This is a genomic window from Extensimonas soli (genome assembly GCF_029211265.1).
Taxonomy (GTDB): Bacteria; Pseudomonadota; Gammaproteobacteria; order Burkholderiales; family Burkholderiaceae_C; genus Extensimonas; species Extensimonas soli.
This window is the reverse complement of sequence record NZ_JARGEL010000014.1, coordinates 1-56,521: the sequence shown is the minus strand read 5'-3', so window position 1 is coordinate 56,521 and position 56,521 is coordinate 1. Positions and strand designations below refer to the sequence as shown.

Below are 56,521 nucleotides of genomic sequence, written 5' to 3'. Positions count from 1 at the left end.
ATGATGCTCAAATCGACAGCCGGGCGCCGCTGCGCGACTACCTGGGCGCGTTTGCCGTCACCGCGGGCCTGGGCGTGGACGTGAAAGAGGCCGAATTTCTGGGCCAGCACGATGACTACAGCGCCATCATGCTCAAGGCGCTGGCCGACCGCCTGGCCGAAGCCTGCGCCGAATGGCTGCACGCGCGCGTGCGCCGCGAGCTCTGGGGCTACGCTGCCGACGAAGCGCTGAGCGTGGAGCAACTCATCGCCGAGCAATACCGCGGCATCCGCCCCGCACCCGGCTACCCGGCCTGCCCCGACCACAGCATCAAACGCGAGCTGTTCGAGCTGCTGCAGGCGCACGACATCGGCATGCACCTGACCGACAGCCTGGCCATGACGCCAGCGGCGAGCGTGAGCGGTTTTTACTTCAGCCACCCCGAGAGCCGCTATTTCAACGTCGGCAAGATCGGCCAGGACCAGCTGCAAGACCTCGCGCAACGCCGCGGCATGGACTTGGGCGAGTTGCAGCGCCTGCTGGCGCCGAATTTGTAGCCTTGTCGTCGCTTGCCAGTGCGCGCAGGGTAGGCTGGGTTTCAACCCAGCCTACTTTTTCCGTATTTGTCACTGCATTTACAAACAGGCCAAACCTGCGCCCCTTGTAATCGTTAAGCTTGACTCCAAACCCCAGTTGGTCTTGTTTCATGCGAGAGGAGAAAAGCCCATGAACACGTTTTCTTCCACGGCCGATGCGCAGCAGCCTGCTGCGCCGGCCCCATCATCGACCCTCAAATGGCTGTGGGGCGCGGTAGGTGCGCTCACGCTGGCCGTGCTTGCGCTGGGCGGCACGCTGATCGCACAGCAGCACAAGGCCGCCTCACAAGAACAAGCGCAGCAAGCCGAGGTCGCGGCGCGCACGCCGGAATCCGAAGTCATAGAAGAAAAAGCGCCCCAGACGCAGAATCAACCGGCGCAGCAAGCTCCTGAAACGCTAGCAGCACAAACTGCCGCAGGTGCCGCGCCGGCGGCGACCAACGCGCCGCTCCATGCGCCCGCGCCGGCACGGCCCGCGCGCCCGCATGCGGTCGCGCCGCGTGCAGGCACTACCGCCACCACCACTGCACCGGCTGCGGCGCCCCAGCCGGTGGCGCAGGCGCCACAGCCCGTGACCCCTGTCGCGCCCGTGTGCGCGGTCTGCGGCCGCGTCGAGTCGGTGCGGGCCATCCAGAAGTCCGCACCTACCAGCGGCGTCGGTGCCGTGGCGGGCGGCGTGCTCGGCGGGGTGCTGGGCAACCAGGTGGGCGGCGGCACGGGGCGCGCGCTCGCCACCGTGGCCGGCGCCGTAGGGGGCGGCTACCTGGGCAATACCATAGAAAAACGCAGCCGCACCGAGACGGTCTATGAAGTGCGCGTGCGCATGGACGACGGCTCGGTGCGCTACTTCCAGCGCGCCCAGTCCGTACCCGTAGGCGCGCCCGTGGTGCTCGAAGGCCGGGGCTTTCGCCTCGTCGGCAACGAGCCCGCGCCGGCGCCGCAGTACCCGCAGTAGGAGCCCTTCGGACTGGGGAACCGCGAGCGCGTAGGGGCTGCCATGCGCCGCGCGGCGTGTCACTTGTCCACGAAGGCGCGCTCGACCACGAAGTCGCCGGGCGTCGTGGTGCTGCCTTCCTTGAAGCCCCGCGCTTCGAGAATGGTTTTGAGCGAGGCCAGCATGGCCGGGCTGCCGCAGAGCATGGCGCGGTCCACCTGCGGGTCCAGCGGCGGCACGCCGAGGTCGGCAAACAGCTTGCCGCTGTCGATCAGGTCGTTGATACGGCCCTGGTTTACAAAGGGCTCGCGCGTCACTGTGGGGTAGTAGCGCAGCTGCGCACGCACCATCTCCCCGAGGATTTCATGCTGCGGCAGCTCCTGCGTGAGGTACTCGTGGTAGGCCAGCTCGGACACCAGACGCACGCCGTGCACGAGCACCACCTCGGCAAACTTTTCGTAGGTGGCCGGGTCGCGGATGATGCTCATGAACGGCGCCAGCCCTGTGCCCGTGGAGAGCAGGTACAGGCGCTTGGCCGGCAGCAGGTAGTCTATGAGCAGCGTGCCCGTGGGCTTTTTGCCCACGATGATGCTGTCGCCCACCTGGATGTGCTGCAGGCGCGAGGTCAGCGGGCCGTCGGGCACCTTGATGCTCAAAAACTCCAGGTGCTCTTCGTAATTCGGACTCACGATGCTGTAGGCGCGCAGCAGCGGCTTGCCCTCGACGAGCAAGCCGATCATCGTGAAGTGGCCGTTGGAAAACCGCAGCGCCGAATCGCGCGTGGTGGTGAAGCTGAACAATCGGTCGGTCCAGTGGTGGACGCTGAGCACGCGCTCTTCGTGGAATGCACTCATGGTGTGTTTGCGGTGAGAAAAAGTCGTTTTGCCGAGGAAAACACCGCCGGTGGCCGTCGGCGGAAAACCCTGCATTGTCCAACAAAGCCGGATGGCCCTGCGCCAGCACCGCCCGTGCCGGCTCAGCCTCTCAAGCACGCCCTGTACGCTGGAACAGCCCGCCGGGCAGGCGCGCCACGCTGCCCGCGAGTTCGAGCTCGAGCAATTGCACCTGCAGCGTGGCCGCGTCCAGGCCGGTGCGCGCGAGCAGCGCGTCGAGTCCGATGGGGTCGAAGCCCAGCGCCTGCAACAAGGGGCTTTCGGGCGCCTCGGCAGGTGCTGCGGCGCGGGCCGCACCTGGCGCGGTGCCCGGTGCAGGCGCGGGCGCATCCGGGGCCAGCTGCGCCTGGGCGGGCGCCGCCGCGCCGGGCAGGCGCAGCTCCTCGAGCACGTCCTGCGCGCTTTCGACAAGCTTGGCGCCCTGGCGTATCAACGCATGGCAGCCGCGCGACTGCGGCGCATGGATGGAGCCGGGAATGGCAAACACCTCGCGCCCCTGCTCGGCCGCGAGTCGCGCCGTGATCAGCGAGCCCGAAGCCGGCGCGGCCTCGACGACCAGCGTGCCCAGCGACAGCCCCGCGATGATGCGGTTGCGCTGCGGAAAGTGGGCGGTGAGCGGGGGCGTGCCCAGTGGGTATTCGCTCACGATCAGGCCCTGCGCCGCGATGCGCCGCGCCAGTTCGAGGTTGCGGCGCGGATAGACGCGGTCCAGCCCCGTGCCGACGACGGCGATGGTGGCGGGCCATGGTCTGGCTTGCGCTCCTGCCGCGGCGGCGCTGTCGAGGGCGCCCTCGTGCGCTGCCGCGTCAATGCCCAGCGCCAGGCCCGAGACGATGCACAGGCCCGCGGTGTGCAGCGCGCGGGCAAACTGGTGCGCGTTGTCTGCGCCTTGCGCTGTGGGGTTGCGGCTGCCCACCATGGCCAGGCAGCGACCCTGGGCGAACGGGTCGCCCTGCAGCACTTGGGCGGGCCCGAGTGCGTACAGCAGCAGCGGCGGGTCTTCGGTGTCGAGCAGCGTGCGCGGGTACGCGGCGTCGGCCATGCTCAGGAGCGCATGCGCAGGGCCTTGGGATCCTTGGGCTGGCCCAGCGTCCGCCGCATGCAGCCAGTCCCAAGTGCGCGCACACAAGTCCTCGAAGCCTTCGGGCAGCGTGTGCAGCGCGCGCGCCTGCGCCGGGCTCACGCAGCGCTCGAGCGTCTGCACCGACTGCGCGAACACCGCCTGCGGCAGGCCGAAGGCCGCAAGCAGCCTGCGCGCCGCAGTGCGCCCCACGCCCGGCGTCACGCTCAGGCGCAGCCAGGCGGCAAGCTCATCGCGCTCCATGCCGATGCAGGGTGATCGGTGATCGCTGGTGGTGCGCCGCGCTTTATTGCGGATTGGTCAGCTTGTCGCCTATGCGCACGGGCGTGTGGATTTCGACGATGAGCGCGTAGGAAACGCGCTCGAAGGTGCGAAACACCACGGCCAGGCCGTTGCGCTCGCTGGGCAGTTGCACCATGGGCCGGTCGGGGTCGGCTTTGTCCACGATGCGCGCGCCCTGGCTCAGGATGGCGAGCACCTGGCCGGGTTCCATGCCGTCGCGCGCGCCGCGGTTGAGCGAGATCACCTGGTTTTGCGCGGCATTGGCGAGCGCGGCGCTGCCATAGACCGACACCACGCGCGCAGCTACGGGCACCTGCGGTGCGCGCGGCGTGAAGTTGAGGAATTCGCGCGGTGGCGCGGGCAGCAGGCGGTCGCCGGCGCGCACCTCCTCTTTCGTCAGCCCGAGTTGCAGGGTGGCGGGGATGGGGTCTGATGCGGGCGTCTGCTCGGTGCCGGCCGTGGCCGGGGTTTCGCTGCGCAGCAACTCGGCCTTGCCCAGGTAGTGCGCCTCGTAGCCCAGAATTTCGCCGGTTTCGGGGTCTTTGAGCGCTTTGGCGTCGCGGTAGATGCGGAAGTAGCGCGGCTTGTCGGGCCCGAGCTGCATGGGCGCATCGGCCGGGCCGCGCGCATAAATGCGCTGGCCCTCGGCCATGAGCACACGATCCTCGGTGGTGGCGACGATGTGCGGGGCATTGGCCAGCGCCTCTTCATCGACGATCAAGGGCTCTTCGAGGAAGGGCTCTATCACTTTCGGGTCGAGCGTGGGCAGGGCCGAATCCGAGAGGCTGTCGGTGCGCACACGCGGCGTCACGCGCACGGTTTCCGGCTCGCCCGCGGGGCTGGTACTCAGGCGCGCATAGCCGCCGTCCTTGATCAGATAGAGCGTCTGGCCCGGATAAATCAGGTGCGGGTTGCGGATGGACTGCAGATTCATGCCCCAGAGTTCGGGCCAGCGCCAGGGCCGCTTGAGGTACATGCCCGAGATGTGCCACAAAGTGTCGCCGCGCTTGACCACGTATTTGTCGGGCGCGTTGGGCGCCAGCTCGGACAATGGCACGCCGCGCTGCGCAACCTGCTGCGCCGTGGCGCGCTGGCCGCTGGTGATCGGGTATTTCTGGGCCTGCGCCTTGGGCGCATGCAAGGCGGCCGTCAGCGCGATGCCCGTTGCAGCGGCAAACACCGCGGTCCTCCCCCAGTCAGCACATTGCATACGCATCGATGCCATCATCATGGAATTCCTTTAGTTCGATGAACCCAGATTGTCCATGAGGACGCGGGATGAAGCCGCGGCCAAAATGACCGTCAGGCGTCCGCCAGCGCCCGCGTAGGTGCGCAGCACCGCCTCATGGACAATCTGGGTTGATTGCGGATCTCCCGGGATTCTCTTTGCAAGCCCTGACCGGGGCAACGATTATTGCGCCTGGACGTCGCTGGGGCGCTTGAAAGTAGCGAAAATAGCGACATTTTTCGCACGCGCGGCCCGCCTGCCGCGCCGTTTTTGCTATTTGTTTTCCTGTCCTGAGCCATGGCCGTCCTTCCAATTCTTTGCTACCCCGACCCCCGCCTGCGCAAGGTCGCGCGCCCGGTGGCGAGCGTGGATGCGCGCATCCAGGCGCTGGTTGCCGACATGCTCGAGACCATGTACGACGCCAAGGGCATAGGCCTTGCGGCGACGCAGATCGACGTGCACGAGCGCGTGGTGGTGATCGACGTGTCGCAGGAGCGCAACCAGCCCATGGTGCTGATCAACCCTGAAATCGTCTGGGCCAGCGAGGAAAAGCAGGCGGGCGATGAAGGCTGCCTGTCGGTGCCCGGCATTTACGACGGCGTGGAGCGCGCGCGTGCCGTGCGCGTGCGTGCACTCGACGCGCAGGGGCAGGAGCAGACTATCGAGGCCGAGGGGCTGCTGGCCGTGTGCATACAGCACGAGCTCGACCACCTCATGGGCAAGGTGTTCGTCGAATACCTCTCGCCGCTCAAGCGCAACCGCATCAAGTCCAAGCTGCTCAAACAGCAGCGCGAAGAGGCCCGCGCATGAAACCTTCTGTGCTGGCAAAGGCGGGCGCGCTGCGCCGCGCCGCGGCCGCCTTGGCGCTGCTGCTGCTCGCCGCCTGCGCCTCGCCCGACTGGGAAAAGCCCGGCGCGCTGCACGCGGACGTGCTCGCGCGCCTGGGTGCGCCGCACAGCACGCAGAGCCTGCCCGACGGCGGTCAGCGCCTGCTGTATTCGACCTTGCCCGCGGGCTACCAGGTGTTCCACCTCGACTTCGACGCGAGCGGGCGCCTCGTGCGCACCACGCAGGTGCTCACGCAGCAGCGCTTTGAATCCATCCCCGTCAACCAATGGAGCGCGCGCGACGTCGAGGCCAGCTTCGGCCCGCCGATCCGGCTCGAGCAGGTCGCGCGCTTCGACGGCGACATCTGGACGTACCACTTCATCGACGACCTGGGCACGCGCCGTTTCGCCTACGTCCACATCGACCGCGCGGGCGTGGTGCGCCGGGTGATGTTTGCCGACGAATTCTCGGGCGGCAGGGACCCCAATTTCTGAGCCAACCCTGGCCGCCGCACGTACACCCGCATGTACACCCGCACACACAGCGCATGAACATCGTCTTTGCCGGCACCCCCGAATTCGCCCGTGTGGCGCTCGCACAGCTGCTGGCAGCAGGCCACCGCGTGCCGCTCGTGCTCACGCAGCCTGACCGGCCTGCGGGGCGCGGCATGCAGTTGCAGGCCTCGCCGGTCAAGCAGCTCGCGCAAGCCCACGACATCGCCGTGGCGCAGCCGCGCAGCCTGCGCCTGGACGGAAAGTTCCCGCAGGACGCCCAAGCGGCGCGCGCCGCGCTGCTGGCGGCACAAGCCGACGCGATGGTGGTCGCGGCCTATGGCCTGATCCTGCCGCAATGGGTGCTCGACCTGCCGCGGCTCGGCTGCCTGAACATCCACGCGAGCCTGCTGCCGCGCTGGCGTGGCGCCGCGCCCATCCACCGCGCCATCGAGGCGGGCGATGCCGAAACCGGCGTGACCATCATGCAAATGGACGCGGGCCTGGACACCGGCCCCATGCTGCTCGCCGAGGCCACGCCCATCCTGCCGCAGGACAGCACGGGCACGCTGCACGACCGGCTCGCCGCGCTCGGCGCGCGCCTGATCGTGCAGGCGTTGCAATTGGCCGAAGCCGGGCAACTGCAGCCCGTGCCGCAGCCCGAGCAAGGCGCGTGCTATGCGCCCAAGATCGAAAAGACCGAGAGCGTGATCGACTGGGCGCAGCCCGCAGCAGTCATCGAGCGCCGCATCCGCGCCTTCGACCCGTTCCCCGGCGCGAGCACCACGCTGGATGGGGCCGTGCTCAAACTTTGGCGCTCTGAAATCGTGAGCTATCAGCGCACGCCAAATGTGCCTTGCGGGCATATTTTGTCTATAAACGACGCGGGCATCACCGTGGCCTGCGGCACGGATGCGCTGCGCCTCACCGTGCTGCAGCGCACGGGCGGCAAGCGCCTGGCCGCGGCCGAGTTCTTGCGCGGCTTTGCGCTGCAGCCCGGGCAGGTGCTGGGCGTGGCCGCCGCTGCCCCGGCGCCATGAGCGCGTGCGCATGAACGGCGGACGCAGCCACGCGCACGGTGACGAGGTGCGCACCCCAGGCGATGGCGCCCCGCCGTCGCTGCGCACCCTTGCGCGCGAGCCCGAATTCCGCCTTGCAGCGCGCGACATGCTTGCCACCGCGCTGGGCATCAGCGCCTGGGGTCTGGTCACGGGCGTGGCCATGGTCAAGAGCGGCATGCCGGTGTCCATGGCCATCGTCATGTCGCTGTTCGTCTATGCGGGCAGCGCGCAGCTCGCGGTGCTGCCGCTGCTGACCACGGGCGCGCCGCTGTGGGTGGTCTGGCTCACGGCCACCTGCGTGAACCTGCGCTTCGTCATCTTCAGCAACCTCTGGCGCAGCTACTTCGGGCACCTGTCCCTGCGGCGGCGGCTGGTCATAGGCTACTTCAGCGGCGACGCGATCTTCGTCTTCTTCATGCAGCGCTACCCCGAGCCACGCCCCGCGACGGGGCAGTTCGCGTATTTTTGGGGCGCCTCGCTGCTCAACTGGCTGGCCTGGCAAGTGCCCTCGATCGCGGGCATCGTGCTTGCCAATGCCATCCCGTTGTCGTGGGGGCTGGGCTTTGCCGGGGTGCTGGCGCTGCTGGGCGTGCTGCTGTCCATGCTGGTCGATCGTCCAGCCTGGATCGCGACGGTGGTTTCTGCCGCGGCGGCGATTGCGGCGTTTGCGCTGCCGCTCAAGCTCAACATCCTGGTCGCCATTGCCGCGGCCGTCGCGGCCGGGCTGCTGGCCGAGGCGGCCGAGCGCCGGCTGCGCAAACCTGCCGTGGTGCTGCGCCCGGCGGGTTCGAGCGTGGCGATAGGTGCGGATACGCCGCAGGCCATTCCTACGCAGTCCGCTGCCGGCGCGCCCGCCGCGTCCACCAACGCCCGGCCCGCGGAGCGCACGCCATGAACATGGGCTGGGGCGAATACCTGCTGGCCGTGCTGGGGCTGAGCGCGATCACCGTGGTCACGCGCTCTTTTTTCATGCTCTCGCAGCGCGAGATGCCGCTGCCCGAATGGTTCAAGCGCGGCCTCAAGTACGCGCCGCTCGCGGCGCTCACGGCGGTGATAGCGCCCGAGCTTTTCATGAGCAACGGCCACCTCATCGCCACGCTGCGCGACGCGCGCCTGCCCGCGCTGCTGTGCGCGGGCGGCTACTACTTCTGGCGCCGCGGCATCCTGGGCACCATCGTCGTGGGCATGCTCGTGTATCTGCCGCTGCACATCGGCCTGGGGTGGTAAGGGCCGCAGGCTCCTAGGAGCCTGTCGGACTTTGGAATCGTCGGCTGCGAATGCGCCGCAGCGGCCCATTTTTTACCGTCTTCTTGCCCCATAGCACCACTATGGGGCTGCGAATCCGGCAAAAACTGGTCTCGCCGGGGCGCATTCTCGCTATCGACGCCCAAAGTCCGACAGGCTCCTAGAATCGACGCCTGTCTCCACCTTCCGCAAGCCTTTTCTCCTCATGAACATTCTTCGCTTTTCCGACCTGTGCGCGCAGGGCCTCGTGCGCGGCAAGCGCGTTTTCATCCGCAGCGACCTCAACGTGCCGCAGGACGACGCCGGCCGCATCACCGAAGACACGCGCATCCGCGCCTCCGTGCCCTGCATCCAGATGGCGCTCGATGCGGGCGCGGCCGTGATGGTCACGAGCCACCTGGGCCGCCCGACCGAGGGCCAGTTCAAGCCTGAAGACTCGCTCGCGCCCGTGGCCGAGCGCCTTTCCGAGCTGCTTGCGCGCACGGTGCCGCTGCAGCGCGACTGGGTCGATGGCGTGCAGCTCGCGCCCGGCGAGGTCGTGCTGCTCGAGAACTGCCGCCTCAACGTCGGCGAGAAGAAGAACGACCCTGCGCTCGCACGCAAGCTCGCCGCGCTGTGCGACATCTACGTGAACGACGCCTTCGGCACCGCGCACCGCGCCGAGGCCACCACCTACGGCATCGCGCAGTACGCGCCCATCGCCTGCGCGGGGCCGCTGCTGGCGGCCGAGATCGACGCCATCACGCGCGCGCTCGCCCAGCCCAAGCGCCCGCTCGTGGCCATCGTCGCGGGCTCCAAGGTCTCGACCAAGCTCACCATCCTGCAAAGCCTGGCGCAAAAGGTGGACCAGCTCATCGTGGGTGGCGGCATCGCCAACACCTTCCTGCTCGCCGCGGGTCTGCCCATAGGCAAGAGCCTGGCCGAGCCCGACCTGGTGGATGAGGCCAAGGCCGTGCTGGCGGCCATGCGTGCGCGCGGCGCCGAGGTGCCGATCCCGACCGACGTGGTCACGGCCAAGGTCTTTGCCGCCGACGCCCCGGCCACCGTGAAGCCGGCCACGGCCGTCGAGGCCGACGAGCTGATCCTCGACATCGGCCCCGAAACCGCGGCGCGCCTGGCCGCGCAGCTCAAGGCCGCAGGCACCATCGTGTGGAACGGCCCCGTGGGCGTGTTCGAGTTCCCGGCCTTCGAAAACGGCACGCGCACCCTCGCGCAGGCGATTGCGGCCTCGCCCGCGTTCAGCATCGCCGGCGGCGGCGACACGCTGGCCGCGATCGCCAAGTACGGCATCGACAAGCAGATCGGCTACATCTCCACGGGCGGCGGCGCGTTTCTCGAAGTGCTCGAGGGCAAGACGCTGCCCGCGTTCGAAATCCTCGAAAAACGCGCGGCCGAGGGGCTCCAGCCGGCGCCTGCGCTCTGAGCGCCTGTTCTCAACGCGAAAGGGCACACCATGGACTTTCTCGAGCTGCTGCGCACGGCCACGACGCGCAATGATTCCATGCTTTGCGTGGGGCTCGATCCCGACCCGGAGCGCTTTCCGGGCGCCTGGCGCGGCGACGCGCGCAAGATGTACGACTTCTGCGCCGCCATCGTGGACCACACGGCCGACCTGGTGTGCGCGTTCAAGCCGCAGATCGCCTACTTTGCCGCGCACGGCGCGGAGGAGCAGCTCGAGCGCCTGCTGCAGCACATCCGCTGCCACGCACCGCAGGTGCCGGTGATCCTGGACGCCAAGCGCGGCGACATCGGCGCCACGGCCGAGCAGTACGCGAAAGAGGCGTTCGAGCGCTACGGCGCCGACGCCGTCACGCTTTCGCCCTTCATGGGCTTCGACTCGGTCGCGCCCTACCTCGACTACCCCGGCAAGGGCGCGTTTTTGCTCTGCCGCACGTCCAACCCCGGCGGCGACGACCTGCAAAACCAGCGCCTCGCGGGCGTGCCCGGCGAACCGCTGTTGTATGAGCACATCGCGCGCCTGGCGCAAGGGCCGTGGAACCGCAATGGCCAGCTCGGCCTGGTGGTGGGCGCGACCTACCCGGCCGAGATCGAGCGCGTGCGCGCGCTCGCGCCCACGCTGCCGCTGCTGATCCCCGGCGTGGGCGCGCAGGGCGGCGACGCCGTGGCCACGGTGCGCGCCGGGCTGCGCGCCGAGGGGCCGATCATCGTCAACTCCTCGCGCGCCATCCTCTACGCCTCGGCCAAGGAGGACTTTGCCGCCGCCGCACGCGCCGAGGCACTGCGCACGCGCGACGCGCTCAACGCGGCGCGCGCAGGTGCTTCACAATAAATAGCTGCTTGTGCTTGATTTATCTGCCACTAAGCCGTTTTTGACAGATATTTTTGCAGATAGCGCCCGGTGTGGCTCGCCGGATTCGCCACGACGGCTTCGGGCGTGCCCACCGCCACCACGCGGCCGCCGCCCGCGCCGCCTTCGGGGCCCATGTCGATGAGCCAGTCGGCGGTCTTGATGACGTCGAGGTTGTGCTCGATCACGACGATGGTGTTGCCCGCGTCACGCAGCTGCTGCAGCACGTCGAGCAAGAGCGCGACGTCGGCAAAGTGCAGGCCCGTGGTTGGCTCGTCGAGGATGTAGAGCGTGCGCCCGGTGTCGCGGCGCGAGAGCTCCTGCGCGAGCTTGACGCGCTGCGCCTCGCCGCCAGAGAGCGTGGTCGCGGCCTGGCCCAGGCGCAGGTACGACAGGCCCACGTCGCGCAGCGTCTGCAGCTTGCGCGCGATCGCCGGCTGGTCTTTGAAAAAGCCCAGCGCGTCTTCCACCGTGAGGTCCAATATCTGCGCGATGTTGCGCCCTTTCCACTGCACTTCGAGCGTCTCGCGGTTGTAGCGCTGGCCGTGGCAGACCTCGCAGGGCACATAGACGTCGGGCAAAAAGTGCATCTCCACCTTCACCACGCCGTCGCCCTCGCAAGCCTCGCAGCGCCCGCCCGGCACGTTGAAGGAAAAGCGCCCCGGCCCATAGCCGCGCTCGCGCGCCGTGGGCACTTCGGCGAGCAGCTCGCGGATCGGCGTGAACAGGCCCGTGTACGTGGCCGGGTTGCTGCGCGGCGTGCGCCCTATGGGCGACTGATCGACGTTGATGACCTTGTCGAAGTATTCGAGGCCCTGCATGCCGCGGTGCGGCGCGGGCTCGTCGTGCGCGCGGTAGAGCTGGCGCGCCACGGCCTTGTAGAGCGTGTCGTTGACCAGCGTGCTCTTGCCCGAGCCCGACACACCCGTGACGCAGGTGAACAGACCCACGGGGAAGTCCACCGTCACGTCCTGCAGGTTGTGCCCCGTGGCGCCGACGATGCGCAGCGCTTGCAGGCCGCCCGATGCGCCCGCGCTGGCCGGGTCTGGAACATCGGCGGCTTGCATCGCTTGCACAGCTTGCACGCCCAGCGCCTGTTCCGGCGCCGCGGCGTCGGCGCGGGCACCATCGCCCGCGCTTTGGGGGCGCCGCCCGCGCCCTTTGCCCAGGTTTTTGCCCGCGTCCGGCGCCGCGGCGCGCACTGGCAACCAGGGCGTGCGCCGCGCGGGCACGGGGATGCATAGCGTGCCCGCGAGGTAGCGGCCCGTGGGCGAGTCGGGGTGCGCGCACAGCTCGGCCACGCTGCCTTGCGCCATCACGCGGCCGCCGTGCACGCCCGCGCCCGGCCCCATGTCGATCAGGTGGTCGGCGGCGCGCATCATGTCCTCGTCGTGCTCGACCACGATCACGCTGTTGCCCAGGTCGCGCAGGCGCTGCAAGGTCGCGATCAGGCGGTCGTTGTCGCGCTGGTGCAGGCCTATGCTGGGCTCGTCGAGCACGTACATCACGCCCGTGAGGCCCGAGCCGATCTGGCTCGCCAGGCGGATGCGCTGCGCCTCGCCGCCCGAGAGTGTCTCGGCGCTGCGCTCCAGGCTGAGGTAATCGAGCCCCACGCCGTTCAGAAACTGCAGCCGCGTGGCGATCTCGCGCACCACGGGCGCGGCGATGTCGGCCCTGGCGCCGCTGAGCTGCAGCTGCGCAAACCAGGCGTGCGCCTCGCCCAGCGTGGCGCGGCTGATCTCGTGGAGGGTGCGTGCCTGCGCGCTCTCGCCCACCTTCACGTGGCGCGCCTCGCGGCGCAGGCGCGCGCCCTGGCACTCGGGGCAGGGCTGGGTGCTGCGGTAGCGCGCAAGCTCCTCGCGCACCACGGCAGAGTCGGTCTCGCGGTAGCGCCGCGCCATGTTCGGCAAAATCCCTTCGAACGGGTGTTCCTTGAGCACCGTGCGCGCAGCGCCAGCCTTGCCTTGGCCGCTATCGAGTGGATAGCTGAAAGGGATGGCCTCGGTGCCCGATCCGTGCAAAATCACCTGCTGCACCCTGAGCGGCAGCGACTCGAACGGCGCTTCGAGGTCGAAGCCATAGTGCCGCGCCAGGCTCTCGAGCAGGCTGAAGTAGTAGGCGTTGCGCCGGTCCCAGCCCTTGAGCGCACCGCCCGCGAGGCTCAGCTCCGGGAAGGCGACCACGCGCGCGGGGTCGAACACCTCACAGTGGCCCAGCCCGTCGCACACCGGGCAGGCGCCCTGCGGCGAGTTGAACGAAAACAGCCGCGGCTCGAGCGGCGGCACGCTGTAGCTGCACACCGGGCAGGCGAACTGGCTGCTGAACCAGTGCTCCTTGCCGTCGTCCAGTTCGAGCACCAGCACACGCCCGCGCCCCTCGCTGCCGAGTTCGGCCAGCAGGCGCAGCGCGGCCTCGAGGCTTTCGGCCAGGCGCTGCTGCACCTCGGGGCGCACCTTGAGGCGGTCTATGACCACATCGACGTCGTGCTTCTCGGTCTTGCGCAGCGCGGGCAGCTCCTCGTGGGCATAGACCTTGCCATCGACGCGAAAGCGCACGTAGCCGCGCGCCTGCATCTGCGTGAACAGCTCGGTGAACTCGCCCTTCTTGCCGCGCGCCACGGGTGCAAGCACGAGGATGCGCGTATCGGCGGGCAGCGCGCACACGGCATCGACCATCTGGCTCACGGTCTGCGCCGCGAGCGGCAGGCCGTGCTCGGGGCAGTAGGGCGTGCCGGCGCGCGCGAACAGCAGGCGCAGGTAGTCGTGCACCTCGGTCACCGTGCCCACGGTGGAGCGCGGGTTGTGGCTGCTCGCTTTTTGCTCGATGCTGATCGCGGGCGACAGGCCTTCGATGCCATCGACGTCGGGCTTGTCCAGCCGCCCGAGGAACTGCCGCGCGTAGGTCGAAAGGCTCTCGACATAGCGGCGCTGGCCCTCGGCGTAGAGCGTGTCGAAGGCCAGGCTCGACTTGCCCGAGCCCGACAGCCCCGTGATCACCACGAGCTGGTGGCGCGGTATGTCCAGGCTGATGTTTTTGAGGTTGTGCGTGCGCGCGCCGCGGATGCGTATGGATGCCTGGACAGGCGCGCTTGGCGTGCCCGGTGCACCAGGCGCGGCAAGGCTGCGGTCGGCGGAGTCGGCGTTGGGGTGAGACACGAAAGAGTCGGCGGGGAAAACCTGCCATGATAGTCAGGCTTCTCACATTTGCTGCGTCTGCAGGCCGCACGCGGCGGAACTTTCGGCCGCGGACACACACTGACGCCGATAGGCGCACAATCCGGGCGCCCGCGCCGGGCGCACGTTTGCGGCCTGATTCAGCAGCTCCGCCGCGCCCGCCTTGCGCCCTCTTTTCTGCGCCTTTTTGCGCGGCCCGTTTTTTGCATGCCCGAACCCATCGTGTCCTCGCCCACCACTTCCCGCTCCCGCCCTGCGCCCGTTGCGGCGCGGCCGAAAAACCCCGCCACCACCATGACGGCGCTCGAGCGACGCTCTAGCGTGTCGCTCGCGCTGATCTTTGCGCTGCGCATGCTGGGCCTGTTCCTGGTGCTGCCGGTGTTCGCGCTCGAGGCGCGCAAGTACCCCGGCGGCGACGACCCGGCGCTGGTGGGCCTGGCCATGGGCATGTACGGGCTCACGCAGGCGGTGTTTCAGCTGCCGCTGGGCATGGCCTCGGACCGCTGGGGGCGCAAGCGCGTGATCGTCGCGGGGCTGCTGGTGTTCGCCGCGGGCAGCCTGATCGCCGCACTCGCGCACACGCTCACGGGCGTGCTCGCGGGCCGCGCGCTGCAGGGCGCAGGCGCGGTGTCGGCAGCCGTCACGGCGCTGCTGGCCGACCAGACGCGCGACGGCGTGCGCACCAAGGCCATGGCGCTCGTGGGCGGCAGCATAGGCCTGATGTTCGCCATCGCGCTTGTGGCGGCGCCTGCGCTGGCTGCGCACATCGGCCTTGCGGGCCTGTTCGGCCTGACCTGCGCGCTTGCGCTCGCGGGCGTGGCCGTGGTGCTGTGGTGGGTGCCGCCCGAGCCTGCGCAGCATGCAGAGGCCGCCACTGGCAAGGGGCAGGGCCGCCTGGCCGACGTGTGGACGCACCCCGACCTGCTGCGCCTGAATGTGGGCGTGTTCGCGCTGCACACGGTACAGCTGTGCATGTGGATGGCCGTGCCCGCGATGTTGGTGCAAGCCGGTCTACCCAAGGCGCAGCACTGGGAGGCCTATCTGCCCGCCGTGGTGCTGTCCTTCCTCGCGATGGGCGGGCTGTTCGCGCTCGAGCGGCGCGGGCGGCTGCGCGCGGCACTGCTCGGGGCGATTGGGTGCGTGCTGCTCGTGCAGGCGGCGCTGGGGCTGCTCGCGGCGAGCAGCTGGCACGCCACGCTGTGGCTGCTGGCGCCGCTGCTGTTCGTATTCTTTTGCGGCTTCAACGCGCTCGAGGCCACGCAGCCCAGCCTGGTCTCGCGCATGGCGCCGCCGCAGCTGCGCGGCGCGGCGCTGGGCAGCTACAACACCATGCAGTCGCTGGGCCTGTTTGCCGGCGGGGCGCTGGGCGGAGCCCTGGTGCGCTGGGCCGGCGCACCGGGCCTGTTCGCCGCAACCACCGCGCTCACAGCGCTGTGGCTCGCGCTGACCTGGCCGCTGCAGCCCGTGGGGCGCAGCGCGCCGGCGCCTCACTGAGCGGCTGAGAACGTACCTCCCTATTTCCCTGCAGCCGCATTGCCGGCAGCCCTGGGGTGTCGGCAAAAGCCCGCATTGCGGCACAATCAGGCGCCCGGCGCGCGCCGCGCATGGCGCGCCCACCCCCATCAAGGTAAAGCAACATGGCATCCGTGAACAAAGTCATCCTCGTCGGCAACCTGGGCCGCGACCCCGAAATGCGTTCCTTCCCGAACGGCGACCAGCTGGCCAACGTCACCATCGCCACGACGGACAAGTGGCGCGACAAGCAGAGCGGTGAAATGCGCGAGGCCACCGAGTGGCACCGCGTGGTCTTCTCCGGCCGCCTGGCCGAAGTCGTGGGCCAGTACCTGCGCAAGGGCTCGCAGGTCTATGTGGAAGGCTCCCTGCGCACGCGCAAGTGGACGGACCAGTCGGGCGTGGAGCGCTACAGCACCGAAATCCGCGCCGACCAGATGCAAATGCTCGGCAGCCGCCAGGGCATGGGTGGCCAGGGCGCAGCCCAGGGCGCTTACGACGACGGCGGCGGCTACGACAACGCCCCGCGCCGCGCCAGCCCGCCGCCCGCCCGCCCGGCGGCGCGCCCCGCGGCCCCTGCGCCCGCCGCGCCCATGGCCCCGGCGGCGCCGGCTTCGTCGGGCTTCGACGACATGGACGACGACATTCCGTTTTGAAATTCCGCGCGGGCGGGCTGAAACTTTCGTTCAGCCTTCTCGCACCAGCACCTCGCCGCGCAGCGTATAGACCTTGGCTTCGGTGATGTGCACGTCCACCATCTGCCCGACGAGGCGCGCCGGCCCCGGAAAGTTGACCACGCGGTTGCATTCGGTGCGGCCCATGAGCTCGCTCGCGTCGCGCTTGGAGCGGCCTTCGACGAGCACGCGCTGCACCGTGCCGACGCGGCTCGCGCTGATGCGCTGGATGTGCGCGTTGATGGTGGCCTGCAGCTCTTGCAGGCGGCGCAGTTTGACCTCTTGCGGCGTGTCGTCGTGCAGGCTGGCCGCGGGCGTGCCGGGGCGCGGGCTGAAGACGAAGCTGAAGCTGTTGTCGAACTCCAGCTCCTCCACGAGGCGCATGAGGCGCGCAAAATCTTCCTCGGTCTCGCCCGGAAAGCCAACGATGAAGTCGCTGGCGAGTGCCAGCCCGGGGCGGATTGCGCGCAGCTTGCGCACCGTGCTTTTGTATTCCATGGCGGTGTAGCCGCGCTTCATGGCCATGAGGATGCGGTCGCTGCCGTGCTGCACGGGCAGGTGCAGATGGCTCACGAGTTGGGGGATGCGCGCGTAGGCTTCGATCAGCCGCGGCGTGAACTCGTTGGGGTGGCTGGTGGTATAGCGGATGCGCTCTATGCCCGGAATCTCGGCCACGTATTCGAGCAGCAGGGCAAAGTCCGCGATCTCGGCCGATTCGCCCATCGCGCCGCGGTAGGCGTTCACGTTCTGGCCCAGCAGCGTGACCTCCTTCACGCCCTGGTCGGCCAGGCCCGCGACCTCGACGAGCACGTCGTCGAGCGGGCGCGAGACCTCCTCGCCGCGCGTGTACGGTACGACGCAGTAGCTGCAGTATTTGCTGCAGCCTTCCATGATCGAGACGAAGGCGCTCGCGCCCTCGACGCGCGCGGGCGGCAGGTGGTCGAACTTTTCGATCTCGGGAAAGCTGATGTCCACCTGCGGGCGGTTTTGGCGCTCTCGTTGCGAAAGCAGCTCAGGCAGACGGTGCAAGGTCTGCGGGCCGAAAACGATGTCCACATAGGGGGCGCGCGCGATGATCTCCTCGCCCTCCTGGCTGGCCACGCAGCCGCCCACGCCGATCTGCACGCCGCGCGCCTTGAGGTGCTTGAAGCGCCCCAGGTCGCTGAACACCTTTTCCTGCGCCTTTTCGCGCACCGAGCAGGTGTTGAACAAGATCAGGTCGGCCTCTTCGGGCTCCTGCGTGGGCTCGTAGCCCGCGGCGGCGTGCAGCACGTCGAGCATCTTGTCCGAGTCGTACTCGTTCATCTGGCAGCCGAAGGTTTTGATGAAAACTTTTTTGGGCATGGCGCAATCGGGAATGAGAAAAAGGGGAAGCGAAAGCGGAAGCGGTGGAAAACGGCAGACGGAAAACGGCAAACGGCGCCCGCACGGGGCGCAGTTGCGGGCATGGCGGCCGCATGGCGCGGCGCCATGTGCGGACGGGCTATTTGGCCGGGCGCGGCTGCGCGGCCTCGGCTTCGGTCAGTATCCAGGCCGTGAGCAGCATGCCCGTGGAGGGCTCGATCACGTAGTTGACCTTGAAGCTCTGCCCCATCACGGTGTGCAGCATGACCAGGCTGTTTTGCGGGCTGAACAGGCGCATGCCCGGCGCCATGCGGATGGCATTACCGTTGAGCTCGGCATCCACGGTGCTCACGACAGTGAGCTTGCCGCGCACTGCGGCCTCGGGGAAGTTGCGCACATTGCCAAGACCAAACGGAACTTGCTGCGCCAAAACCTGCGGTGCAGACAAGGCCGCAGCGAGAGCGAATGCCAGGCTCCACGCGCCAAGGCGCGGAGCAGAAAGACGGCGAGGGGAATCACAGCGTTGCATGGTGTTTATCCAGTGGCTGAAGGCGCGCATTGTAGTTGCCGCCGTCCTGCGACAATCGCGGGGTGCGCCGGGCGTTCGCCGCCGAATGTCCGGCGCCGTTTGTTTTGACATGGGTCGTCCTTATGTAGAAAGACAAGCGGCAGCCGCCGCGCCGGCCCATAAACCCAGAAAGGAACCCCACATGCAAGTGCAAGTCCACACCGACGACAAAATCCACGGCGGCGAATCGCTGGCCCAATGGGCGCAGAGCGAGTTGCAAGACCGCCTCGCACGCTTTCGCGAGCACCTGACGCGCGTGGAAGTCTTTTTCACCGACGAAAACAGCACCAAGGGCGGCCTCGACAAGCGCTGCCGCCTCGAAGCGCGCGTGGCCGGCCGCCCGCCCGTGGCCGTGACGGCCGAGGCCGAAAAAGTGGCCGAAGCGCTGACCAAGGCCGCCGACAAGCTGATCCACGCGCTCGACTCCGACCTGGGCCGCGCCAAGGACCACCACGGCCACGACACCATCCGCACGCAGGGCACGGGCGAGTGACGTAAAAAAACCCACCCGCGCATGCGCAGCGGGTGGGCTCGGCAGCCTGTCTGACACTGACGGGCTGCGCACGCGCCGGCGGCGAACATGCCGACGCTTTGGCAGATTTTTCGGCGGCTTACTTGCCCGCCACCACACGTGCCATTTCGAGGCACTTGTTCGAATAACCCCATTCGTTGTCGTACCAGCTCACGACCTTCATGAAGGTGCCGTCGAGCGCGATGCCGGCTGCGGCGTCGAACACGCTGGTGCAGACTTCGCCACGGAAGTCGGTGGCCACGACCGCTTCTTCGGTGTAGCCGAGCACGCCCTTGAGCGCGCCCTGGCTCTGCGCCTTCATCTCGGCGCAGATGTCGGCGTAAGAAGCCTCTTTGGCCAGTTCCACGGTCAAGTCGACCACCGACACGTCCGAGGTGGGCACGCGGAACGACATGCCCGTGAGCTTGCCCTTGAGTTCGGGCAGCACCACACCCACAGCCTTGGCCGCGCCGGTCGAGCTGGGGATGATGTTTTCGAGGATGCCGCGGCCGCCGCGCCAGTCTTTATGGCTCGGGCCATCGACGGTTTTCTGCGTGGCCGTGGCGGCGTGCACGGTGGTCATGAGGCCGCGCTTGATGCCCCACTTGTCGTGGAGCACCTTGGCCACGGGTGCGAGGCAGTTGGTGGTGCAGCTGGCGTTGCTGATGATGGCCTGGCCCGCGTACTTCTCGTGGTTCACGCCGAAGACGAACATGGGCGTGTCGTCCTTGCTCGGGGCCGACATGATGACCTTTTTGGCGCCTGCGGCCAGGTGCTTTTCGGCGTTGGCCTTGTCGAGGAACAGGCCCGTGGATTCGATCACCACGTCGGCACCGACCTCGCCCCACTTCAGGTTGGCCGGGTCACGCTCCTGCGTGAGACGGATTTTTTTGCCGTTGACCACCAGGGTGCCGCCTTCGACGCTCACCTCGCCCTTGAAGCGGCCGTGCACGCTGTCGTACTTCAGCATGTAGGCCAGATAGTCGGGATCGAGCAGGTCGTTGATGCCCACGACTTCGATGTCGGAAAAGTTTTGCACAGCGGCGCGGAACACCATGCGCCCGATGCGGCCGAAGCCGTTGATGCCGATCTTGATTGCCATAGCTCTGTCTCTCCAGGTTGCTTGTGAAAATGTGGATGCGCGCGCTTACTTGCGCTTGTTCTTGCTCTTGTTTTTGTCTTTGGCCTTGTGCTTGCCGTGGCCCTTGTCATGGCCTTTGTCATGGCCCTTGCCCTGTGCTTCGGCAGCGCCTGCGAGCACGGTCTGCACGATGGCGGCAAGGTTTTCCGCGGTGAAGCCGAAGTGCTGCAGCAGCGCCGGCGCAGGGGCCGATTCGCCGAAACGGTCGAGCCCGAGCACGGCGGCGCAGCCGTACTTCCACCAGCCCTCGGTCACACCCATTTCCACGGCGACGCGCGGAATGCCGGCCGGCAGCACGGACAGTTTGTAGTCCACCGATTCACGATCAAAAACGGTGGTACTCGGCATGGATACTACGCGCACAGCTATTTTTTTGGATGCAAGCAAGTGCTGCGCCGCAAGCGCGAGCTGCACTTCGGAGCCGGTCGCGATCAGCACGGCCTGCGCCGGCTGCTTGAGCCCCGCGTCCGCCGGCTCGCTGAGCACGTAGGCGCCGCGGCGGATGTCTTCCAGGTTGCGCTTGGGCGCATAGGCAAGGTTCTGGCGCGACAGCAGCAGCGCCGTGGGCCGGTCGTCCTGCGCCAGCGCCGCGCCCCAGGCGACAGCCGTCTCGGCCGTGTCGGCGGGGCGCCAGACTTCCAGGCGCGGGATCAGGCGCAGGCTGGCCGCGTGCTCCACGGGCTGGTGCGTGGGGCCGTCCTCGCCCAGCCCGATGGAGTCGTGCGTGAACACGTGGATCACGCGCTGGTGCATCAGCGCGGCCATGCGTACGGCGTTGCGGCTGTAGTCGCTGAAGGTCATGAAGGTGCCGCCGTAGGGAATGTAGCCGCCGTGCAGCGCGACGCCGTTCATGATCGCGGCCATGCCGAACTCGCGCACGCCGTAATTGATGTGCCGCCCGCCCACGCTGCGGCCGCCCGGCTGCGTGGTCTGCACCACCTGGCCTTGCGCGTCGAAGCGCAGGTTGGGCGTGTGGCTGGTGTTGGTGAGGTTCGAGCCCGTGAGGTCGGCGCTGCCGCCGAGCAACTCGGGCAGCGCGGCCGTGAAGGCTTCGAGCACGATCTGGCTGGCCTTGCGCGTGGCCACGGTCTCGGCCTTGGCATGCAGCGCGGCGACGGTGCCCTGCACCAGCTCGGCAAAGTGTGCCGGCAGCTCGCCGTGCATGCGGCGCGTGAACTCGGCCGCAAGCTCGGGGTACGCGGCACGGTACGCGGCAAAGTGCTGGGCCCATTCGGCCTCGGCGGCCTGGCCGCGCGGCTTCGCGTCCCAGTGGGCATAGACGTCCGCCGGGATCGTGAAGGGCGGATAGTCCCAGCCGAGCGCCGCGCGCGTTTGCGCGATCTCGTCGGCGCCCAGCGGCTCGCCATGTGCCTTGGCCGTGTTGGCGCGGTTGGGCGAGCCCTTGCCGATGTGCGTCTTGCAGATGATGAGCGTGGGCTGCAGCGACTGCGCGCGCGCCTGGGCAATCGCCGCGGCCACCTGCGGCGCGTCGTGCCCATCGACGGGGCCCAGCACATTCCAGCCGCAGGCGGCAAAGCGCTGCGCCGTGTTGTCGATGAACCAGGGCGTGACCTCGCCGTCGATGCTGATGCCGTTGTCGTCGTAGAGCGCGATCAGCTTGCCCAGCTTCCAGGCGCCGGCCAGCGCCACGGCCTCGTGGCTGATGCCTTCCATCATGCAGCCGTCGCCCAGAAAGGCGTAGGTGTGGTGATCGACCACGCTGTGACCCGGACGGTTGAACTCGGCCGCCAGCAGCTTTTCGGCCAGCGCCATGCCCACGGCATTGGCGATGCCCTGGCCCAGCGGGCCCGTGGTGGTCTCCACGCCCGGCGTCACGTCCACCTCGGGGTGGCCCGGCGTCTTGCTGTGCAACTGGCGGAATTTTTTGATCTCGTCCAGCGGCAGGTCGTAGCCCGTGAGGTGCAGCAGCGCGTACAGCAGCATGGAGGCATGGCCGTTGCTGAGCACGAAGCGGTCGCGGTCGAACCAGCGCGGGTTCGCGGGGTTGTGACGCAGGTGCCCGCCCCACAAGGCCACGGCCATCTCGGCCATGCCCATGGGCGCGCCCGGGTGGCCCGAGTTGGCTTGCTGTACGGCATCCATGGCCAAGGCGCGGATCGCGTTCGCCATGCGTTGTTGTTCTGGAGAGTTGGCCATGGGAAGAGGGGCTCCAAAGGAGGCAAAAGTCGAGGAAAGCGGCCGATTTTACCGACGCGCCTTTGTGGACCCTCTGCGGCCTCTTGCGACAGGCTCCTAGCTATTGCCACCAGCACCAGAAATTTTTGTTGCAAACTGGGCCTCGATGTCCATCGCGCCGTGCACGATGCGCACGATACGCACCAGGCCCGCCTCCTCGTAGAAAACCACGAGGTAGTTGCCGTGAGCGCAGGAGCGCATGCCCTTGCCGAGTTCCGGCCGCGGTTGATAGGCTTGGGGTGCCTGGGTCAGCTTGCGGCATTGCGCGCGCAGCTCGCGCACGAAGCTGGCCGCTCGGCGGGGGTTGTTTCGGGCGATGTAAAGACCAATTTCACTCAAGTCTTTCTTCGATTGAGGTGTATAGATCAGGCGCGTCATCCGGCTTTTTCCGCCATGGCTTGCAACCGCGCTTCCAGTTCGTCAAACACCTCCTCTTCCGACAGATCTGGCCCGCTGGCCAAACCCACCGCAACGGCCTCGCGCAAGGCCTGCAGTTTGGCGGCCTGTTCGGCTTCGCGCTCTTCGAGCAGGCGCAGCCCGGCACGCACCACCTCGCTGACGTTGTTGAAGCGGCCCGATTCGACCTGCTGGCGGACAAAGGCTTCGAAATGGGGGCTGAGCGCCACACTGGTCGGCATCGCGGTTTCTCCTGCAAGTTAATAACCAATATTAAAAATGGTCTGCCGACCACCTGTCAAGACGCCGCGCTTCGCTTCGTGCTCGCAACATCCGCGCTGCACCGCCATGCACCGCCATGCCCCACCGTGCCCTACAGTGCGCCCCATGCCCGACAAGTCCAAGCCTCTTTCCGCGCCCACGCCCCAAGTCCCCGCCATGCTGCTCGCCGCAGGCCGCGGCGAGCGCATGCGGCCGTTGACCGACCACACGCCCAAACCCCTGCTGCGCGTGCAGGGACGCCCGCTGCTCGAATGGCACCTGCGCGCATTGGCCGCGGCAGGCGTCACGCAGACCGTCATCAACACCGCCTGGCTGGGAGAGCAGGTCAGTGCCCATTTTTCAGATCATTTTGCCCTCCAAGGCACTACTGACGAGCGCAAGCAGCTATCGATTTCATACTCGCACGAAGGCCGCGACTTCGGCGCCGCGCTCGAGACCGCCGGCGGCATCGCACGCGCGCTGCCGCTGCTGGGCCCGGTGTTCTGGCTCGCGGCGGGCGACGTGTTTGCGCCCGACTTCGCCTTTGCCGCCGCCGAGGTGCAGCGCTTTGCCGCGAGCGCCCACCTGGCGCACCTGTGGCTGGTGCCCAACCCGGCGCACCATGCGCGCGGCGACTTCGGCCTCTCGCCCGCGGGCCTTGCACTCAACCTGCCGCCGCAAGACCCCGCGCCGCGCTACACCTACAGCACCATCGCGCTGCTGCGCGCCGAACTCTTCACACCGCCCTGGTGCGACATCCCGCCCGGCAACCCCGCCGGCGTGGCCGCGCCCCTCGCCCCCCTGCTGCGCCGCGCCATGGACCAGCGCCGCGTGAGCGCCGCGCTCTACACCGGCCGCTGGACCGACGTGGGCACGCCCGAGCGGCTGGCGGCGCTGAATGGGTAGGCTGGCACGGCCCCATACGCCCGCCCACAAGTTTTCACGCCTCGATGGCCCGCGTCCCTCCGCATTTCGTCTGCGCATAACGGCTGCAACCCCAAAACGGCTTGCCGGCATTGGCGCCCCGGTGGGCCAAGCGCCGCACCATTGGACTGCCACACAGCGGGCAAACCGGCGCTGCCGCTGGCGCAGCAGTCGCAGCTGCAGCCGCAGCCGGTGCGCTTGTGGCTTTTTCCTTGTCTGCGACCGCGGGCCGCGCGGCATCGATCATCTTCTTCAGCGCAGGGCCGTCGATCAGTTCGATGTTTCGTCCTTGCGCAAAATTGCGCGCCGGTTCTGTAAAGGTGCCGGAAGTGACCACAAAGCCGCCGGCTGCCCCTTGCGCCGCCATCACGCCATAGAGCTCGCGCACGACCTCCACGGACACCTGGAATGCCTTCCAGCGCTTGCATTGGACGAGGAAAGTTTCGCCGCCCTTGGTCAATGTCAGGTCCACACCGCCGTCGGCACCATTCCCGCCCAATTCGGTCACGGCATAGCCGCGCAGGCGGAAAGCCTCGCCAACGAGAAGTTCGAAATCGCGCCAGCCCATGGTGCGCAGCGCCGCGCCCGTGGCATCGTTGCCCACTTCGGCAATCAACCCCTGCCGCTTGCGCCGGCCAATGGCAGAGGCCGCCGCCGCCGCCAACAGGATGAAGGGAACCAGATATTGCCCGCCCACGGCCAGCCCTTTGATCACCATCGCGGACAGCATGTCGCCCCCTTTTTGCCCTGCCGAAAGCGTGGTGGGCACCTCCATCACGGCATACCGGTGCAGCACCGCGTAGGCAATGACGGCCAACACCACGCCCACCCACCACGGCAAGGCTGCCGTCAAGTCGAACAAAGCATCGGCCAAGCCGCTTTCCTTTCTTCTCGCCATGTACCTCTCCTTGCTGATCGTGTGATTTCTTCAACCTGCCGGCAGGACAGCCCGCCGGCACGCGAGCGCATTTTCGCTGCGCGTCAAAGCAGAAGAAGCTCCGGGGCCTCCTTGCGTCCCGATATGCTCTCGGGCCACCGATTACATTTTGCCGCCGCAAACCAAACACCCCCCATGAACTTCGCCACCCGCCTCCAGCAACTCCCCGCCATCGCCCACCTCGCTGCCCTGCAGCTGCTCGACGCACAAGGCCAGGTTGTGGCCACGATAGAAAACAAGCCCGGACAGGCCGGCTCGCTGGCCGTGTACCACGCCCTGGCGCAAAAACACGGTGGCGCCATCACGCCTGCCGCGGCGGCCGAGGGGCTGCAGTGGTACGGCGAGCACCTGGCCGACGCCCAGGCCCACCCCGGCAAACACCCCAACATCGACCGCCTGCTCGCCTGGGCCGCAGGCAGCGCGAGCTATGGGGTCAAGTTGGTGGCAGGCTGAGTGGGCCAACACGCCAAAGGTTTTTATCGCACTTAGTGCGACAATACGAATGCGGATATTCAAGACCAAAACCTTCGCGCGCTGGGCTGCCAAGGCAGATGTCAGCGACGGAGCGCTCTTGGGTGCCGTGGCACAGATGGAAAGTGGTCTGATCGATGCAGACCTCGGCGCCAACCTGTTCAAGCAGCGGGTCGCGCTGCCCGGGCGCGGCAAAAGCGGCAGCTCGCGCACCATTGTTGCCACGAAATTTGCCGGTACGCTGTTCTTCTTGTATGGCTTCGAAAAGAATGAGCGTGACAACATCAGCGACAAAGAACTGCAATTGTTCAAACTGGTTGCCGAGGCGCTGCTCGGGCTGGATGCAACAGCCTTGGACAGCGCGCTCGCACGCGGAGAATTGAAGGAGTTGGGCCATGCGCAAACGCATGATTGACGAGTTGCACACCACGATGCGCGGCCTGCATGCGGCGGGTGCCATCGACAAGCAAACCCTGCGTGATTTCGAACTGCGCGCACTGCCGCCGCCCTCGTACACGGCCGAGGCCATACGTGCGCTGCGCGAGCGCCTGCACGTGAGCCAGGGTGTTTTTGCCGCGTACCTCAATGCCAGCGTTTCCACCGTGCAGAAGTGGGAAAACGGCGAGAAGAAACCCAGCGGCGCGGCATTGCGCCTGCTGTCGCTGATCGACCGCAAGGGGCTGGAAGTGCTGGCCTGAGAACAGGTTCTGAACGCCCTCGCCAGCCCCCACGCACACACCGCCCCCCGCCAACCCGCCCCGCCCCATGAGCCAGCTCCTCATCCACGACTACCTTGCGCAGCTTGATCTCATCAAAAAGGTCAGCGGCAGCCAGCGCGAAACCATCGTGCGCGAGGCGTTCAAAGACCTGCTCAAGCACTGGGGCCGCCAGCTCGGGCTGGTGTTTCTGGCCGAATACCCGCTCAAGACGGCGACCAAGGCGCACATCAGCGTCGATGGCGCGCTGCTGCACGAGCTGCGCATGCCCCTGGGCTACTGGGAGGCCAAGGACGCGCAAGACGACCTCGACGCCGAAATCGCCAAGAAGTTCAAGAAGGGCTACCCGCAGGACAACATCGTCTTCAGCGACGACACCACCGTCGTGCTCTGGCAGCATCGGCAGGAGGTGCTGCGCTGCCCGGTCGAAGACACCGCCGCGCTGGAAAAACTGCTCAAGCTCTTTTTTGGCTACGAGCGGCCCGAAATCGCCGACTTTCGCGCCGCCGTCGAACAGTTCAAAGCCGACCTGCCCGCCGTGCTCGCCGCGCTGCGCAGCATGATCGAGACGCAGGAAGCCAGCAACCCCGCGTTTGCCGCCGCCGCCACGCGCTTTCTGGCCCATGCGCAAGAGGCCATCAACCCCGCGCTCGGCCCGGCCGACGTGCGCGAGATGCTCATCCAGCACATCCTGACCGAAGAAATCTTCGCCAAGGTGTTCGACGACAGCGACTTTCACCGCCACAACAACGTCGCACGCGAGCTGTACGCGCTCGAAGGCGTGTTCTTCACCGGCGCGCTCAAAAGGCAAACCCTCAAAGGGCTGGAGCCCTACTACGCCGCCATCCGCGCCGCCGCTGCGCAGATCGGCAGCCACGGCGAAAAGCAGGCCTTTCTCAAGGTCATCTACGAAAACTTCTACAAGGTTTACAACACCAAGGCCGCCGACCGCCTGGGCGTGGTCTATACGCCCAATGAAATCGTGCGCTTCATGATCGACGGCGCCGACTGGTTGTGCGAGCAGCACTTCGGCAAAAACCTGATCGACCCCGGGGTGGACATCCTCGACCCCGCCACCGGCACCGGCACCTACATCTGCGAGCTGCTCGAGCACTTTCGCGGCCAGCCCAAAAAGCTCGCGCACAAATACCGCGAAGAGCTGCACGCCAACGAGGTTGCCATCCTGCCCTACTACGTGGCCAACCTGAACATCGAGGCCACGTATGCCGCCATCACCGGCGAATACGCCGAATTTCCCAACCTGTGCTTCGTGGACACGCTGGACAACGTGGGCCTGCACACCGCCGCGCGCGGCGCCACGGCCGAGCTGTTCGGCAGCGTGAGCGAAGAAAACGTTGCCCGCATCCGGCGCCAGAACGCGCGGCGCATCAGCGTCGTCATCGGCAACCCGCCCTACAACGCGAACCAGCAAAACGAGAACGACAACAACAAAAACCGCAGCTACCCGCAGATCGACGCGCGCATCAAGCAGACCTACATCGCCGCCAGCACCGCGCAAAAGACCAAGCTCTACGACATGTACGCGCGCTTTTTCCGCTGGGCCAGCGACCGCCTGGCCGACAACGGCGTGCTCAGCTTCGTGAGCAACCGCAGCTTTCTGGACGCGCGCACCTTCGACGGCTTTCGCAAGACCGTGGTGCAGGAGTTTGCGGAGGTTTGGGTGGTGGACCTGGGCGGCGACGTGCGCGCCAACCCCAGGCTCAGCGGCACGCGGCACAACGTGTTCGGCATACAAACGGGCGTGGCCATCAGCTTCATGGTCAAGCGGGCCAGCAGCACCAAGGACAAGCGCCCCGCGCGCGTGTTCTACGTCCGCCGTCCCGAGATGGAGACCGCCGAAGAAAAGCTCAGCTTCCTGGCCACGCACCCCATGCGCCGCCTGCAGTTCGACGAAGTGCAGCCAGACCAGGCCGGCCACTGGCTGAACCTGACGCACAACGACTTCGACACCCTGATCCCGCTGGCCAGCAAGGAGACCAAGGCGGCCAAGACTGCGGCGAAGGAGCGGGCGATTTTCAAGCTGTTCAGCAACGGAATAAACACTGCCCGTGATGGTTGGGTCACCGATGAATCACCAACAGCGCTGGCGGCAAAGGCGCGCTTTTTTATCGAGTGCTATGAACGTCACCAACAAGGAAGCGAGACGTATGACTCCGCCATCAAGTGGTCGCGCAACCTGAAGAACAAACTGAAGCGCGGGGAGCGTGAACCATTTTCAAAATCCCGCATAGTTGCATACGCTTATCGACCCTATTTTGTGAACTATCTCTACCAGTCCGATCTCATGATTGACGAGTTGGGCTTGATACCGCCCTTCTTGCGCGACGAGAATCGGCTAATTGCAATGCCCGCCTCTGGGCAGTTCCGCTGCTTGGCGACGGACAAAGCATGTGACTTTCACTTCATCGGCGATTCGCGCGTTGTTTCCCTCTATCGGTACGACGCCCAAGGCAACCGCACCGACAACATCACCGACTGGGCGCTCCAGCAATTTCGCAAGCACTATGCGGCCGAAGCCGGCAAGGGCAAAGCGCAACCAGCTATCGATAAAGAAGCAATCTTCCACTACTGCTACGCCGTGCTGCACGACCCGGTGTACCGCGAAAAATACGCACAAAACCTCAAGCGCGAGTTTCCGCGCATCCCCTTTCATGCCGACTTCTGGCGCTGGGCCGACTGGGGGCGCGAACTCATGGCGCTGCATATCGGCTATGAGACGGTGGCGCCCTACGCCCTGACGCGCCACGACACGCCCGACACGGCAGCGCGCGCGGCCGGGCTGGCGCCCAAGGTGCTGCTCAAGTCCGACCCGGCGGCTGGCTGCATCGTGCTCGACAGCGAAACCACGCTGCGCGGCGTGCCGCCCGAGGCCTGGGCCTACCGGCTCGGCAACCGCTGCGCGATCGACTGGGTGCTGGACCAGCACAAGGAAAAAAAGCCCAAAGACCCGACCATCCGCGCGCGCTTCGACCATTACCGCTTTGCCGACCACAAAGAGCGCGTGATAGCCCTGCTGGCGCGCGTCACCACGGTGAGCGTGGAGACCGTGCGCATCACCACCGCCATGCAGGCGCTGGCGCGCAATTACTCATGAAAAGATAGCTGCTTGTGCATGTCAGATAAGCGCTAGAGGCACTTTTTGCCACTAATTTCGCCAGGACGGCAGGCCAGGAGGCTGTCGGACTTTGGGCGTCGATAGCGAGAATGCGCCCCAGCGGCCCATTCGCAGCCGACGATTCCAAAGTCCGACGTGCTGGCGCAATTTGCCGAGAACTGCCCTGATCTCGAGGGGGCGGTAGTCGCCACACGCGATGGCCTGGTGCTGGCCTCGACCGAGCGTTTCAGCGGCGACATCCCCGCCGCCTGCGCGGCCAGCCTGTCGATCCATATTGACTCGGACCTTTCCTTCATCCAGGCCTCTCACTGCCCCGATGCTCACGCCCCTGGTATAAGGGCCGGATGGCCCTTAAATCCACCATCTACAAGGCGAACCTCTCCATCGCCGACATCGACCACGGCTATTACGCCGATCACGCGCTGACCCTCGCGCGCCACCCCAGCGAGACCGACGAGCGGATGATGATCCGGTTGCTGGCTCTCGCGCTCAACGCCCATCAGCTGCAGACCGTCTGCCAGGGTGACGGCACCATGGCCTTTGGCGCCGGACTCTCAGACCCCGACGAGCCCGATGTCTGGCTGCGCGACTTCACCGGCCGCACCCGGCTGTGGATCGAGGTGGGCCAGCCCGAGGAGAAACCGCTCGCCAAGGCATGCCAGAAGTCCGATGCCGTCATCGTCTATGCCTTCCACCACGCCGCCGAGGTCTGGTGGCGCGGCATTGAAAACAAGCTGGCTCGCCTGGACAAGCTGCAGGTCTGGCGGGTGCCGACCGAGTCGTCGCAGGCGCTGGGTCGCCTGGCCGAGCGCAGCATGCAATTGCAGGCGACCTTCCAGGACGGTGCGCTCACCCTCGGCAACGCCTCGGACAGCGTGCACATCGATCCCCTACGCTGGAAGTAGGTGCCCGCAGCCGCCGGCCCCGGCACATCAGTGGCGCTCGGCGTAGCGATTGAAGTGCCAGGCCGACGCATCCTGATCGTTCAGTTTTTGAGGCTTGATGCGACAAATAAAACCGATGGATGTTTGGTCTGGGCAAGGCGCAAACCGCAGCGATACTGTGTGGTATTGCGCAGCAGGAAAAATGAACCCAGATTGTTCATTAGGACGCGGGATGATGGCGAGGCGGCTGGCGAGGCAGTTTGGTCGCGGCTGAGGAGTGCATGGCCGGTGCCATGAACGACGAAGCGGCGGCCAAAATGACCGGCAGACGTCCGCCAGCACCCGCGTAGGTGCGCAGCACCGCCTAATGGACAATCTGGGATGAAGGCGGAGCCTCTTGCCAAACTGCCCCGCACCGCCGCGCAAAAGCCTTGATACTCGCCGTTTCACGATTTTCAGCCCCCGGCGCGCGCCGACCCCATCCGCATATCCCACCATGGCCCCTTCTTCGCTTTACGCCGACCGCCGCGCCCGCCTGGCTGCCCAGCTGGGTGCGGGCGGCATTGCCATCATTCCCACGGCGCCCGAGCGCCCGCGCAACCGCGACAACCAGTACCTGTACCGCCACGACAGCTACTTTTATTACCTGACGGGTTTTGGCGAGCCCAATGCCTGCCTGGTGCTCACGGGCGACGGGCACAGCACGCTGTTTTGCCAGCCCAAGGACGCGGAGCGCGAAATCTGGGACGGCTACCGCCTGGGCCCGCAGGCCGCGCCCGCGGCGCTGGGCGTGGATGCGGCCTATTCGTTTGCCGAGCTGGACGCGCGCCTGCCGCGTCTGCTCGAAAACCGCGCCTGCGTCTGGTATCCGTTTGCCACGCACGCGGGCCTGGCGGCGCGTGTGGAGGGCTGGCTTGCCGTGGTGCGCGCGCGCGCACGCTACGGCGCACTGTGCCCGGCGGCGCAAAACGACCTGTGCACGCTGCTCGACGAGATGCGCCTCGTCAAAGACGCGCACGAGCAGGCCACCATGCGCCGCGCGGCGCAGATCAGCGCGCGCGGCCATGTGCGCGCCATGCAGCGCGCGGCGCGCATGCTGCGTGCGGGTGAGGACGCGCGCGAGTACCACCTGGAGGCCGAGCTGCTGCACGAATTCCGCCAGCAGGGCGCGCAGTACCCGGCCTACGACGCCATCGTCGCCGCCGGCGCGAATGCCTGCGTGCTGCACTACCGCGCGAGCGACGCGCCGCTGCGCGCGGGCGAGCTGGTGCTGATCGACGCGGCTTGCGAGCTGGACGGCTACGCGAGCGACATCACGCGCACCTTTCCGGCCGATGGCAAATTCACCGGCCCGCAGCGCGCGCTCTATGACCTGGTGCTGGCCAGCCAGCAAGCCGCCGTGGCCGCCACACGCGCCGGAGCGCGCTTCGACGCGCCGCACGAGGCCACCGTGGCGGTGCTGGCGCAAGGGCTGCTCGACCTCGGGCTGCTCGACAAGCACAAGGTGGGCACGGCGCAGGACGCGATCGCAAGCCGCGCCTACTTTGCGTTTTACATGCACCGCACCAGCCACTGGCTGGGCATGGACGTGCACGACTGCGGCAGCTACGTGGAGCCTGGCGAAGTCGGCCAGACCAGCGTGCGCCAGGACCCGCTGTCGGGCGAGACCATCACCGAGCGCCCGAGCCGCATCCTGCGCCCCGGCATGGTGCTGACCATCGAGCCGGGCCTGTACGTGCGCCCCGCGCCCGGCGTGCCCGAGGCCTTCCACCACATCGGCATCCGCATCGAGGACGACGCCCTCGTGACCGCGCAGGGCTGCGAGCTGCTCACGCGCGACGTGCCCGTGGCAGCAGACGAGATCGAGGCGCTGATGCAAGGCGCCTGACGCACGGCGTCTCGTGCGCGTTGCATGACGCACCTTGTCTGGTGCCTGCGCGCCGGCGCCGGCGCGTGTGGAACAATGCCCGCATCGCCACTTTGCCCCGCCCCATCATGCCCGCACTGCGCGCCACCAAGATCGTTGCCACCCTCGGCCCTGCGTCGAGCACGCCGGAATTGCTCGAAGCCATGATCCGCGCCGGCGTCAACGTGGTGCGGCTCAACTTCAGCCACGGGCAGGCGCAGGACCACATCGAGCGTGCGGCCATGGTGCGCGCCGCGGCCCAGCGCGCGGGCGTGGAGGTGGCCATCATGGCCGACCTGCAGGGCCCCAAGATCCGCGTGGGCAAGTTTGCCAACGGCCGCGTGCAGCTGCAGCCGGGCGCGCGCTTCGTGCTCGACGCCGCGCGCACCGAGCCCGGTGACGAACACGGCGTGGGCCTGGACTACAAGGAGCTGCCGCACGACGTGAAGCCCGGCGACATGCTGCTGCTCAACGACGGGCTGATCGTGCTGCAGGTCGAGGCCGTGCATGGCGATGCGGTCGAAACCACGGTGAAAGTGGGCGGCGAGCTCTCGAACAACAAGGGCATCAACAAGCAGGGCGGCGGCCTCACCGCGCCCGCGCTCACCGCCAAGGACATGGAAGACATACGCACCGCGATGGGCTTTCAGGCCGATTACGTGGCGGTGAGCTTTCCCAAGACTGCGACCGACATGGAAATGGCGCGCCAGCTGTGCAACGTGGCCGGGGCCGAGTTCCGCCACAAGCCGGGCCTGATCGCAAAAATAGAGCGCGCCGAGGCCATTCCGCACCTCGATGCCATTTTGCGCGCGAGCGACGGCATCATGGTGGCGCGCGGCGACCTGGCCGTGGAAGTCGGCAACGCCGCCGTGCCCGCGCTGCAGAAAAAGATGATCCGCATGGCGCGCGCCTGCGACAAGGTGGTGATCACCGCCACGCAGATGATGGAGAGCATGATCCACAACCCCGTGCCCACGCGCGCCGAGGTCAGCGACGTGGCCAATGCCGTGCTCGACGGCAGCGACGCCGTGATGCTCAGCGCCGAGACGGCCGCGGGCAAGTACCCGCTCGAAACGGTGCAGCAGATGGCCACCATCTGCGCCGCCGCCGAGGCCTCCGAAGACCCGCTGCAGGACGCCGACTTCAGCGGCCACAGCTTCACGCGCATAGACCAGTCGATCGCCATGGGCGCGCTCTTTACCGCGCACCACCTGGGCGCCAAGGCCATCGTGGCGCTGACCGACAGCGGCGCCACGGCGCTGTGGATGAGCCGCCACCGCATCCACATCCCGATCTACGCGCTGACCTCCAAGGTGGCCACGCAGCGGCGCCTGGCCATGTACCGCAACGTGCGCCCGCTGCTGCTCGCCGACACCAGCGCCGACCGCGACACCGCGCTCGCGCAGGCCGAGGCGCACCTGAAAGCGCGCGGCATCGTGCAAAGCGGCGACATCTACGCCATCACCTGCGGCGAACCCATGGGCGCGCCGGGCGGCACCAACATGCTGAAGATCTGCCGCGCGCGGTAGGCCGCGGTAGGCGCCTGTCGGCCTTTGGGCATCGAAAGCGAAGCTGCGCCGCAGCGCGCGGGCGCCCGTCGCCCGTCGGCTACGCGCCCTCGAAGTGGAACACCGCCGTGCCCGCGCGCGCGTTGGGCAGAAAGCGCACGATGCGCCCGTCCTGCAGGCCGAAGGAATCCAGGATGCGCAGACGGTTCTTGCGCGCGAGCACCTCGAAGTCGGCGTAGGTGCCCACGCGGATGTTGGGCGTGTCGTACCACTGGTAAGGCAGGTGGCGCGTCACGGGCATGCGCCCGCGCAGCACCGACAGGCGGTTCGGCCAGTGCGCAAAGTTGGGGAAGGCGACGATGCCCGTGCGCCCCACGCGCGCGGTTTCGCGCAGCATGACCTCGGCGTTGCGCAGGTGCTGCAAGGTGTCGATCTGCAGCACCACGTCGAACGAACGGTCGCCGAACATCGACAGCCCTTCGTCGAGGTTGAGCTGGATCACATCGACGCCGCGCTGCACGCAGGCGAGCACGTTGGCGTCGGCGATCTCTACGCCGTAGCCGCTGCAGCCGCGCTCGCGCTGCAGGTACGAGAGCAGGGCGCCGCCACCGCAGCCCAGATCAAGCACGCGCGCGCCCTGCGGCACCAGGCAGGCGATTGCTTCCATGGTGGCCTGCGCGCTCATGCAAGCTCCTTCGCAATACTATCGAAATAAGAGCGCATTACGCTCATGTAGCGGGCGTCATCGAGCAAAAAGGCATCATGCCCGTGGGGCGCGTCGATCTCGGCGTAGCTCAGGCTGCGCTTGTTGTCGAGCAAAGCCTTGACGATCTCGCGGCTGCGCGCGGGGGCAAAGCGCCAGTCGGTCTTGAAGCTCACGAGCAAAAACCTGGCCGTCGCGGGTGCGAGGGCCAGGCTCAGGTTGCCGCCGAGGCGGCGCGCCGGGTCGAAGTAGTCGAGCGCGCGCGTGATCAGCAAATAGGTGTTGGCGTCGAAGTATTCGCTGAACTTGTCGGCCTGGTGGCGCAGGTAGCTCTCGATTTGGAATTCGATGTCCTGCGTGCTGTATTTGGGTTCGAGCCGGTCGCGCAGCTGGCGCCCGAACTTGGCGTTCATCACGTCGTCCGAAAGATAGGTGATGTGGCCGATCATGCGTGCGATGCGCAGGCCGCGCTTGGGCACCACGCCGTACTGGTAAAAGTGGCCGCCGTGAAAGTCCGGATCGGTGACGATGGCGCGGCGCGCGACTTCGTTGAAGGCGATGTTTTCTGCGGTGAGGTTGGGCGCGCTCGCCACCACCACGGCGTGGCGCACGCGCTCGGGGTATTGCAGCGACCACGACAGCGCCTGCATGCCGCCCAGGCTGCCGCCGAGCACGGCCGCGAGCCGTTCAATGCCCAGGCGCTCGAGCAGCCGCGCCTGCGCGTTCACCCAGTCCTCCACGGTGACCACAGGAAAATCCGCGCCGTAGATGCGGCCCGTGTCGGGGTTGCGGTGCATGGGGCCGGTGGAGCCGAAGCACGAGCCGAGGTTGTTCACGCCGATCACGAAAAAGCGGTTCGTATCGACGGGCTTGCCCGGCCCGACCATGTTGTCCCACCAGCCTTCGCTGTTCGGCTGCCCTTCGTACACGCCCGCGACGTGGTGCGAGGCGTTGAGTGCGTGGCACACCAGCACGGCGTTGGAGCGCGCGGCATCGAGCGTGCCGTAGGTCTCGTAGGCGAGGTGGTAGTCGCGGATGGACGCGCCGCTTTGCAAGGGCAGCACGTCCGGAAAGTGCATGGTCTGGGGCGTGGCGATGAACGACATAAAAAACCCGGCTGCGCTAAAAACAGGGCCGGGTCGGGAAGGTCGGACGAGTCTTTAGCAGCATTTGTAGAGCGCTCGCAAGCGGGGGCAAATCAGCGCTGGCGGCAAATATATACCAAAAGCCCTGCGGTGCCGTGCCTTGCCTGCGTCAGTGCGCGGGCCCCGTTGCAAATCCTCGCGATACCACCCGGTATCGCTGCAGTTTGCGCCTTGCCCAGACCCAAAAAACAATCTTGGATCAACCCAGATTGTTCATTAGGACGCGGGATGATGGCGAGGCGGCTGGCGAGGCAGTTTGGTCGCGGCTGAGGAGTGCATGGCCGGTGCCATGAACGACGAAGCTGCGGTCAAAATGACCGTCAGACGTCCGCCAGCGCCCGCGTAGGCGCGAAGCGCCGCCTAATGGACAATCTGGGATCAACCCAAACTCAACGTCTGACCAGCGCCAGCAAGGCCGCCAGCGGCAGTTGGGCGCGCACGGATTTTTGCGCCACGGACGCGAGGATTTTCCATTCGGGCTGGGCGCTGTCGCGCGGGATCGGCTCGCCCGGGGGCAAGCCGTCGCGCTTGAGCACCACGGCCACGGGCGGGGTGTTGGCGCTGGCGCCGCGGCGCAGTGCCACGGCGATTTCTCCGCTCGCCAGGCGCACGAAAGTGCCGGGCGGATAAATGCCCAGCGCCTTGATGATGGCCGCGCCGATCGCATCGGGCTGGCGCGTGGTGTCGAAGTAGCTCGCGCGCATGGCGGCCGCCACGTCCATGGGCGCGCGGGTTGCCCGCGGGGCGATGCGCGCAGCAAACTGGTCTGCGCGCTGGACCAGGCGGGCGAGTTGCTGCGCCTCGGGCGCTGATTCCAGCGGCCCCTCGAAATGCTGGTGGTGGCAGCGCACGGCCTCGAGCCAGACCGGGTCGGCCACGCCCAGCTGGCGCAGCAGGGCTGCGGAGCGCTCCGGGTGGTCGGCGATGGCGGCGATCTGCGCGGCGCTGAGCGGCTCGGTCTGCTGCGCCAGTTGGTCTTGCAGCGTGGTCATCGCGATGTTCATGGTCAGCGCGGCGCGGCCCACTTGCAGCATGCGCACGTCGGGCCAGCGCAGCACCTCATGCGCGACGATCATGCAGGTGCAGGCCACCAGCATCGCATGCGTGGCGCTGTACGTCGCCGTTTCTTGCGCCGACAGGTAGATGAGCGCGAACAGCGTGGCGTCCGGCGCCTGGATGCAGCTGCGTACCAGTGTGTCGTGCAGGTGCTTGAAGCGGTCACCAAAATTCTCCGCCAGGGGTGCGGCCAGCAGCCGCGTGGCGCGCAGTTGCAGGTCGGGCCAATCAGCGGGGCGCTCATCGTCCGCGCGTGCTGGGCTGGCAAAGCCCTCGGGGCCGACCGGTGCCGCTGCGATGGTGCCGAGCGCATGGCCGGACAGCAGCATTTTGTTCAGGTGCCCGAGATAGGCCTGGCGGGCTTCCCGGGATTCGTCCACGTCCAGCCAGAGGTTCACACCGAGGGCAAGAATGCGCCGTAGCTCCTCCTGGTGGCCGATCACGTAGCCTTTTTGCGCGAGCAAAACGCCGTCCTGCCCGCGCAGCGCAAAAGGCAAGGGCCGGCCGAGGGGGATCGCTTCAGGAGCGAGGGCAACGAGTTTCATCGGCGTGGATTATTTCGCACTGCCGTCTGATGCAAAGGCGGCAAAGGGCCGTGAGGCGCGGGCTATTTCGCGGACTTCATCGACCGCACGGCGAGGGCCATGCCTGTATTCACGAAGCGCATGTAGTATGTTTTTCGTAGCGCCTTGTGCTTGCCAAATAAGCCTCAAAGGGCAATTTGACCCCAAATTGTTGGGTGCGTCTCAAGCCCTTTCCTCGCCAGCCTCGAACACCGCGTGCCACAGCGCGAGGATGGCGTCGCACTGCGCCTGCATCGCGGCGGGGGCGCACTGCGCCGGGGCTTCGTCGAGCCGCGCGCGGTGCTGCAGGCGGCGCAGTTCGCGGTAGGCGTCGGCGGCGGTATGCCCCACGCCAGCGGGCAGCAGACCGGCCTGTTCGGCGCGCTGCAGCAAGGCAATGTTGCCCACGTTGTCTATCAGCGCGGGATGGGCCGCGGCGTGCGCGAGCACGAGGTATTGCACGGCGAATTCGGCATCGAGCATGCCGCCGGGGCTGTGCTTGACGTCGAACTGGTCTGCCGGCACGCGCTGCGCGGCGCGTACGCGCGCACGCATGGCGACGATCTCCTGGCGCAGCGCCTGGGCGTCGCGCGGGGCGGTGAGCACGGCGCGGCGCACGGCGTCGAAGCGCGCGCGCAGGTCTTCGCTGCCGAGCACGAAGCGCGCGCGCGTCATGGCCTGGTGTTCCCAGGTCCAGGCGGTGTTGCTGCCGCGCTGCTGCTGGTAGTCGGCGTAGGCTTTGAAGCTTGTGACCAGCAGGCCCGAGTTGCCGTTGGGGCGCAGCGCGGTGTCGATCTCGAACAGATCGCCCTCGCCGGTTTTCACGGTGAGCCAGTTGATGAGCTTGCGCACGAAGGCGGTATAGACCTCGGGCGCGCGTTCGTCCTCGTCGTCGAACACGAACACGATGTCCAGGTCGCTGCCGTAGCCCAGCTCTTTGCCGCCGAGCTTGCCGTAGCCGATGATGCCGAACCGCGGCAGCTCGCGGTGGCGGTTTTTGAGGCGGCTCCAGCACCAGTCCGAGGTGACGCGCAGCACGCTGTCGGCGAGCGCGCTGAGGTCGTCGGCCACTTGCTCCACGGTGATGCGGCCTTCCACGTCGCGCGCGAGGATGCGAAAGGTTTCGGCGTGGTGCGCGCGGCGCAGCAGGTTGAGCAGGGATTCGTCGTCGTCCTCGCCCGTGGATTGCAGTGCGGCGCGGCGCAGCGCGAGCTCGCGCTCGAAGTCGGCGGGCACGAAGCGCTCGGCGAGCAGCGCTTCGGACGCGAGCTCGTCGATCACGCCCGGGTGCTGCTGCAGATAGCGCGCGAGCCAGCGCGCCGCGCCCAGCAGGTGCAGCAGCTGCTCGTGCACGGCGGGGCGCTCGAGCAGCAGCGCAAGGTAGCTCTCGCGGCGCAGCAGTGGTTCGAGCCAGTCGATCATGCGCACGGCGGCCTGGGCGCTGGTGCGGCCTTCGGTGAGCCATTGCGCGGTGCGCAGCACGAGCCGGAACAGGCGCGTGCGCGCTTCGTCGCGCAGGGCCGCGATGCGCGGCAGCGTGCGCCACTGCGCCACGCGCTCGCGCAGCGCGGCGGGCAGCTGTTCGAGCAGGCCCTCGAGGTCGGGCGGTGGCGGCGCCTTGCCGTTGCCTGCGCCGCAGCTGCCACCGTTGCACGCGCGCTTGCCCGCGGCCTCCTCGTCGCCGCCGAGCAGGTGGTCGAATTCCTGCGCGACGAGTTCCCGGTGCGCGTCGAGCGCGTGCAGAAAAGCACAGCAATCGCCGTAGCCCATGGTCTGCGCGATCCAGGCCAGGTCATCGTCGCGGGTGGGCAGCAGGTGCGTCTGCTGGTCGTCGAGGTACTGGATGCGATGCTCGACGCGGCGCAGGAACACGTAGGCCTGCGCAAGCGCCTCTGCCGTGGTCTGTGGCATCAGCCCGGCCTGGGCCAGGCGCGGCAGGGCTTCGAGCGTGGCGCGCCGGCGCAGTTCGGGAAACTGGCCGCCGCGCACCACCTGCAGCAATTGCACGATGAACTCGATCTCACGGATGCCGCCGCGCGAGAGCTTCACGTCGTTGGCGCGCTCGGGGCGGCCGGCGCTGCGCCGCGTGGCGTGGTCGCGGATCTGGCGGTGCAGCGTGCGCAGGGATTCGAACACGTTGTAGTCGAGATAGCGCCGGAACACGAAGGGCAGCACCACGCTGCGCAGCTCGCGCAGTTCGGGGCAGGCCAGGCTGGTGCGCGGCGCCACGACGCGGCTTTTGAGCCAGGCAAAGCGCTCCCATTCGCGCCCCTGCACCTGCAGGTATTCTTCGAGCGCGGCGAGCGAGACTGCGGGCGGGCCGGAGTTGCCGTTGGGGCGCAAGGCCAGATCGACGCGGAACACAAAGCCGTGCTCGGTGGGCTCGCCGACCAGCTGGTAGATCGCCTTGACCGCGCGCGCGAAATACTCGTGGTTCGAGGTGCGGTTGCGCCCTTCGGCGTTGCCCGCGGTTTCGCCGTCCTGCGCATAGACGTAGATCAGGTCGATGTCGCTCGAGACGTTTAGCTCGCGCGCGCCGAGCTTGCCCATGCCGACGATCCATAGCGGAACTGCGGCGGCTTCGGGTCCGTCATCGGTGCCCAGCGGCCGGCCATGGCGCTCGTCGAGTTCTGCGCAGGCATGCTGGCAGGCGCGGTCGAGGGCGAACTCGGCGAGTTCCGTGGTGGCACGCGTGACGACGGACAGCGGCGCCTGGGCCTCGCAGTCGAGGCGGATCAGCCGCTCCATGACCAGCTGGCGCAGCACGCGCAAGGCCGTGCCCACGTCGTAGCCGCGCGCTTGCAGCGCCGCGAAGGCGGGTGCCAGCGTTGCGTGGCACGGCGCGCCGGGGGGCAGCAGCGCCAAGTCCTGTGCATAGCGCCGCTGCAGACGCTGGAAAAAACGCGAGTGCTGCGCCAAGCCAGCAGTGGGCGCGGCGATGTCAGGGCTGAGCGAGGAGGACGTGGACATGGCGAACGCGGCGTTCGAGAGGGAGAGGGGAAAGAGCGGGCACAAAGACGGTTTGCCAGCGAAACAAAAACACACGAGGCGAAGGTTTCGCACCAAGGAGCACGCCGGTCCTGCGGGTCATAATTTCGGCCACTTTACGCCCGCCAATGACCGCCGCCGCCGCACGCCCCACGCGCCTTATTCGCATCGTCGCCGCCAGCGCGCGCTGGACGCTGGGCCTGTTGCTGGCGTTCTGGCTGTTGCTGGCCATCGTGTGGGCGGGTTTGCATGGCTGGATTGTGCCGCGCATCGGGGACTTTCGCGCGTCCCTGGAGGCGCAGGCCACGCGCATCGTGGGGGTGCCTGTGCGCATTGGTGCGATCACGGGGCGCTCGACGGGGCTGATTCCTTCCTTCGAGCTGAGCGAGGTGGCGCTGCTCGACGCGCAAGGCCGGCCTGCGCTGCAGCTGCCGCGTGTGGTGTTGGCATTGTCGCCGCGCGCCTTGCTCACGCGCGGCTTCGAGCAGCTCTACCTCGAGCGCCCGCAGCTCGACCTGCGCCGCACGGCGGACGGCCGCATCCTGATCGGTGGCATCGCGCTGGCGCAAGGCGGTGGCGACAGCCCCTTTGCCGACTGGTTTTTCGCCCAGGCCGAGGTGCTCATCCGCGGCGGCACCGTGCGCTGGTTCGACGAGCAGCACGCGGCGCCCGCGCCGCTGGAGCTGCGCCAGGTTGACGTACTGCTGCGCAACCACGGCTGGCAGCACAACCTGCGCGTGGACGCCACGCCGCCGTCGGCCTGGGGCTCGCGCTTCACGCTCATGGCGCGCATGCGCGCCCCGCTGCTGCACCCGCGCGACGGGCAGTGGCAGCACTGGAGCGGGCAGTTGTTCGCCGATTTTGCGCACGTCGATCTGGCGCAGCTGCGCGCGCAGGTGCTTTCGGATGCTCCTGTAGAAGTAGCTAAAGGGGCAGGCAGCATGCGGGTATGGGCCGACATCGATCGTGCCATCCTGGTGGGCGGCGTGGCCGACCTGGCCTTGACCGAGGTGCACACCACGCTCGCGCCCGAGCTGCAACCGCTGGCCTTTGTCTCGCTGGGCGGGCGCATAGGCGGGCAGCGCCTTGCGGGCGGTTACACCCTGTTCACCGAAGGGCTGCGCTTTCGTACGGGCGACGGCCTCGCCTGGCCCGGCGGCAACCTGCGCCTGCAGCGTACCGCGGCCACGGACCGTGTGCCCGAATACACGCAGCTGCAGGCCGAGCGGCTGGACCTTGCGGCGCTCGCGCAAATCGGCATGCGCCTGCCGCTCGACGCCGGCGCGCGCGCAGCGCTGCAAAGCTACCAGCCGCAAGGCCTGGTGGAAAGCCTGCAGGCGAGCTGGCGCGGGCCGCTGGCCGCGCCCACGCAGTACCAGCTGCGCGGCAAGGTGCAGGGGCTGGCGTTCGCTGCCGGCGGCGACCAAGGCAGCGCCGCACCGGGCGCGCAGGCTGGCGTGCCCGGCGTGCGCGGCGCAGCGGTGGAGCTGGACCTGAACCAGGACGGCGGCAAGGCCGCGCTGGCGATCCGCGGCGGGGCGCTGGTATTGCCCGGCGTTTTCGAAGAGCCGCAGGTGCCGCTCGACTACCTGGACGCCGAAGTGCAATGGCAAGTCCAGCCAGTGCCGGCAAAAGGGCAAAAGCCCGCAGCGGCGCAGGCACCGCGCATCGCCGTACAGGCGCGCAAGCTGCGCTTTGCCAATGCCGACCTGCAGGGCGAGGCGCAGGCCAGCTGGCATACGCGCGAAGCAGCGCCTGGGCTTGCGGCGCAGGCCGGGGAAGGGCGTTTTCCGGGCGTGCTCGACCTCACGGGCAGCCTGGCCCGCGCCGACGGCGCGCGCGTGTGGCGCTACCTGCCCCTGGGCCTGCCCGAAGAGACGCGCCACTACGTGCGCGACGCCGTGCGCGCGGGCCAGGTCAGCCGGGTGCAGTTCCGCGTGCGTGGCGACCTGCGCCAGCTGCCCTTCAGCGACCCGCGGCAGGGCGACTTTCGCGTCACTGCGCACGTGACGAACGCCACCTACGCCTACGTGCCCACCACGCCGCCCGCCAGCTTGCCCTGGCCGGCGCTGACCGATCTGAGCGGCGAGCTGGTGTTCGACCGCGCCAGCATGAGCGTGCGCAGCGCGAGCGCGAGCTTTGCGGGCCTGCCCGGCCTGCGCCTGTCCAAGGTCGAGGCGCGCATCCCCGACCTGGACCACACCGTGGTCAGCGTAAGTGCCGACGCGCAGGGGCCGCTGCCGCTGCCGCAGCTGCTGCAGCTCGTGCGCAGCTCGCCGCTGGCGCGCCTGACGGGCAACGCGCTCGACCAGGCCGGCGGCACGGGCAATGCCGGCCTGCAGCTGCATCTGCAATTGCCCATCAGCCGCATCGAACAGTCCAAGGTGCAGGGCAGCCTCGCGTTTGCGGGCAACGAGCTGCGCATCACGCCCGACACGCCCCTGCTTGCGCGCACCCAGGGCAAGGTGCAGTTCAGCGAAACCGGCTTTAGCCTGGCGGGCGTGCAGGCGCGCGCCCTGGGGGGCGATGTGCGCCTCGAAGGCGGCATGCGCCCTGCGCCGAATGCTGCAGGCGAATCCCCCATCCAATTGCGCGCACAGGGCACGGCCACGGCGCTGGGCCTGCAGCAGGCGCGCGAGCTCGGCTGGGTGGCGCAGCTCGCGCGCCACGCGAGCGGCAGCGCCGCCTATAGCCTGAACCTGAACGTGCGCCGCGGTGTGCCCGAACTGCTGCTGAGCAGCAACTTGCAAGGCCTGGCCCTGGCGCTGCCCGCGCCGCTGGCCAAAGCCGCGCAGACCAGCCTGCCGCTGCGCTACGAAAACCGCTTGCTGCGCGAAGCCGAGGCAACGCCCGCTGGCGGGGTGGCACCGGTGCTGCGCGACCAGCTCACGGTAGAACTGGGCAGCGTGGGCACGGCCACCTGGCAGCGCGAACTGCGCGCCGGGCGCACGCGCGTGCTGCGCGGCGCCATCGCGCTCGGGCTCGCGGCTGGCGAGAGCCTGCCCTTGCCGGCCGATGGAGTGCAGGCCCTGGTGCAAGCCGACAGGCTGGATATCGACGCCTGGGCCGCGGTGCTGGAGCCGCTGGGTGCGAGCGCTGCCGGCACGCCCCCCGACAGCCAAGCCAGCCCGGGCAGTCCGGGCACCGGTTTGCCGGCCGCAGACACCCCGGCCGACTATTTACCCACGCGGTTTGCGCTGCGCACGCGGGAACTCAGTGCGCAGGGGCGCACGCTGCACCAGGCGTTGCTCGCCGGCACGCGCGAAGGCGGCGTCTGGCGCGCCAACGCGAGCGCTGACGAGCTCGAGGGCTACGCCGAATACCGTCCTGCCAGTGCACGCGAGGGCGCACGCGATGGCGGCACCGGTCAGCTCTACGCCCGGCTTGCGCGCATGCGGCTGCCGCCTAGCCAGGCCGCGCAGATCGAAGAGCTGTTCGCCGAGCAGCCCAGCAGCCTGCCCGCGCTCGACGTGGTCGTCGAAGACTTCGAGCTGCGCGGGCGCAAGCTAGGCCGCGTGGAGGTCGAGGCCCACAACCGTGGCGGCGATGGCGCCGCGCGCGAGTGGCGCCTGGCCAAGTTCAACATCACCGCCCCCGAGGCCAGCCTCACGGCCAGCGGTAACTGGGCGCTGCTGGGGGGGGCCAATGCCGGCAATTCCAGCGTTGCCGCCAGTGCCAGCCGGCAGCGGCGCACGGCGCTGAACTTTCGCCTCGACATCCGCAACGCCGGCGAGCTGCTCGCGCGCTTTGGCATGGAGCACGTGGTGCGGCGCGGCAAGGGGGTGATGGAAGGCCAGGTTGCCTGGACGGGCGCGCCCATGAACCCCGACTACCGCAGCATGAGCGGCCAGCTGCATCTGGATGTGCAGTCCGGCCAGTTTCTGCAGGCCGACCCGGGGCTGGCCAAGCTGCTCGGCGTGCTGAGCCTGCAGGCGCTGCCGCGGCGCCTGACGCTGGATTTTCGCGATGTGTTCAGCGAGGGTTTTGCGTTCGACTTCGTGCGTGGCGACGTGCGCATAGAGCGCGGCGTGGCCAGCACCAACAACCTGCAGATGAAGGGTGTGAACGCCGCCGTGCTTATGGAGGGCAGCGCCGACATGAACCACGAGACGCAGGACTTGCACGTGGTCGTGGTGCCCGAGCTCAACGCCATGACGGCCTCGCTCGTGGCCACGGCCATCAACCCCGTGGTCGGCCTGGGCAGCTTTCTCGCGCAGATGGTGCTGCGCGGCCCCTTGACGGAAAGAACCACGCGCGAATTCCACATCGACGGCCCCTGGGCCGATCCGCATGTGGAGCGCGTTGCCACCACGGCGCGCGACAAGCCCTCGCGCGAACCCGCACCCACGGCACCACCCGCAGAGGCGACCGTGCCCGCGCAGCCCGCCGCTGCGGACACGCCCGCGGCGCCCACCCCCGCTTCTCAGCCCCATTCCGCGAAAGGAGAGCCCTCATGAAAATCGCCGCCATCCAGATGGTCTCTGGCATCGACTGCCCGGGCAACCTAGCCGCCGCGCGCAGCCTGCTCGAACAGGCCGCGGCGCAAGGCGCAGAGCTCGCCGTGCTGCCCGAATACTTCTGCGCCATGGGCCGGCGCGACAGCGACAAGCTGCTGCTGCGCGAAACGCCGGGCGACGGCCCGATACAGGAGTTTCTCGCGCGCTGCGCACGCGAGCTGCAGCTGTGGATCGTGGGCGGCACGCTGCCGCTTTTTGCGAGCGACGCCGAGCACGTGCGCAACAGCACGCTGGTCTACGACCCGGCGGGGCATTGCGTGGCGCGCTACGACAAGATCCACCTCTTTCGCTTCGCCAACTGCCGCGAGCACTACGACGAAAGCCGCACCATAGAAGCCGGCACCGAGCCGGTGCAGTTCGAGCTCAGGGCGCGTTCGGGCGCGCGCTGGCGCGTGGGCCTGAGCGTGTGCTACGACCTGCGCTTTCCCGAGCTGTACCGCGCCCATGCGCGCGCCGGCGCCGACCTGCTGCTCGTGCCCAGCGCCTTCACCTACACCACGGGTGAGGCGCACTGGGAGATTCTGCTGCGCGCCCGCGCGATCGAGAACCTGGCCTACGTGCTCGCGCCCGCACAAGGTGGACAGCACGAAAACGGCCGCCGCACCTGGGGCCACAGCATGCTCATAGATCCGTGGGGCAGCGTGCTCGGCGCGCTCGCGCAGGGGCCCGGCGTGGTGCTGGGCGAGCTCAGCGCGCAGCGCCTGCAGGAAGTACGCGCGCAGCTGCCGGCGCTGGAACACCGCGTGCTTTGAGCTCCACACCTTTGCATGCGAGGGTGCCGCGCAGCAGCGGCTCGCCCTGGGGCAAAACCCGGATCACAGCGCCTTGCGCAGGTTGGTCGGGGCGATTTTGAGGGCTTCGCGGTATTTGGCCACGGTGCGGCGCGCGCACTCTATGCCTTGCTCCTTGAGCATTTCGGCGAGTTGGCTGTCGGACAGGGGTTTGGCGGGGTCTTCGGCCGCGACGAACTGCTTGATCAGCGCCCGCACCGCGGTGCTCGAGGCGTTGCCGCCGGTTTCGGTGCCCAGGCCGGAGCCGAAGAAGTATTTGAGCTCGAACGTGCCCTGCGGGGTGGCCATGTATTTGGCCGTGGTCACGCGGCTGATGGTGGACTCGTGCAGCCCCAGTTCGTCGGCGATGTCGCGCAGCACGAGCGGGCGCATGGCGATTTCGCCGTGCACGAAAAACGCTTTCTGCCGCTCCACGATGGCACGTGAGACGCGCAAGATGGTGTCGAAGCGCTGCTGGATGTTCTTGATGAACCAGCGCGCCTCCTGCAGGCGCTGCTGCAGGCCCTGGTGGTTTTCGTCGCCTTTGTGCTCGCGCAGGGCGCCGGCGTAGAGCTCGTGCACGCGCAGGCGCGGCATCACGTCGGGATTGAGCTGCACGCTGAACTGCGCGCCGCCGTCGTGGCCGCGGCCTGCAATTTTGCGCACGATCACGTCCGGGATGACCAGGTTGCGCTCCACGTTGGCAAAGCGCCGGCCCGGTCGCGGCTCGAGCCGCGTGATCAGGGCCATGGCGGCGCGGGTGGATTCCTCGCTGCTGGCGCAGGCTTGCGCCAAGCGGCGCACGTCGCGCTTGGCCAGCAGTTCCAGGGGCTGCGCGCAGATGCCCAGCGCGGTGTGCACGGTGTCCGCATCCGCAGCGCCTTCCTGCTGCAAGGCCTTGAGTTGCAGCGTGAGCGCCTCGGCCAGGCTGCGCGCGCCCACGCCCACGGGCTCCAGGCTTTGCAGCAGCCGCAAGGCCACGTTGAAGCGCTGCAGCAGTTCTTCAATGTCTTCGACGGCATCCGCGCCGGCCAGGGCTGCCGCGAGTTCTTCCAGCGAGTCTTCCAGATACCCGTCGTCGTTGAGGGACTCGATGAGGAAATACAGCGCCGCCTGGTCGAGCTCGGACAGGCGCAGCGCGCGTGCCTGGCGGTGCAAAAAGTCGGTCAGGGATTCCTGCGCGCGGGCCAGGTCGATGGCGTCGGTTTCGTCGCCATCGCTGTTTTGCTTGCGCGCGGGCGCGTCGCCGCCCCAGTCTGAGTCGTTGGCGGTCGGCTCGGCGCCCTCGGAATCCTCGCCTTGCCAGTCCAGCGTCCCGGCTTCGCCCGAGATTTCCACATCATTTTGCCCATCAGTCGCCGTGAAATCATCGCTTTTAGCTTCTGAAAGCGTAGCATCTTCAAAGGGCGCATCGAACTCTGGGGCGGGCGCTTCGGGCGGCGGCTCACCGGCTTGCGGGGTGGGTGGTTCGTCTTCCACGAGGCGTTCGAGGAAGGGGTTTTCGTCGAGCATCTGCTCGACTTCCTGCGCGAGTTCGAGCGTGGACAGCTGCAGCAGGCGGATCGATTGTTGCAGTTGGGGGGTGAGGGCAAGGTGCTGCGAAAGGCGCAGGGAAAGGCCGGGCTTCATGGCGCAGTATCCGGCGCATTGCACGCGGTGGTGGCCGGCGGTGTGAAGGGCGGTGCGAAGGGCGGTGCGAAGGGCGCGAGCATGGCGGTCACATGCGGAAATGTTCGCCGAGGTACACGCGCCGCACCTCGGCGTTGTCGACGATTTCGGACGGCGTGCCCTGGGCCAGCACCTGCCCATCGCTGATGATGCAGGCGTGGTCGCAGATGCCCAGCGTTTCGCGCACGTTGTGGTCGGTGATGAGCACGCCGATGCCGCGTCCCTTGAGAAAGCCGATGATGCGCTGGATTTCGATCACCGCGATTGGGTCTATGCCGGCAAAGGGCTCGTCGAGCAGGATGAAGCGCGGTTGCGTGGCCAGTGCGCGGGCGATCTCCACGCGGCGGCGCTCGCCGCCCGAGAGCGAGGGCGCGGGCGCGTCGCGCAGATGGTCCACGCGCAACTCCTGCAGCAGCCGGTCGAGGCGCTCCTGGATGGTCGCGGCGGAGAGCGGGCGTCCGTCGGGGCCGCGCTGTAGCTCGAGCACGGCGCGCACGTTTTCTTCGACGCTGAGCTTGCGGAAGATCGAAGCCTCTTGCGGCAGGTACGACAGACCCAGGCGCGAGCGCTGGTGGATGGGCATGTGCGCGATCGAGTGGTCGTCGATGCGGATGTCGCCGCCGTCGCAGCGCACCAGCCCCACGATCATGTAAAACGACGTGGTCTTGCCCGCGCCGTTGGGGCCCAGCAGCCCGACGACCTCGCCCTTGTCCACGCGCAAGGAAACGTCCTTGACGACCTTGCGGCTGCCGTAGGTTTTTTCGAGGTGCCGCACTTCCAGAAAGCCGCCAGGCTGGGCTTGCTGCGGCTTGGCCAGGTCGGCATCGCGCACTGCCGCGGTCATGGGTTTTCCAGGGTCTGGCTGGGGCGCAGGGCCGGCGCGCTGGCGGGTTTTGCGGGCACAGCTGCAGGGGGCTCCTTCGCAGGGGGCTCCTTGGGCGAGAGCATGGCGCGCACGCGCCCGCCCGCGGCCGGCGCAGCGCCTGCGGGGCGGTTGGCCGTCCTGGGCTGCCCATCGACGGTGAACAGGTCGGTGAGGTTGTTGTAGACGATGACCGCGCCCGACACCTCGTCGCTCAGCGTGGCGTTGCGGTAGCGGCGCAGTTCGGCGCGGCGGATGAAGCGCACGGTGTCGTTGCGGCCATCGTATTCGATGACTTCGCCTTCGCCTTCGATGAATTCATCGGGTGCGCCCGGCGGCGTGTCGCGCTTTTGGCGGAAAAAGGCGCGCTTGCCAGACTCTGCCGTGGCCACGCCATACTGGTAGCCGTCGGCGTCCTGGCGCACATCAACCTGTGCGCCGCGCAGCACCATGGTGCCCTTGGTCACGACCACATGGCCGGTGAACACGCTGGTTTGCTTGAGCTCGTCGTGGCGCAGCGCGTCGGCCTCGATGTTCATGGGCTTGCTGCGGTCGGCTTTTTCGGCCAGGGCCACGCCCGAAAAAGCCGTGGCGGCACTCAGCAAAAGAAGGGAGGGGAGCCGGTATTTCATAAAGGCATGGATCTTGCTTTTTTGCATTGTAGCCCGGTCTTCCCGCTGAGCGGAATTTCAGCCCTGGCGTGCCTGCGCGGCAAGGTGTTCGACGATTTTGAGCACGGTCTGCATGCTGCCGGCCATGGTGCCGTCGGTGTAGTAGCGCCCCGCAATGCCCATGGAGGGCACGCCTTCGACGCCGTAGGCATCCTGCAGCTGCGTGGCGCGGCGCACCTGGTTGGAGACGCCGAAAGACTGGTACATCTCCTTGAACTTGGCCGCGTCCACGCCCTGCTGGGCGATCCAGGCGAAGATGTCCTCGTCCTTGTTGAGCGGCTTGCGCTCCACATGGACCGCCTGAAATACCTTGGCATGCAGGGCGTCTAGCTTGCCCATTCCTTCGAGCGCGTAGTACAGCTTTTGCTGCGGCACGAAGCTCGCATTGAAGGCCACGGGCACGCGCCGCACGCTGAGAAACTTGGGCGCGCTCTTGAGCCAGGCTTCGAAGGCCGGCTCGAAGGCGTGGCAGTGCGGGCAGCTGTACCAGAAGAATTCGAGCACCTCGACCTTGCCCGCGGGCGCATCCGTGGGCACGGGCTTGGCGAGCTTGAGGTAATCCTTGCCCTCCCTGAAGGTGTTTTGCGCCCGGGCCGAAGGGGCCAGCGGCCCCATGAGGGTGAATGCCAGGGTGGATGCTGTGGACAGCGAAAACGCGCGGCGTTGCATGGTGAAGTCGCTCCAGTCGGTGTCAATGGGGGAAAGTCTATGAGCGCGGAATCGGCACAAGGTTCTGGCGCTGCGCAGGTTCAGTGCTGCACGCGCACCAGCGCCGAGTCCACGCCGGCCGCGGCCAGTTTGCCCTTGAGGTCCTCGGCATCGTCGCGTTTGGCAAAAGGCCCCACGCGCACGCGGAACACCGTGCGGCCGCTTTGCTCGCGTTCGCTCACTCGCGCCTCCCAGCCCAGCATGGCGAGTTTGGCGCGCTGGGCGTCGGCTTCTGCCTGGGAGCGGAAAGCGCCGGCCTGCACGAAGTAGTCGAAGGCGCCGCTGTCCGCAGCCGCGGCGCGGGCCGCAGCAAGCTCGCCCAAGGGGTCGGCGGAGCCGGCTTTGGCCTCGGCTTTGTCGGTGCTCGGTTTGCTGGTGCCGGGCTTGCTGGCGGCGGGTTTGGCGCTGGAAACGGTGGTCTCTGCATCGCTCGGCGCAGGCGCGGCCGTGGCGGCTGGCGTAGAGGCGGCTTGCGCGGACGGCTGCGTGAGCGGCGCCGGGTTCTTGCCGTAGAGCGGCGCGTTCGGGTCCCAGTTTTTGTTTTTCTGGTCTTCCTGCGCGTCCTGTCCCGGCGAGCGGATGACGCCCTTGTTCATGAAGGGCACGGGTACCTTGGTCACATAAACGGCCACGACCAGGGCAATGCCCAGGCCCACGACCAGGCCGATGATGAAGCCGACGATGGTGCCGCCGCGTTGTGGTTTGTGCATGTTTTGCCTGCCTACATTCTTTGTGGCGCCGAGACGCCGAGCACCGCGAGGCCATTGTGCAATACCTGCGCCGTGGCGGCGACGAGTGCCAGGCGGGCGCGCTTGACGGCTTCGTCTTCGACGAGGATGCGCTCGGCGTCGTAGTAGCTGTGGTAGCTCGCGGCCAGGTCGCGCAGGTAAAAGCTCACGTCGTGCGGCGCCTCGCTGTGCGTGGCGGCGCTGAGCATGTCGGGGTATTTGGCCAATTGCAGCATCAGCGCCTGCGCCTCGCGGCCTTGCAGGGGCGACAGATCGGCCTGCGCGAGCGTGGTCACGTCACCACCCCAGGCGGCGAGCACCGAGCAGATGCGTGCATGGGCGTATTGCACGTAATACACCGGGTTGTCGTTGTTCTGCGCCACGGCCAGATCGACGTCGAAGGTGTATTCGGTGTCGGGTTTGCGGCTGAGCAGGAAAAAGCGCACCGCGTCCTTGCTCGTCCACTCGATCAGGTCACGCAGCGTGACGTAGCTGCCCGCGCGCTTGCTGATTTTTACCTCCTGCCCGCCCTTGACCACGCGCACCATGGTGTGCAGCACGTAGTCAGGGTAGCTGGTCGGGATGCCGACCTCGAGCGCCTGCAGTCCGGCGCGCACGCGCGCGATGGTGCCGTGGTGGTCTGTGCCCTGCACGTTCACGGCCTTGGTGAAGCCGCGCTCCCACTTGGTCACGTGGTAGGCCACGTCGGGCACGAAGTAGGTGTAACTGCCGTCTTGCTTGCGCATGACGCGGTCTTTGTCGTCGCCGTACTCGGTGGTCTTGAGCCACAGCGCGCCGTCTTGCTCATAGGTCTTGCCCTTGGCGATCAGGCGCTGCACGGTTTGCTCGACGCGGCCGCTGGTATAGAGGCTGGACTCGAGGTAATACTGGTCGAACTTCAGGTCGAAAGCGCGCAGGTCTTTGTCCTGCTCGTGGCGCAGGTAGGCCACGGCGAAGTGGCGGATCGATTCGATGTCTTCGACGTTGCCGCTCGCGCTGAAGGCGCAGTCGTCGGCCTGCACGGTTTGCCGGGTGAGAAAGGCGTCGGCGATGTCCTGGATGTAGTCGCCGTTGTAAAAATTTTTGCTCTCGGGGTTGTCCGGGCCGGTGGGCCAGCACGGGTCGCCGGGCTTGAAGCCTTTGGCGCGCAACTGCACGCTGCGCGCGAGCGTCTGAATTTGCACCCCCGCGTCGTTGTAATAAAACTCGCGGTGCACGCTCCAGCCCTGCGAGGCGAACAGGTGGCACAGCGCATCGCCTAGGGCCGCCTGGCGCCCGTGGCCCACGTGCAACGGTCCCGTGGGGTTGGCCGAAACAAATTCGACGATCACGCGGCCGCCGTGCGCGGGCTGAAAGCCGTAGCGCGCACCGGTGGTCAGCACTTCGCGCACCACCTGCTGGTGTGCGGCGGGCAACAGGCGCAGGTTGATGAAGCCGGGCCCGGCGATCTCCAGGCTGCCCACCCAGCGCTGGAAGGCGGGCGCGGCGAGCAGCGCCGCGCGCAGTTTTTCCGCGACCTGGCGCGGATTGAGCTGCAGCGGCTTGGCCAGTTGCAGCGCGGCGGTGCAGGCGAGGTCGCCGTGCGCGGCCACCTTGGGCGATTCGAAGGCCGCCTTGGCGCCGGCACCGGGGGAAAGTTGTTCGAGCACAGCCGCCAGGTCGGCGAGCAATTCTTGTTTGACGGAAAGCATCGCGCGATTCTACGGGGCGCTCTGGCGCGACGGCAGGCGCGGTTGCCCGTGCCGCCGCGGATTCTGGCCAGCGCGCCGCTGTGGCGTTTGCAGCACGCGCGGGCAGGGCGGAGCGCTGCGGGACGTTGTGGGCGCGCCGGGGCTGTGGTGCAATGCGGGCCGGGGTGTCGTGCCCTGTTGACTCCTTTATCTACTCTTTCAGGAGAACCACATGAAACAGCTTCTTTCCATGACCGCGCTGGCCCTGGCCCTGGCGATGGGCACTGCCCACGCTGCCGACAGTGCCAGCGCCGCGGCCGGTGCGGCGAGCAAGCCCGCCGCTGCCCCTACTGCGCAGCAGGAAAAAATGAAGACTTGCAACGCCCAGGCCAAAGGCAAGAAGGGTGATGAGCGCAAAGCCTTCATGAAAGGGTGTCTGAGCAACAAGCCTGCCGCCGCACCCGCCGCTGCAGCCAGTCAAGCCGCCGCACCCCAATCCCAGCAGGAAAAGATGAAGGTTTGCAGCGCCGAAGCCAAGGGCAAGAAAGGCGACGAGCGCAAGGCCTTCATGAGCGAATGCCTCAAGAAATGAGCCTGCGCTTGTGAATGAAAAGGCCGGCCTGCGTCGGCCTTTGGTTTTTTGGAGGCCGTCCGTTTTACCAACCGCGCGCCCAGAACACGGCGATCACGGCAAGCGCGGGCAGCAGGTGCGACTCCAGCATGATGAGCCGGCGCACCGTGCGCACTGCGTCGGCATTGGGCAGCGCGCCGGTCGATTGCAGCGTGCGCTGCCAGCGGCGCAAGGCCAGCGTGGGCGCTACATGCAATGCCGCCATGAGCACGAACAGCGTCACCTTGAGGTGCAAGAGCGGCTGCGGCGCGTACCAGGCCGCCCCCTTGATGCCCCAGAACACACGCGCGAGCCCCGAGACCAGCACCACGAGCAGGCACACGATGTAGATCAGGTTCAGTCGGTTCAGGCGCTGCACCACGGCGGCGTTGAGCCATTCGATGCGGCACAGCGCCGCCTGGCCCGAGAGGAACACCGTCAAGGTCAGCACGGCCACCAGGTGCACGGCGGCCAGCAATGCTTCGAGGGTCATGGCGGATGCCCTTTCAGAGAAAAAAGCCCAAGGGATGGAGTCTTCAGACAGCCTGCCCGAAGAACCCCGGCTGGGCGTAATTGTGCTTGAGGAAGTCTATCCACAAGCGCAGACGCAGTGGCAGGTGCTTGCGTTGCAAAAACACCGCGTAAATACCGTTGGGTGGTGCGGCGTACGCAGCCAGCACCTCGACGAGCCGGCCCGCGACGATGTCGGCGGCCACTTCCCAGGTGCTGCGCCAGGCGATGCCGTGGCCCGCGAGGCACCAGTCGTGCAGCACCTGGCCGTCGGAACAGTCGAGCGGTCCGGTGGGTTTGACGTGCACGATTTCACCACCACCACCACCACCATTGGACGCCGGCATGCGAAACGCCCAGCCGCGCGTCTGCGCCGCCGCACTCGAAAGCGCCAGGCAATCGTGCGCCGCCAGTTCGCTTGGGTGCTGCGGCGTGCCGCGACGCTGCAGGTACTCGGGCGTGGCCACGCACAGGCGCCGGTTTTCGGCCAGGCGGATGCTCACGAGCGACGAGTCCGGCAAGTCGCCCACGCGCACCGCGCAGTCGAAGCCCTCGGCAGCCAGATCGAGCACGCGGTCGCTGAGCGACAGCGACATCGTCACCTCGGGGTGCGCGGCGCGAAATGGCGGCAGCAGCGGCGCGACGTGGCGGCGCCCGAAGCCCGCGGGCGCCGTGATGCGCACATGCCCTGCCGCGCGCAAGCCGCCCGCCGACACGCTGGCCTCGGCATGGGCCACGTCGGCGAGCAGGCGCTGGCAGTCTTCGAGAAAGGCGCTGCCCTCGTGCGTGAGGCTGATGCGCCGCGTGGTGCGCACGAGCAGTTTGACGCCCAGGTGCGCCTCGAGCGCGTCGATGCGCCGCCCGATCAGCGCGGGCGCCACGCCCTCAGCGCGCGCTGCGGCGCTCAGGCTGCCGCGCGTGGCCACGGCGACGAAGGAGGCAAACGCCTTGAGCTTGTCCATCCACTTTTCACTTTTGCAAAAAAGTTGCAGGTTTCGATATTTTCCGGGGATTTATGCGCGCAGACAAATCGAATACAGTGCCCCACTTTCGCACGCCGCGCAGCGCGCGCCCGTGTTTTGCTCCCTTTGGCAGAGAGGAACCCCCGATGACCGCACGCACTACCGTCCACCGCTTGCAGGTGGCCACCATCTTGTACGACTTCATCGAGCAGCAGGTGCTGCCCGGTACCGGCGTCGAGAGTGCCGCGTTCTGGCGCGGCCTCGATGCCATCGTGGCCGACCTGGCGCCCAAAAACATCGCTTTGCTGGCCGAGCGCGACCGCCTGCAGGCCGAACTCGATGCCTGGCACAAGGCCCACCCCGGCCCCATCCAGGACATGGCCGCGTACCGCGCCTTTCTCGAACGCATCGGCTACCTCGTGCCGCAGCCCGCGCAGGTGCAGGCGACCACGGCAAACGTCGATGCCGAGCTCGCCGCGCAGGCCGGCCCGCAGCTCGTCGTGCCGATTTTGAACGCACGCTACGCACTCAACGCCGCCAATGCGCGCTGGGGGAGCCTGTACGACGCGCTCTACGGCACCGACGTGCTGCCCGAAACCGACGGCGCGACCAAGCGCACGCCCGATGGCAAGGCCTACAACCCCGTGCGCGGCGCCAAGGTGATCGCCTACGTGCGCCGCCTGCTCGACGAATTTGCGCCGCTGGCGAAGGGCGCGCACAGCGAGGCCACGGCCTACCGCGTGGAAGGCGCGCGCCTGGCCGTGGCGCTGCAAGGCGGCGCCAGCACGGGGCTCCAAGACGCCGCACAGTTCGTCGGCTACCGCGGTGACGCGGCCCAGCCCAGCGCCGTGCTGCTGCGCCACCACGGCCTGCACATCGAGATCCAGATCAACCGCAACACGCCCATAGGCCAGAGCGACGCCGCGGGCGTGAGCGACGTGGTGCTCGAAGCCGCGCTCTCCACCATTCTCGACCTCGAAGACTCGGTGGCCGCCGTCGATGCCGAAGACAAGCTGCTGGGCTACAGCAACTGGCTGGGCATCCTGCGCGGCACGCTCACTGAAGCGTTCGAGAAAAACGGCAAGACCCTCACGCGCGGCCTCAATCCCGACCGCAGCTACACCGCACCTGATGGTCAAGGGACGCTGCGCCTGCACGGGCGCTCGCTGCTGTTCGTGCGCAACGTGGGTCATTTGATGACCAACCCGGCTATCCTCTACACCGCGGCCGACGGCACGGTCAAGGAGATTCCCGAAGGCATCATGGACGCCGTCGTCACCACCACGATCGCGTTGCACGACCTGCAAGGCCACGGCAAGCTGTCTTCGGGCGAGGCGCTGCGCAACTCGCGCGCGGGCTCGGTGTATATCGTCAAGCCCAAGATGCACGGTCCGGCCGAAGTGGCCTTCGCTGCGGAATTGTTCGGCCGCGTCGAGCAAGTGCTGGGGCTGCCCGACAGCACCGTGAAGCTCGGCATCATGGACGAGGAGCGCCGCACGAGCGTGAACCTCAAGGCCTGCATTGCCGCCGCCGCGAGCCGCGTGGCCTTTATCAACACGGGCTTCCTCGACCGCACGGGCGACGAGATGCACACCGCCATGCACGCCGGCCCCATGATCCGCAAGGGCGACATGAAAAACACCGCCTGGATCCAGGCGTATGAGAAGAGCAACGTGCTCGTGGGCCTGGGCTGTGGGCTGCGCGGCAAGGCGCAGATCGGCAAGGGCATGTGGGCTGCGCCCGACCTCATGGCGGCGATGCTCGAGCAAAAAATCGCCCACCCCAAGGCTGGCGCCAACACCGCCTGGGTGCCCAATCCCACTGCGGCCACGCTGCACGCGTTGCACTACCACCAGGTCAACGTCGCGCAGGTGCAGCAGGAGCTCGAGCGCATCGACGCCGATGCGCAGCGCGAAAGCCTGCTGCAGGGCCTGCTCACGGTGCCCGTCGCAAGCCAACCGAACTGGAGCGCGCAGGAGCGCCAGGAAGAGCTCGACAACAATCTGCAGGGCATTCTGGGTTACGTGGTGCGCTGGGTTGATCAGGGCGTGGGCTGCTCCAAGGTGCCCGACATCCACAATATCGGGCTCATGGAAGACCGTGCCACGCTGCGCATCAGCAGCCAGCACGTGGCCAACTGGCTGCTGCATGGTGTGGTGGGCAGCGAGCAGGTGCGCGCCACCTTCGAGCGCATGGCCGCAGTGGTCGACGGGCAAAACGCCGGCGATCCGCTGTATCGCCCCATGGCCGGCCATTTCGACACCAGCATGGCGTACCAGGCCGCGTGCGACCTGGTTTTCCAGGGCCTCACGCAGCCCAGCGGCTACACCGAGCCACTGCTGCACGCCTGGCGCCTCAAGGTGAAGGCGGCTTGAGCGGTCGCGTGTTTCCATCGCACCCGCCCTGCGCGCCCAGCAAAAATCGGGCGGCGTGGCAGCGGCGGGTCTGCGAAATCATGCTAGAATCTAAAACTCTTTGGAGGGGTGCCCGAGTGGCTAAAGGGGGCAGACTGTAAATCTGTTGGCTTACGCCTACACTGGTTCGAATCCAGTCCCCTCCACCACCAGCTATGGCGTGGTGGCGCTGGCGCCGCAAGGCAAAGGCGCTGCCGCGATGTGTGCAGGGTGTGCGGGAGTAGTTCAATGGTAGAACCCTAGCCTTCCAAGCTAATGACGCGGGTTCGATTCCCGTCTCCCGCTCCATTGGAAGTTTTGCGAGTGTTGAGTGTCGCCTTTGGGCGTCGCTCTTGCCCATGTGGCTCAGTGGTAGAGCACTCCCTTGGTAAGGGAGAGGTCGCGGGTCCGATTCCCGCCATGGGCACCATTTTTGGTGTGTCCAAGTTTGGTTGCGCCGAGTTTCGGTTGTTGTATTGATTCAAATATTTTTCGGAGTCCGNCACAGTGCTGTCGGCCAAGTTTGGCGGTGAAGCCAAGAAATACGACGAAATCGACGCAGCGCCCGAAGAAAAGGCACGCGGCATCACCATCAACACCGCGCACGTCGAATACGAAACCGCCAACCGCCACTACGCCCACGTGGACTGCCCCGGCCACGCCGACTATGTGAAAAACATGATCACCGGCGCGGCGCAGATGGACGGCGCGATCCTGGTGTGCTCGGCCGCAGACGGCCCCATGCCCCAGACCCGTGAGCACATCCTGCTGGCCCGCCAGGTTGGCGTGCCCTACATCATCGTCTTCCTCAAC

The 56,521-nt window shown here is 67.5% G+C and carries 48 protein-coding genes and 3 tRNA genes (1 of these 51 cut by a window edge); 28 read left to right on the top strand and 23 right to left on the bottom strand.

What is annotated here, in order from left to right; all coding sequences use genetic code 11:
- Positions 1–536: the 3' end of a methionine synthase gene (gene metH / locus PYV55_RS06820; RefSeq protein ID WP_275849940.1), read on the top strand. The gene continues 2,278 nt to the left of window position 1, outside the view; the window shows 536 of its 2,814 coding nt (coding positions 2,279–2,814); the start codon falls outside the window, past its left edge; the stop codon is at positions 534–536.
- A 169-nt stretch (positions 537–705) separates the two neighbouring features.
- A complete protein-coding gene (locus tag PYV55_RS06815; protein WP_275849939.1) occupies positions 706–1,530 on the top strand; it encodes an outer membrane lipoprotein in 825 nt (274 codons plus the stop codon).
- Between the two features lie 59 nt (positions 1,531–1,589).
- Here the strand turns inward: PYV55_RS06815 and PYV55_RS06810 are convergent, their stop codons facing one another.
- The 3 genes from PYV55_RS06810 to PYV55_RS06800 form a co-directional block, all read right to left on the bottom strand.
- Positions 1,590–2,363, bottom strand: coding sequence for a ferredoxin--NADP reductase (locus PYV55_RS06810; protein ID WP_275849938.1), 774 nt, complete (start codon positions 2,361–2,363; stop codon positions 1,590–1,592).
- A gap of 130 nt (positions 2,364–2,493) precedes the next feature.
- Complete coding sequence (dprA, locus tag PYV55_RS06805; RefSeq protein ID WP_275849937.1) at positions 2,494–3,726, bottom strand: DNA-processing protein DprA; 1,233 nt, start codon at positions 3,724–3,726, stop codon at positions 2,494–2,496.
- A gap of 43 nt (positions 3,727–3,769) precedes the next feature.
- The gene (locus PYV55_RS06800) at positions 3,770–4,993 is read right to left on the bottom strand and encodes a LysM peptidoglycan-binding domain-containing protein (RefSeq protein WP_407066779.1); all 1,224 of its coding nucleotides are present in this window, start codon (positions 4,991–4,993) and stop codon (positions 3,770–3,772) included.
- A 297-nt stretch (positions 4,994–5,290) separates the two neighbouring features.
- Here PYV55_RS06800 and def point away from each other — a divergent pair, with 297 nt between their 5' ends.
- From def to pyrF, 7 genes are all read left to right on the top strand, one after another.
- Positions 5,291–5,803 (top strand): peptide deformylase, encoded by a 513-nt coding sequence (def, locus tag PYV55_RS06795; protein WP_275849935.1) that lies wholly within the window; start codon positions 5,291–5,293, stop codon positions 5,801–5,803.
- A complete protein-coding gene (locus PYV55_RS06790) occupies positions 5,800–6,315 on the top strand; it encodes a hypothetical protein (RefSeq protein WP_275849934.1) in 516 nt (171 codons plus the stop codon). The genes def and PYV55_RS06790 overlap by 4 nt, the downstream gene beginning before the upstream one ends.
- A gap of 53 nt (positions 6,316–6,368) precedes the next feature.
- The gene (fmt, locus tag PYV55_RS06785; RefSeq protein ID WP_275849933.1) at positions 6,369–7,352 is read left to right on the top strand and encodes a methionyl-tRNA formyltransferase; all 984 of its coding nucleotides are present in this window, start codon (positions 6,369–6,371) and stop codon (positions 7,350–7,352) included.
- A gap of 127 nt (positions 7,353–7,479) precedes the next feature.
- The gene (locus PYV55_RS06780; RefSeq protein WP_275849968.1) at positions 7,480–8,268 is read left to right on the top strand and encodes an AzlC family ABC transporter permease; all 789 of its coding nucleotides are present in this window, start codon (positions 7,480–7,482) and stop codon (positions 8,266–8,268) included.
- Complete coding sequence (locus tag PYV55_RS06775; protein ID WP_275849932.1) at positions 8,265–8,600, top strand: AzlD domain-containing protein; 336 nt, start codon at positions 8,265–8,267, stop codon at positions 8,598–8,600. Before PYV55_RS06780 ends, PYV55_RS06775 begins: the two co-directional genes overlap by 4 nt.
- Positions 8,601–8,823: 223 nt before the next feature.
- On the top strand, positions 8,824–10,041 hold the full coding sequence (locus PYV55_RS06770; protein WP_275849931.1) for a phosphoglycerate kinase: 1,218 nt from the start codon (positions 8,824–8,826) through the stop codon (positions 10,039–10,041).
- Between the two features lie 30 nt (positions 10,042–10,071).
- Positions 10,072–10,908: an orotidine-5'-phosphate decarboxylase gene (pyrF, locus tag PYV55_RS06765; protein ID WP_275849930.1), complete on the top strand. Its 837-nt coding sequence runs from the start codon at positions 10,072–10,074 to the stop codon at positions 10,906–10,908.
- Between the two features lie 29 nt (positions 10,909–10,937).
- Here the strand turns inward: pyrF and uvrA are convergent, their stop codons facing one another.
- Entirely contained in the window at positions 10,938–13,994 is a 3,057-nt protein-coding gene (gene uvrA / locus PYV55_RS06760; protein WP_275849967.1) for an excinuclease ABC subunit UvrA, read from the bottom strand.
- A 399-nt stretch (positions 13,995–14,393) separates the two neighbouring features.
- Between uvrA and PYV55_RS06755 the strand changes: the two genes are divergently transcribed.
- The gene (locus tag PYV55_RS06755) at positions 14,394–15,593 is read left to right on the top strand and encodes an MFS transporter (protein WP_275849966.1); all 1,200 of its coding nucleotides are present in this window, start codon (positions 14,394–14,396) and stop codon (positions 15,591–15,593) included.
- A gap of 143 nt (positions 15,594–15,736) precedes the next feature.
- Positions 15,737–16,267 (top strand): single-stranded DNA-binding protein, encoded by a 531-nt coding sequence (gene ssb / locus PYV55_RS06750; protein WP_275849929.1) that lies wholly within the window; start codon positions 15,737–15,739, stop codon positions 16,265–16,267.
- A 30-nt stretch (positions 16,268–16,297) separates the two neighbouring features.
- Here ssb and miaB read toward each other — a convergent pair whose 3' ends face one another.
- Positions 16,298–17,629 (bottom strand): tRNA (N6-isopentenyl adenosine(37)-C2)-methylthiotransferase MiaB, encoded by a 1,332-nt coding sequence (gene miaB, locus PYV55_RS06745; RefSeq protein ID WP_275849928.1) that lies wholly within the window; start codon positions 17,627–17,629, stop codon positions 16,298–16,300.
- A gap of 139 nt (positions 17,630–17,768) precedes the next feature.
- Entirely contained in the window at positions 17,769–18,158 is a 390-nt protein-coding gene (locus PYV55_RS06740; protein ID WP_275849927.1) for a hypothetical protein, read from the bottom strand.
- A 181-nt stretch (positions 18,159–18,339) separates the two neighbouring features.
- Between PYV55_RS06740 and PYV55_RS06735 the strand changes: the two genes are divergently transcribed.
- Positions 18,340–18,690, top strand: a complete 351-nt coding sequence (locus PYV55_RS06735) for an HPF/RaiA family ribosome-associated protein (RefSeq protein WP_275849926.1) — start codon at positions 18,340–18,342, stop codon at positions 18,688–18,690.
- Positions 18,691–18,808: 118 nt separating this feature from the next.
- On the opposite strand, the gene gap is transcribed toward PYV55_RS06735, so the two are convergent.
- From gap to PYV55_RS06715, 4 genes are all read right to left on the bottom strand, one after another.
- A complete protein-coding gene (gene gap, locus PYV55_RS06730; RefSeq protein WP_275849925.1) occupies positions 18,809–19,810 on the bottom strand; it encodes a type I glyceraldehyde-3-phosphate dehydrogenase in 1,002 nt (333 codons plus the stop codon).
- Positions 19,811–19,855: 45 nt separating this feature from the next.
- Positions 19,856–22,006, bottom strand: coding sequence for a transketolase (gene tkt / locus PYV55_RS06725; RefSeq protein WP_275849924.1), 2,151 nt, complete (start codon positions 22,004–22,006; stop codon positions 19,856–19,858).
- A gap of 96 nt (positions 22,007–22,102) precedes the next feature.
- On the bottom strand, positions 22,103–22,423 hold the full coding sequence (locus PYV55_RS06720) for a type II toxin-antitoxin system RelE/ParE family toxin (protein WP_275849923.1): 321 nt from the start codon (positions 22,421–22,423) through the stop codon (positions 22,103–22,105).
- Positions 22,420–22,683, bottom strand: coding sequence for a type II toxin-antitoxin system ParD family antitoxin (locus PYV55_RS06715; protein WP_275849922.1), 264 nt, complete (start codon positions 22,681–22,683; stop codon positions 22,420–22,422). The genes PYV55_RS06720 and PYV55_RS06715 overlap by 4 nt, the downstream gene beginning before the upstream one ends.
- A gap of 145 nt (positions 22,684–22,828) precedes the next feature.
- Here PYV55_RS06715 and PYV55_RS06710 point away from each other — a divergent pair, with 145 nt between their 5' ends.
- The gene (locus PYV55_RS06710) at positions 22,829–23,608 is read left to right on the top strand and encodes a nucleotidyltransferase family protein (protein ID WP_275849921.1); all 780 of its coding nucleotides are present in this window, start codon (positions 22,829–22,831) and stop codon (positions 23,606–23,608) included.
- Between the two features lie 34 nt (positions 23,609–23,642).
- Here PYV55_RS06710 and PYV55_RS06705 read toward each other — a convergent pair whose 3' ends face one another.
- A complete protein-coding gene (locus tag PYV55_RS06705; RefSeq protein ID WP_407066778.1) occupies positions 23,643–24,467 on the bottom strand; it encodes a restriction endonuclease in 825 nt (274 codons plus the stop codon).
- Positions 24,468–24,698: 231 nt separating this feature from the next.
- Here PYV55_RS06705 and PYV55_RS06700 point away from each other — a divergent pair, with 231 nt between their 5' ends.
- The 7 genes from PYV55_RS06700 to pyk all read left to right on the top strand — a co-directional run bounded on the left by PYV55_RS06700 (position 24,699) and on the right by pyk (position 33,205).
- Positions 24,699–25,016: a DUF2322 family protein gene (locus PYV55_RS06700; RefSeq protein ID WP_275849919.1), complete on the top strand. Its 318-nt coding sequence runs from the start codon at positions 24,699–24,701 to the stop codon at positions 25,014–25,016.
- Positions 25,017–25,065: 49 nt separating this feature from the next.
- Positions 25,066–25,449: a type II toxin-antitoxin system RelE/ParE family toxin gene (locus tag PYV55_RS06695; protein ID WP_275849918.1), complete on the top strand. Its 384-nt coding sequence runs from the start codon at positions 25,066–25,068 to the stop codon at positions 25,447–25,449.
- Complete coding sequence (locus PYV55_RS06690; RefSeq protein WP_275849917.1) at positions 25,430–25,732, top strand: helix-turn-helix domain-containing protein; 303 nt, start codon at positions 25,430–25,432, stop codon at positions 25,730–25,732. Before PYV55_RS06695 ends, PYV55_RS06690 begins: the two co-directional genes overlap by 20 nt.
- A gap of 67 nt (positions 25,733–25,799) precedes the next feature.
- Entirely contained in the window at positions 25,800–28,865 is a 3,066-nt protein-coding gene (locus tag PYV55_RS06685; protein ID WP_275849916.1) for a type ISP restriction/modification enzyme, read from the top strand.
- 365 nt (positions 28,866–29,230) lie between these two features.
- Entirely contained in the window at positions 29,231–29,791 is a 561-nt protein-coding gene (locus PYV55_RS06680; RefSeq protein WP_275849915.1) for a YaeQ family protein, read from the top strand.
- Positions 29,792–30,266: 475 nt separating this feature from the next.
- Positions 30,267–31,658, top strand: coding sequence for an aminopeptidase P N-terminal domain-containing protein (locus tag PYV55_RS06675; RefSeq protein WP_275849914.1), 1,392 nt, complete (start codon positions 30,267–30,269; stop codon positions 31,656–31,658).
- Positions 31,659–31,765: 107 nt separating this feature from the next.
- The gene (gene pyk / locus PYV55_RS06670) at positions 31,766–33,205 is read left to right on the top strand and encodes a pyruvate kinase (RefSeq protein WP_275849913.1); all 1,440 of its coding nucleotides are present in this window, start codon (positions 31,766–31,768) and stop codon (positions 33,203–33,205) included.
- Positions 33,206–33,284: 79 nt separating this feature from the next.
- On the opposite strand, the gene metW is transcribed toward pyk, so the two are convergent.
- The 4 genes from metW to glnE form a co-directional block, all read right to left on the bottom strand.
- A complete protein-coding gene (metW, locus tag PYV55_RS06665) occupies positions 33,285–33,869 on the bottom strand; it encodes a methionine biosynthesis protein MetW (RefSeq protein WP_275849912.1) in 585 nt (194 codons plus the stop codon).
- Entirely contained in the window at positions 33,866–34,993 is a 1,128-nt protein-coding gene (gene metX, locus PYV55_RS06660) for a homoserine O-succinyltransferase MetX (RefSeq protein ID WP_275849911.1), read from the bottom strand. The genes metW and metX overlap by 4 nt, the downstream gene beginning before the upstream one ends.
- Positions 34,994–35,421: 428 nt before the next feature.
- Positions 35,422–36,633, bottom strand: coding sequence for an HD-GYP domain-containing protein (locus tag PYV55_RS06655; RefSeq protein WP_275849910.1), 1,212 nt, complete (start codon positions 36,631–36,633; stop codon positions 35,422–35,424).
- Between the two features lie 201 nt (positions 36,634–36,834).
- Positions 36,835–39,621 carry a bifunctional [glutamate--ammonia ligase]-adenylyl-L-tyrosine phosphorylase/[glutamate--ammonia-ligase] adenylyltransferase gene (gene glnE, locus PYV55_RS06650; RefSeq protein WP_275849909.1) on the bottom strand — a complete coding sequence of 929 codons (2,787 nt, stop codon included), beginning with the start codon at positions 39,619–39,621 and terminating at the stop codon, positions 36,835–36,837.
- A gap of 146 nt (positions 39,622–39,767) precedes the next feature.
- Between glnE and PYV55_RS06645 the strand changes: the two genes are divergently transcribed.
- Positions 39,768–44,096, top strand: coding sequence for a YhdP family protein (locus tag PYV55_RS06645; protein ID WP_275849908.1), 4,329 nt, complete (start codon positions 39,768–39,770; stop codon positions 44,094–44,096).
- Entirely contained in the window at positions 44,093–44,908 is an 816-nt protein-coding gene (locus PYV55_RS06640) for a carbon-nitrogen hydrolase family protein (RefSeq protein ID WP_275849907.1), read from the top strand. The genes PYV55_RS06645 and PYV55_RS06640 overlap by 4 nt, the downstream gene beginning before the upstream one ends.
- A gap of 63 nt (positions 44,909–44,971) precedes the next feature.
- On the opposite strand, the gene PYV55_RS06635 is transcribed toward PYV55_RS06640, so the two are convergent.
- From PYV55_RS06635 to argS, 6 genes are all read right to left on the bottom strand, one after another.
- Positions 44,972–46,555 carry an RNA polymerase factor sigma-54 gene (locus PYV55_RS06635; protein ID WP_275849906.1) on the bottom strand — a complete coding sequence of 528 codons (1,584 nt, stop codon included), beginning with the start codon at positions 46,553–46,555 and terminating at the stop codon, positions 44,972–44,974.
- 88 nt (positions 46,556–46,643) lie between these two features.
- The gene (lptB, locus tag PYV55_RS06630; RefSeq protein WP_275849905.1) at positions 46,644–47,438 is read right to left on the bottom strand and encodes an LPS export ABC transporter ATP-binding protein; all 795 of its coding nucleotides are present in this window, start codon (positions 47,436–47,438) and stop codon (positions 46,644–46,646) included.
- Complete coding sequence (lptA, locus tag PYV55_RS06625; RefSeq protein ID WP_275849904.1) at positions 47,435–48,088, bottom strand: lipopolysaccharide transport periplasmic protein LptA; 654 nt, start codon at positions 48,086–48,088, stop codon at positions 47,435–47,437. Before lptA ends, lptB begins: the two co-directional genes overlap by 4 nt.
- Positions 48,089–48,145: 57 nt before the next feature.
- Entirely contained in the window at positions 48,146–48,796 is a 651-nt protein-coding gene (locus PYV55_RS06620; RefSeq protein WP_275849903.1) for a thiol:disulfide interchange protein DsbA/DsbL, read from the bottom strand.
- An 80-nt stretch (positions 48,797–48,876) separates the two neighbouring features.
- Positions 48,877–49,545 carry an SPOR domain-containing protein gene (locus PYV55_RS06615; protein WP_275849902.1) on the bottom strand — a complete coding sequence of 223 codons (669 nt, stop codon included), beginning with the start codon at positions 49,543–49,545 and terminating at the stop codon, positions 48,877–48,879.
- A gap of 11 nt (positions 49,546–49,556) precedes the next feature.
- Positions 49,557–51,254 (bottom strand): arginine--tRNA ligase, encoded by a 1,698-nt coding sequence (argS, locus tag PYV55_RS06610; RefSeq protein WP_275849901.1) that lies wholly within the window; start codon positions 51,252–51,254, stop codon positions 49,557–49,559.
- Positions 51,255–51,465: 211 nt separating this feature from the next.
- Between argS and PYV55_RS06605 the strand changes: the two genes are divergently transcribed.
- Entirely contained in the window at positions 51,466–51,825 is a 360-nt protein-coding gene (locus PYV55_RS06605) for a PsiF family protein (protein ID WP_275849900.1), read from the top strand.
- 64 nt (positions 51,826–51,889) lie between these two features.
- Here the strand turns inward: PYV55_RS06605 and PYV55_RS06600 are convergent, their stop codons facing one another.
- Positions 51,890–52,336, bottom strand: a complete 447-nt coding sequence (locus PYV55_RS06600; protein ID WP_275849899.1) for a DUF2214 family protein — start codon at positions 52,334–52,336, stop codon at positions 51,890–51,892.
- Between the two features lie 43 nt (positions 52,337–52,379).
- Positions 52,380–53,315: a LysR family transcriptional regulator gene (locus tag PYV55_RS06595; protein ID WP_275849898.1), complete on the bottom strand. Its 936-nt coding sequence runs from the start codon at positions 53,313–53,315 to the stop codon at positions 52,380–52,382.
- A gap of 146 nt (positions 53,316–53,461) precedes the next feature.
- Between PYV55_RS06595 and PYV55_RS06590 the strand changes: the two genes are divergently transcribed.
- The 5 genes from PYV55_RS06590 to PYV55_RS06570 form a co-directional block, all read left to right on the top strand.
- A complete protein-coding gene (locus PYV55_RS06590) occupies positions 53,462–55,690 on the top strand; it encodes a malate synthase G (protein ID WP_275849897.1) in 2,229 nt (742 codons plus the stop codon).
- 102 nt (positions 55,691–55,792) lie between these two features.
- Positions 55,793–55,878, top strand: a tRNA-Tyr gene (locus PYV55_RS06585).
- Between the two features lie 65 nt (positions 55,879–55,943).
- Positions 55,944–56,017: transfer RNA gene (locus PYV55_RS06580), tRNA-Gly, on the top strand.
- A gap of 46 nt (positions 56,018–56,063) precedes the next feature.
- Positions 56,064–56,138 (top strand) — tRNA-Thr (locus PYV55_RS06575).
- 73 nt (positions 56,139–56,211) lie between these two features.
- A partial coding sequence (locus PYV55_RS06570) for a GTP-binding protein (RefSeq protein WP_275849896.1) occupies positions 56,212–56,521 on the top strand: 310 nt, incomplete at both ends.

Coding starts and splice junctions, on each gene's coding strand:
- PYV55_RS06655 (WP_275849910.1), bottom strand. CDS start 36,633: ATGAAACTCGTTGCCCTCGCTCCTGAAGCGATCCCCCTCGGCCGGCCC.
- PYV55_RS06770 (WP_275849931.1), top strand. CDS start 8,824: ATGAACATTCTTCGCTTTTCCGACCTGTGCGCGCAGGGCCTCGTGCGC.
- miaB (WP_275849928.1), bottom strand. CDS start 17,629: ATGCCCAAAAAAGTTTTCATCAAAACCTTCGGCTGCCAGATGAACGAG.
- tkt (WP_275849924.1), bottom strand. CDS start 22,006: ATGGCCAACTCTCCAGAACAACAACGCATGGCGAACGCGATCCGCGCC.
- PYV55_RS06775 (WP_275849932.1), top strand. CDS start 8,265: ATGAACATGGGCTGGGGCGAATACCTGCTGGCCGTGCTGGGGCTGAGC.
- PYV55_RS06695 (WP_275849918.1), top strand. CDS start 25,066: ATGCGGATATTCAAGACCAAAACCTTCGCGCGCTGGGCTGCCAAGGCA.
- PYV55_RS06740 (WP_275849927.1), bottom strand. CDS start 18,158: ATGCAACGCTGTGATTCCCCTCGCCGTCTTTCTGCTCCGCGCCTTGGC.
- metW (WP_275849912.1), bottom strand. CDS start 33,869: ATGAGCGCGCAGGCCACCATGGAAGCAATCGCCTGCCTGGTGCCGCAG.
- fmt (WP_275849933.1), top strand. CDS start 6,369: ATGAACATCGTCTTTGCCGGCACCCCCGAATTCGCCCGTGTGGCGCTC.
- PYV55_RS06680 (WP_275849915.1), top strand. CDS start 29,231: ATGGCCCTTAAATCCACCATCTACAAGGCGAACCTCTCCATCGCCGAC.
- PYV55_RS06780 (WP_275849968.1), top strand. CDS start 7,480: ATGCTTGCCACCGCGCTGGGCATCAGCGCCTGGGGTCTGGTCACGGGC.
- def (WP_275849935.1), top strand. CDS start 5,291: ATGGCCGTCCTTCCAATTCTTTGCTACCCCGACCCCCGCCTGCGCAAG.
- PYV55_RS06590 (WP_275849897.1), top strand. CDS start 53,462: ATGACCGCACGCACTACCGTCCACCGCTTGCAGGTGGCCACCATCTTG.
- lptA (WP_275849904.1), bottom strand. CDS start 48,088: ATGAAATACCGGCTCCCCTCCCTTCTTTTGCTGAGTGCCGCCACGGCT.
- PYV55_RS06685 (WP_275849916.1), top strand. CDS start 25,800: ATGAGCCAGCTCCTCATCCACGACTACCTTGCGCAGCTTGATCTCATC.
- PYV55_RS06675 (WP_275849914.1), top strand. CDS start 30,267: ATGGCCCCTTCTTCGCTTTACGCCGACCGCCGCGCCCGCCTGGCTGCC.
- PYV55_RS06720 (WP_275849923.1), bottom strand. CDS start 22,423: ATGACGCGCCTGATCTATACACCTCAATCGAAGAAAGACTTGAGTGAA.
- PYV55_RS06690 (WP_275849917.1), top strand. CDS start 25,430: ATGCGCAAACGCATGATTGACGAGTTGCACACCACGATGCGCGGCCTG.
- PYV55_RS06735 (WP_275849926.1), top strand. CDS start 18,340: ATGCAAGTGCAAGTCCACACCGACGACAAAATCCACGGCGGCGAATCG.
- glnE (WP_275849909.1), bottom strand. CDS start 39,621: ATGTCCACGTCCTCCTCGCTCAGCCCTGACATCGCCGCGCCCACTGCT.
- PYV55_RS06640 (WP_275849907.1), top strand. CDS start 44,093: ATGAAAATCGCCGCCATCCAGATGGTCTCTGGCATCGACTGCCCGGGC.
- PYV55_RS06790 (WP_275849934.1), top strand. CDS start 5,800: ATGAAACCTTCTGTGCTGGCAAAGGCGGGCGCGCTGCGCCGCGCCGCG.
- PYV55_RS06700 (WP_275849919.1), top strand. CDS start 24,699: ATGAACTTCGCCACCCGCCTCCAGCAACTCCCCGCCATCGCCCACCTC.
- PYV55_RS06755 (WP_275849966.1), top strand. CDS start 14,394: ATGACGGCGCTCGAGCGACGCTCTAGCGTGTCGCTCGCGCTGATCTTT.
- PYV55_RS06800 (WP_407066779.1), bottom strand. CDS start 4,993: ATGATGGCATCGATGCGTATGCAATGTGCTGACTGGGGGAGGACCGCG.
- PYV55_RS06615 (WP_275849902.1), bottom strand. CDS start 49,545: ATGCACAAACCACAACGCGGCGGCACCATCGTCGGCTTCATCATCGGC.
- gap (WP_275849925.1), bottom strand. CDS start 19,810: ATGGCAATCAAGATCGGCATCAACGGCTTCGGCCGCATCGGGCGCATG.
- pyk (WP_275849913.1), top strand. CDS start 31,766: ATGCCCGCACTGCGCGCCACCAAGATCGTTGCCACCCTCGGCCCTGCG.
- PYV55_RS06645 (WP_275849908.1), top strand. CDS start 39,768: ATGACCGCCGCCGCCGCACGCCCCACGCGCCTTATTCGCATCGTCGCC.
- dprA (WP_275849937.1), bottom strand. CDS start 3,726: ATGGAGCGCGATGAGCTTGCCGCCTGGCTGCGCCTGAGCGTGACGCCG.
- PYV55_RS06635 (WP_275849906.1), bottom strand. CDS start 46,555: ATGAAGCCCGGCCTTTCCCTGCGCCTTTCGCAGCACCTTGCCCTCACC.
- pyrF (WP_275849930.1), top strand. CDS start 10,072: ATGGACTTTCTCGAGCTGCTGCGCACGGCCACGACGCGCAATGATTCC.
- PYV55_RS06605 (WP_275849900.1), top strand. CDS start 51,466: ATGAAACAGCTTCTTTCCATGACCGCGCTGGCCCTGGCCCTGGCGATG.
- PYV55_RS06620 (WP_275849903.1), bottom strand. CDS start 48,796: ATGCAACGCCGCGCGTTTTCGCTGTCCACAGCATCCACCCTGGCATTC.
- ssb (WP_275849929.1), top strand. CDS start 15,737: ATGGCATCCGTGAACAAAGTCATCCTCGTCGGCAACCTGGGCCGCGAC.
- PYV55_RS06600 (WP_275849899.1), bottom strand. CDS start 52,336: ATGACCCTCGAAGCATTGCTGGCCGCCGTGCACCTGGTGGCCGTGCTG.
- argS (WP_275849901.1), bottom strand. CDS start 51,254: ATGCTTTCCGTCAAACAAGAATTGCTCGCCGACCTGGCGGCTGTGCTC.
- PYV55_RS06595 (WP_275849898.1), bottom strand. CDS start 53,315: ATGGACAAGCTCAAGGCGTTTGCCTCCTTCGTCGCCGTGGCCACGCGC.
- metX (WP_275849911.1), bottom strand. CDS start 34,993: ATGTCGTTCATCGCCACGCCCCAGACCATGCACTTTCCGGACGTGCTG.
- PYV55_RS06815 (WP_275849939.1), top strand. CDS start 706: ATGAACACGTTTTCTTCCACGGCCGATGCGCAGCAGCCTGCTGCGCCG.
- PYV55_RS06810 (WP_275849938.1), bottom strand. CDS start 2,363: ATGAGTGCATTCCACGAAGAGCGCGTGCTCAGCGTCCACCACTGGACC.
- PYV55_RS06710 (WP_275849921.1), top strand. CDS start 22,829: ATGCCCGACAAGTCCAAGCCTCTTTCCGCGCCCACGCCCCAAGTCCCC.
- PYV55_RS06715 (WP_275849922.1), bottom strand. CDS start 22,683: ATGCCGACCAGTGTGGCGCTCAGCCCCCATTTCGAAGCCTTTGTCCGC.
- lptB (WP_275849905.1), bottom strand. CDS start 47,438: ATGACCGCGGCAGTGCGCGATGCCGACCTGGCCAAGCCGCAGCAAGCC.